General features: G+C 38.5%; 52 protein-coding genes, 2 tRNA genes, 1 pseudogene and 1 riboswitch (1 of these 56 running past the window's edge). Of the genes and pseudogenes, 19 read left to right on the top strand and 36 right to left on the bottom strand.

Going from position 1 to position 57,671, the window contains the following annotated elements; all coding sequences use genetic code 11:
* The 6 genes from HMPREF9083_RS03930 to mltG form a co-directional block, all read right to left on the bottom strand.
* Positions 1-312, bottom strand: partial view of a universal stress protein gene (locus HMPREF9083_RS03930; protein WP_007556116.1) — the 5' portion only. 138 nt of this gene lie to the left of the window's left edge; only the first 312 of its 450 coding nucleotides appear in the window; the start codon lies at positions 310-312; its stop codon lies off the left edge, out of view.
* Between the two features lie 115 nt (positions 313-427).
* On the bottom strand, positions 428-1,885 hold the full coding sequence (locus HMPREF9083_RS03925) for a nicotinate phosphoribosyltransferase (protein WP_007556115.1): 1,458 nt from the start codon (positions 1,883-1,885) through the stop codon (positions 428-430).
* 45 nt (positions 1,886-1,930) lie between these two features.
* On the bottom strand, positions 1,931-2,155 hold the full coding sequence (locus tag HMPREF9083_RS03920; protein ID WP_007556114.1) for a DUF4911 domain-containing protein: 225 nt from the start codon (positions 2,153-2,155) through the stop codon (positions 1,931-1,933).
* Positions 2,145-3,377 carry a peptidase U32 family protein gene (locus tag HMPREF9083_RS03915; RefSeq protein WP_007554907.1) on the bottom strand — a complete coding sequence of 411 codons (1,233 nt, stop codon included), beginning with the start codon at positions 3,375-3,377 and terminating at the stop codon, positions 2,145-2,147. Before HMPREF9083_RS03915 ends, HMPREF9083_RS03920 begins: the two co-directional genes overlap by 11 nt.
* Complete coding sequence (locus HMPREF9083_RS03910) at positions 3,377-3,970, bottom strand: O-methyltransferase (RefSeq protein ID WP_007556113.1); 594 nt, start codon at positions 3,968-3,970, stop codon at positions 3,377-3,379. The genes HMPREF9083_RS03915 and HMPREF9083_RS03910 overlap by 1 nt, the downstream gene beginning before the upstream one ends.
* A complete protein-coding gene (gene mltG, locus HMPREF9083_RS03905) occupies positions 3,970-5,010 on the bottom strand; it encodes an endolytic transglycosylase MltG (protein ID WP_155800610.1) in 1,041 nt (346 codons plus the stop codon). The genes HMPREF9083_RS03910 and mltG overlap by 1 nt, the downstream gene beginning before the upstream one ends.
* A gap of 102 nt (positions 5,011-5,112) precedes the next feature.
* On the opposite strand from mltG, the gene HMPREF9083_RS03900 reads away from it, so the two are divergent.
* On the top strand, positions 5,113-5,496 hold the full coding sequence (locus HMPREF9083_RS03900) for a thioesterase family protein (protein ID WP_035062666.1): 384 nt from the start codon (positions 5,113-5,115) through the stop codon (positions 5,494-5,496).
* 12 nt (positions 5,497-5,508) lie between these two features.
* On the opposite strand, the gene HMPREF9083_RS03895 is transcribed toward HMPREF9083_RS03900, so the two are convergent.
* Positions 5,509-6,426 carry a radical SAM protein gene (locus HMPREF9083_RS03895; protein WP_007556110.1) on the bottom strand — a complete coding sequence of 306 codons (918 nt, stop codon included), beginning with the start codon at positions 6,424-6,426 and terminating at the stop codon, positions 5,509-5,511.
* Positions 6,427-6,573: 147 nt separating this feature from the next.
* On the opposite strand from HMPREF9083_RS03895, the gene HMPREF9083_RS03890 reads away from it, so the two are divergent.
* Complete coding sequence (locus tag HMPREF9083_RS03890) at positions 6,574-7,968, top strand: NCS2 family permease (protein ID WP_007556109.1); 1,395 nt, start codon at positions 6,574-6,576, stop codon at positions 7,966-7,968.
* Between the two features lie 346 nt (positions 7,969-8,314).
* Here the strand turns inward: HMPREF9083_RS03890 and HMPREF9083_RS03885 are convergent, their stop codons facing one another.
* The 11 genes from HMPREF9083_RS03885 to HMPREF9083_RS03835 form a co-directional block, all read right to left on the bottom strand.
* On the bottom strand, positions 8,315-9,442 hold the full coding sequence (locus tag HMPREF9083_RS03885) for a M20/M25/M40 family metallo-hydrolase (protein ID WP_007556108.1): 1,128 nt from the start codon (positions 9,440-9,442) through the stop codon (positions 8,315-8,317).
* Entirely contained in the window at positions 9,405-10,634 is a 1,230-nt protein-coding gene (gene dinB, locus HMPREF9083_RS03880) for a DNA polymerase IV (RefSeq protein ID WP_007556107.1), read from the bottom strand. The genes HMPREF9083_RS03885 and dinB overlap by 38 nt, the downstream gene beginning before the upstream one ends.
* A 263-nt stretch (positions 10,635-10,897) precedes the next feature.
* Positions 10,898-11,239, bottom strand: a complete 342-nt coding sequence (locus tag HMPREF9083_RS03875) for an ArsR/SmtB family transcription factor (RefSeq protein WP_007554829.1) — start codon at positions 11,237-11,239, stop codon at positions 10,898-10,900.
* Between the two features lie 125 nt (positions 11,240-11,364).
* A complete protein-coding gene (locus HMPREF9083_RS03870) occupies positions 11,365-12,378 on the bottom strand; it encodes a deoxyguanosinetriphosphate triphosphohydrolase (protein ID WP_007556105.1) in 1,014 nt (337 codons plus the stop codon).
* Positions 12,379-12,553: 175 nt separating this feature from the next.
* The gene (locus HMPREF9083_RS03865; protein WP_007556104.1) at positions 12,554-13,381 is read right to left on the bottom strand and encodes a pyruvate, water dikinase regulatory protein; all 828 of its coding nucleotides are present in this window, start codon (positions 13,379-13,381) and stop codon (positions 12,554-12,556) included.
* A 2-nt stretch (positions 13,382-13,383) separates the two neighbouring features.
* Entirely contained in the window at positions 13,384-14,019 is a 636-nt protein-coding gene (locus HMPREF9083_RS03860) for a helix-turn-helix transcriptional regulator (RefSeq protein ID WP_007554954.1), read from the bottom strand.
* A gap of 33 nt (positions 14,020-14,052) precedes the next feature.
* The gene (ppsA, locus tag HMPREF9083_RS03855) at positions 14,053-16,431 is read right to left on the bottom strand and encodes a phosphoenolpyruvate synthase (protein ID WP_007556102.1); all 2,379 of its coding nucleotides are present in this window, start codon (positions 16,429-16,431) and stop codon (positions 14,053-14,055) included.
* A 301-nt stretch (positions 16,432-16,732) separates the two neighbouring features.
* Positions 16,733-16,966, bottom strand: a complete 234-nt coding sequence (locus tag HMPREF9083_RS03850; RefSeq protein WP_035062664.1) for a hypothetical protein — start codon at positions 16,964-16,966, stop codon at positions 16,733-16,735.
* 267 nt (positions 16,967-17,233) lie between these two features.
* Positions 17,234-17,959, bottom strand: coding sequence for a sulfite exporter TauE/SafE family protein (locus tag HMPREF9083_RS03845; protein WP_007556099.1), 726 nt, complete (start codon positions 17,957-17,959; stop codon positions 17,234-17,236).
* A gap of 469 nt (positions 17,960-18,428) precedes the next feature.
* Positions 18,429-18,502: transfer RNA gene (locus tag HMPREF9083_RS03840), tRNA-Gln, on the bottom strand.
* Between the two features lie 16 nt (positions 18,503-18,518).
* Positions 18,519-18,594, bottom strand: a tRNA-His gene (locus HMPREF9083_RS03835).
* 280 nt (positions 18,595-18,874) lie between these two features.
* Here HMPREF9083_RS03835 and HMPREF9083_RS03830 point away from each other — a divergent pair.
* Both HMPREF9083_RS03830 and HMPREF9083_RS03825 read left to right on the top strand, forming a co-directional pair.
* Entirely contained in the window at positions 18,875-19,498 is a 624-nt protein-coding gene (locus tag HMPREF9083_RS03830; RefSeq protein WP_035062662.1) for a cyclodeaminase/cyclohydrolase family protein, read from the top strand.
* Between the two features lie 8 nt (positions 19,499-19,506).
* Positions 19,507-20,079 carry a xanthine phosphoribosyltransferase gene (locus tag HMPREF9083_RS03825; protein WP_007556095.1) on the top strand — a complete coding sequence of 191 codons (573 nt, stop codon included), beginning with the start codon at positions 19,507-19,509 and terminating at the stop codon, positions 20,077-20,079.
* On the opposite strand, the gene mmuM is transcribed toward HMPREF9083_RS03825, so the two are convergent.
* Positions 20,080-21,000 (bottom strand): homocysteine S-methyltransferase, encoded by a 921-nt coding sequence (mmuM, locus tag HMPREF9083_RS03820; protein WP_007556093.1) that lies wholly within the window; start codon positions 20,998-21,000, stop codon positions 20,080-20,082.
* A gap of 688 nt (positions 21,001-21,688) precedes the next feature.
* On the opposite strand from mmuM, the gene brnQ reads away from it, so the two are divergent.
* The 3 genes from brnQ to HMPREF9083_RS03805 all read left to right on the top strand — a co-directional run bounded on the left by brnQ (position 21,689) and on the right by HMPREF9083_RS03805 (position 26,066).
* Positions 21,689-23,020: a branched-chain amino acid transport system II carrier protein gene (gene brnQ, locus HMPREF9083_RS03815; protein ID WP_155800607.1), complete on the top strand. Its 1,332-nt coding sequence runs from the start codon at positions 21,689-21,691 to the stop codon at positions 23,018-23,020.
* A 263-nt stretch (positions 23,021-23,283) separates the two neighbouring features.
* Positions 23,284-23,787, top strand: coding sequence for an energy coupling factor transporter S component ThiW (thiW, locus tag HMPREF9083_RS03810; RefSeq protein ID WP_007554860.1), 504 nt, complete (start codon positions 23,284-23,286; stop codon positions 23,785-23,787).
* Between the two features lie 626 nt (positions 23,788-24,413).
* Positions 24,414-26,066, top strand: a complete 1,653-nt coding sequence (locus tag HMPREF9083_RS03805) for an S-layer homology domain-containing protein (RefSeq protein ID WP_007556091.1) — start codon at positions 24,414-24,416, stop codon at positions 26,064-26,066.
* 109 nt (positions 26,067-26,175) lie between these two features.
* On the opposite strand, the gene rsmG is transcribed toward HMPREF9083_RS03805, so the two are convergent.
* Genes rsmG through mnmE form a run of 4 tightly spaced genes read right to left on the bottom strand, consistent with a single transcriptional unit; the run spans position 26,176 to position 30,949 of the window.
* Entirely contained in the window at positions 26,176-26,871 is a 696-nt protein-coding gene (gene rsmG / locus HMPREF9083_RS03800; protein ID WP_007556089.1) for a 16S rRNA (guanine(527)-N(7))-methyltransferase RsmG, read from the bottom strand.
* Complete coding sequence (gene mnmG, locus HMPREF9083_RS03795; RefSeq protein WP_007556088.1) at positions 26,868-28,742, bottom strand: tRNA uridine-5-carboxymethylaminomethyl(34) synthesis enzyme MnmG; 1,875 nt, start codon at positions 28,740-28,742, stop codon at positions 26,868-26,870. The genes rsmG and mnmG overlap by 4 nt, the downstream gene beginning before the upstream one ends.
* Positions 28,743-28,790: 48 nt before the next feature.
* On the bottom strand, positions 28,791-29,561 hold the full coding sequence (locus HMPREF9083_RS03790) for a TatD family hydrolase (RefSeq protein ID WP_007556087.1): 771 nt from the start codon (positions 29,559-29,561) through the stop codon (positions 28,791-28,793).
* 8 nt (positions 29,562-29,569) lie between these two features.
* Positions 29,570-30,949: a tRNA uridine-5-carboxymethylaminomethyl(34) synthesis GTPase MnmE gene (gene mnmE, locus HMPREF9083_RS03785; protein ID WP_007556086.1), complete on the bottom strand. Its 1,380-nt coding sequence runs from the start codon at positions 30,947-30,949 to the stop codon at positions 29,570-29,572.
* A 410-nt stretch (positions 30,950-31,359) separates the two neighbouring features.
* On the opposite strand from mnmE, the gene HMPREF9083_RS03780 reads away from it, so the two are divergent.
* The 5 genes from HMPREF9083_RS03780 (at position 31,360) to HMPREF9083_RS03760 (ending at position 35,678) form a co-directional block, all read left to right on the top strand.
* Positions 31,360-32,430, top strand: coding sequence for a metal ABC transporter substrate-binding protein (locus HMPREF9083_RS03780; protein ID WP_007556085.1), 1,071 nt, complete (start codon positions 31,360-31,362; stop codon positions 32,428-32,430).
* Positions 32,430-33,140 (top strand): metal ABC transporter ATP-binding protein, encoded by a 711-nt coding sequence (locus HMPREF9083_RS03775; RefSeq protein WP_007556084.1) that lies wholly within the window; start codon positions 32,430-32,432, stop codon positions 33,138-33,140. Before HMPREF9083_RS03780 ends, HMPREF9083_RS03775 begins: the two co-directional genes overlap by 1 nt.
* Positions 33,140-33,958 (top strand): metal ABC transporter permease, encoded by an 819-nt coding sequence (locus HMPREF9083_RS03770; protein ID WP_007556083.1) that lies wholly within the window; start codon positions 33,140-33,142, stop codon positions 33,956-33,958. Before HMPREF9083_RS03775 ends, HMPREF9083_RS03770 begins: the two co-directional genes overlap by 1 nt.
* A complete protein-coding gene (locus tag HMPREF9083_RS03765) occupies positions 33,958-34,569 on the top strand; it encodes a TIGR03943 family putative permease subunit (protein ID WP_007556082.1) in 612 nt (203 codons plus the stop codon). Before HMPREF9083_RS03770 ends, HMPREF9083_RS03765 begins: the two co-directional genes overlap by 1 nt.
* A 284-nt stretch (positions 34,570-34,853) precedes the next feature.
* Entirely contained in the window at positions 34,854-35,678 is an 825-nt protein-coding gene (locus tag HMPREF9083_RS03760; protein ID WP_007556081.1) for a PfkB family carbohydrate kinase, read from the top strand.
* 90 nt (positions 35,679-35,768) lie between these two features.
* Here HMPREF9083_RS03760 and HMPREF9083_RS03755 read toward each other — a convergent pair whose 3' ends face one another.
* From HMPREF9083_RS03755 to HMPREF9083_RS03745, 3 genes and pseudogenes are all read right to left on the bottom strand, one after another.
* Positions 35,769-36,035 (bottom strand): type II toxin-antitoxin system RelE family toxin, encoded by a 267-nt coding sequence (locus tag HMPREF9083_RS03755; protein ID WP_007556080.1) that lies wholly within the window; start codon positions 36,033-36,035, stop codon positions 35,769-35,771.
* Positions 36,032-36,254: pseudogene (relB, locus tag HMPREF9083_RS06705) on the bottom strand (type II toxin-antitoxin system RelB family antitoxin). The gene HMPREF9083_RS03755 and the pseudogene relB overlap by 4 nt, the downstream one beginning before the upstream one ends.
* Positions 36,255-36,377: 123 nt before the next feature.
* Positions 36,378-36,770: a hypothetical protein gene (locus HMPREF9083_RS03745; RefSeq protein ID WP_155800604.1), complete on the bottom strand. Its 393-nt coding sequence runs from the start codon at positions 36,768-36,770 to the stop codon at positions 36,378-36,380.
* Between the two features lie 119 nt (positions 36,771-36,889).
* On the opposite strand from HMPREF9083_RS03745, the gene HMPREF9083_RS03740 reads away from it, so the two are divergent.
* The 4 genes from HMPREF9083_RS03740 to HMPREF9083_RS06700 are packed head-to-tail and all read left to right on the top strand — an operon-like array spanning position 36,890 to position 38,096.
* Positions 36,890-37,450, top strand: a complete 561-nt coding sequence (locus tag HMPREF9083_RS03740) for an RNA polymerase sigma factor (RefSeq protein ID WP_035062658.1) — start codon at positions 36,890-36,892, stop codon at positions 37,448-37,450.
* Between the two features lie 51 nt (positions 37,451-37,501).
* On the top strand, positions 37,502-37,708 hold the full coding sequence (locus HMPREF9083_RS03735; RefSeq protein ID WP_007554788.1) for a DUF2922 domain-containing protein: 207 nt from the start codon (positions 37,502-37,504) through the stop codon (positions 37,706-37,708).
* A gap of 35 nt (positions 37,709-37,743) precedes the next feature.
* On the top strand, positions 37,744-37,968 hold the full coding sequence (locus HMPREF9083_RS03730; RefSeq protein WP_007554836.1) for a DUF1659 domain-containing protein: 225 nt from the start codon (positions 37,744-37,746) through the stop codon (positions 37,966-37,968).
* Entirely contained in the window at positions 37,968-38,096 is a 129-nt protein-coding gene (locus tag HMPREF9083_RS06700) for a hypothetical protein (RefSeq protein WP_007556073.1), read from the top strand. Before HMPREF9083_RS03730 ends, HMPREF9083_RS06700 begins: the two co-directional genes overlap by 1 nt.
* Positions 38,097-38,274: 178 nt before the next feature.
* Here the strand turns inward: HMPREF9083_RS06700 and HMPREF9083_RS03725 are convergent, their stop codons facing one another.
* The 8 genes from HMPREF9083_RS03725 to HMPREF9083_RS03695 form a co-directional block, all read right to left on the bottom strand.
* Complete coding sequence (locus HMPREF9083_RS03725) at positions 38,275-39,618, bottom strand: S-layer homology domain-containing protein (protein ID WP_007556072.1); 1,344 nt, start codon at positions 39,616-39,618, stop codon at positions 38,275-38,277.
* Positions 39,619-39,924: 306 nt separating this feature from the next.
* Positions 39,925-41,328 (bottom strand): S-layer homology domain-containing protein, encoded by a 1,404-nt coding sequence (locus tag HMPREF9083_RS03720; protein WP_035062818.1) that lies wholly within the window; start codon positions 41,326-41,328, stop codon positions 39,925-39,927.
* Positions 41,329-41,650: 322 nt separating this feature from the next.
* Positions 41,651-42,634 (bottom strand): porin family protein, encoded by a 984-nt coding sequence (locus tag HMPREF9083_RS03715; protein WP_007556070.1) that lies wholly within the window; start codon positions 42,632-42,634, stop codon positions 41,651-41,653.
* A 50-nt stretch (positions 42,635-42,684) separates the two neighbouring features.
* Positions 42,685-42,993 (bottom strand): S-layer homology domain-containing protein, encoded by a 309-nt coding sequence (locus HMPREF9083_RS06695; protein ID WP_007556069.1) that lies wholly within the window; start codon positions 42,991-42,993, stop codon positions 42,685-42,687.
* 342 nt (positions 42,994-43,335) lie between these two features.
* Positions 43,336-45,972 carry a magnesium-translocating P-type ATPase gene (gene mgtA / locus HMPREF9083_RS03710; protein WP_256998185.1) on the bottom strand — a complete coding sequence of 879 codons (2,637 nt, stop codon included), beginning with the start codon at positions 45,970-45,972 and terminating at the stop codon, positions 43,336-43,338.
* Positions 45,973-46,054: 82 nt separating this feature from the next.
* Positions 46,055-46,221, bottom strand: a riboswitch (M-box (ykoK) riboswitch).
* A 183-nt stretch (positions 46,222-46,404) separates the two neighbouring features.
* Entirely contained in the window at positions 46,405-47,544 is a 1,140-nt protein-coding gene (locus tag HMPREF9083_RS06425; protein ID WP_007556067.1) for a hypothetical protein, read from the bottom strand.
* The gene (locus tag HMPREF9083_RS03700; protein ID WP_007556066.1) at positions 47,541-48,227 is read right to left on the bottom strand and encodes a hypothetical protein; all 687 of its coding nucleotides are present in this window, start codon (positions 48,225-48,227) and stop codon (positions 47,541-47,543) included. The genes HMPREF9083_RS06425 and HMPREF9083_RS03700 overlap by 4 nt, the downstream gene beginning before the upstream one ends.
* Positions 48,228-48,235: 8 nt before the next feature.
* Positions 48,236-48,928, bottom strand: a complete 693-nt coding sequence (locus HMPREF9083_RS03695) for a tRNA threonylcarbamoyladenosine dehydratase (RefSeq protein ID WP_007556065.1) — start codon at positions 48,926-48,928, stop codon at positions 48,236-48,238.
* A 366-nt stretch (positions 48,929-49,294) separates the two neighbouring features.
* Here HMPREF9083_RS03695 and tyrS point away from each other — a divergent pair, with 366 nt between their 5' ends.
* Positions 49,295-50,551: a tyrosine--tRNA ligase gene (gene tyrS / locus HMPREF9083_RS03690; RefSeq protein ID WP_007556064.1), complete on the top strand. Its 1,257-nt coding sequence runs from the start codon at positions 49,295-49,297 to the stop codon at positions 50,549-50,551.
* Positions 50,552-50,633: 82 nt separating this feature from the next.
* On the opposite strand, the gene HMPREF9083_RS03685 is transcribed toward tyrS, so the two are convergent.
* Positions 50,634-54,062, bottom strand: coding sequence for a pyruvate carboxylase (locus HMPREF9083_RS03685; protein WP_007556063.1), 3,429 nt, complete (start codon positions 54,060-54,062; stop codon positions 50,634-50,636).
* Between the two features lie 312 nt (positions 54,063-54,374).
* On the opposite strand from HMPREF9083_RS03685, the gene mscL reads away from it, so the two are divergent.
* Positions 54,375-54,809 (top strand): large conductance mechanosensitive channel protein MscL, encoded by a 435-nt coding sequence (gene mscL / locus HMPREF9083_RS03680; RefSeq protein ID WP_007556062.1) that lies wholly within the window; start codon positions 54,375-54,377, stop codon positions 54,807-54,809.
* A 302-nt stretch (positions 54,810-55,111) separates the two neighbouring features.
* Here the strand turns inward: mscL and upp are convergent, their stop codons facing one another.
* Entirely contained in the window at positions 55,112-55,735 is a 624-nt protein-coding gene (upp, locus tag HMPREF9083_RS03675; protein ID WP_007554733.1) for a uracil phosphoribosyltransferase, read from the bottom strand.
* Positions 55,736-55,977: 242 nt separating this feature from the next.
* Between upp and HMPREF9083_RS03670 the strand changes: the two genes are divergently transcribed.
* Positions 55,978-57,444: a WG repeat-containing protein gene (locus HMPREF9083_RS03670; protein WP_007556060.1), complete on the top strand. Its 1,467-nt coding sequence runs from the start codon at positions 55,978-55,980 to the stop codon at positions 57,442-57,444.
* Positions 57,445-57,671 lie beyond the last annotated feature (227 nt).

Genomic DNA, 57,671 nt, shown 5'->3' with positions numbered 1-57,671 from the left:
CAAGAGTACTTGTGTCGGTGATCCTATTTCATAAATCATATTTGCCGGAAGGTCTTGCGGTATTAATTTTTCAGCTTCTTTCAATGCTCCTCTTGCTTCCATTTCGGAGTCTTCAGCAAGTTCCGCAGTAAGTTTACCTTCGGAGATTGATGCTTGGTCCGATTTACGTACCGCTGCCACCATGTTGCATACAGATGCTACGTGAAGTGTACAATCTTCGGAATTTTGAGCCATGTCTACTGCTTGTTTCAATGCTTCTCTCGCATGGTCGGAACCGTCATAAGGAACCAATATATTTTTATACTTTAACATACTTGTCGCCTTCTTCCTTTATTTTTGCCTTTATCAAGAATTTTTCATTATTCTTCATATACATTATAGCACTTAATTGATTTTTGCTTTATTGAATTTTTTTATTATTTGAATTTTATTCGACAGCACTGTTTTTGGATAATTCAAGCTTGATTATTTCTTTTTTCTTTTTCTGCAACAAAACGGATGTATTTATTTCCATTTGGTGCGGCATCAGAAATCTTGTGTATTCCGGCCATAACGATTTCATTTGTGATTTTGAATATTCAATTGTTTCTTCAAATGAAGGTTGTTTGCATATTTTTCCGTTTATAATAATCGGTTTAAGCATATCTTCCACGATGTAGCTGTCTTTTTTGAGTGTTTTCGTACGCCAGTTTGCAGATTCGGTGGTGAATGTAAATTCTTCACCTTTCGGCATCGGTTCACTTTCAAGGCACATGAGGTCGGTTATGATTTTACCGTTTTTCTTTTTGTAAAAACGTCTTACACTTTTTACTCCGGGGTTTGTCATTTTCGCAACGTCATTTGAAATTTTCATTACCGATTCAAATCCGTTTCCGGTTTCTTTTTCGCACATTTTGAAGACTCCGCCCAATGCACTTGTCCCGTCTGCGGTTATTACTTTCGTACCTACGCCCCAAGATGTGACCGTGCAACCTTGTGCTTTTAAGAGTTCTATGCTGTATTCGTCAAGGTCGTTGGATGCGGAAATGATTGCATCTTCAAATCCTTCTTTGTCGAATATTTCTCTTGCTTTTTTCGACAGATATGCCAAATCTCCGCTGTCTATACGTATTCCGTATTTTTTTGGAAGTCTGTTTTCAGCTCGAAGTTCTTTGAATACTTTTACCGCATTAGGTATTCCTCCGGAAAGTACGTTGTAGGTGTCTACAAGCAATATAATATTTTCATCGTATTGTCTTGCATATTCACGGAACGCTTCAAGTTCGGTATCAAAACTCATTACCCAACTGTGTGCCATAGTACCCATGACCGGAAGTCCGAAAAGTTTTCCGGCTTCGACATGTGATGTACCGTTAAATCCTCCGATGACTGCGGCACGTGTCCCCCACAGAGATGCAGAGTGTCCTTGCGCACGTCTAAGTCCGAATTCCATGAGCATGTCGTTTTTTGCGGCGATGCGCATGCGTCTTGCTTTTGTTGCAATCAGACTTTCGTGGTTCATTATCATTGAAAGTCCGGTTTCCAAGAGCATCGCCTCGGTTATCGTTCCGTGAAATCTAAGTAAAGTTTCTTTCGGAAATGCAATTGTACCTTCTTTCATTGCATAAATGCTTCCTTTGAATTCGAAGTTTTCAAGATAGTCCAAAAATTCCGGATAAAATTTATTCAGACTTCGCAAGTATTCTATATCTTCTTTCGAATATCTGAATTCTTTTATAAATTTGATTAAATGTGAAATACCGGCAACTACCGTGTATGCTCCGTCAAACGGATTTTTTCTGTAAAATCTGTCGAATACAACTTTCTTTTCGTGTTCGTTTCGTTTGAAAAGTGCATTTGCCATTGTCAATTGGTACAAGTCGGTTACAAGTCCTTTACAGTTCATAAAAACTCCTTCTTGTGAAACAAAGGAGAATCTTTCGATTTCTCCTTATTTTGCATCTTCTCTGTTTTTCAATATTTTCACCGGCACATCCAAGTGTGTAAGTACGTCTATTGCAATATCTCTTGTGTCTTTTGTCGTATGTACTACACATGTCGAGCGTTGAGTGTTTATCGTTGTCAAAACACCCAAGTATTCGTATCCTTCCATTATTCTATTTACATAGTTCACGTCCGACGGGCGTACTTCTATGTATAAATAATTATCTTCCATTTGCTTTTCTCCTCATAATCGTATACGGTTCAAGTTTACGATAAGCTTCCATTGTAAGTTCTTCCAAAGGATGAGGTGCTTTTTCCACTTGTTCTCCGTCCTTGTTTGTGAGTTTTCCTATTTCTAAAGGAAATACTTCTCCGCTCGGACTTAAGCATTCTACGATTTCTCCGACTTTGAAATGATTTCTCTGTTGTACTTGTGCGGTTTTCGTATTTTCATCATATGTTTTAATCATGCCGATAAAATCATACGGTTGTACCGGTTGTGATTTTTCGTATTCCTGAGCTTTTTCGTCCGCTTGGGCAAATGCAAAACCTGTCGTGTACGGACGGTGTGAAATTTTTTCGAGTTCTTCTTTCCATTCCGGTCTGAATTTGTAATTTTCTTTTTCACGATAGTATGCATCGATCGCTTTTCGATATGTAGCTATGACCGCCGCTACATAGTACACGCTTTTCATTCGTCCTTCGATTTTCAAGCTTGATACTCCGGCTTCTGCAAGTTCCGGTATATGCTCGATAAGACATAAGTCTTTACTGTTGAAAATATATGTACCGTGTTCGTCTTCTTCTATCGGAAAATATTGTCCCGGACGTGATTCTTCCATTACTGAATACTTGAATCTGCATGCCTGTATACATTCTCCTCGGTTGGATTGTCTTTTACCGTGTGTGAAAAAATTCGACAAAAGACAACGTCCCGACCATGATATGCACATTGCGCCGTGGCCGAATACTTCAAGTTCGACATCTACTTTTTTACGTATATCCGCCATTTCCGAAACGGACACTTCACGTGCAAGCACTATACGTTCGGCACCCATATCTTTCCACATTTTTGCCGCTCGCCAATTTGCGGTGCTTGCTTGAGTACTGATATGTACCGGCAAATTCGGTGTCACTTCACGACATACTGAAAATATTCCCAAATCCGAAACGATTACCGCATCGACTTTTATTTCATAAAGATACTTGAGATAGTCGTCAAGCCCTTCCAATTCATCTTCACGTGGAATTATATTTACCGTTATATATACTTTTTTACCTCGCTCGTGTGCGTAATCTACGGCTTCCTTCAATTGTTCTTTTGAAAAGTTTCCGCCATATGCACGCAAACCGAACTGTTTTCCCGCCAAAAATACGGCATCCGCACCGAAGCGAAATGCCATTTTCATTTTTTCCATATTACCGGCAGGTGCCAACAACTCCATTTTTTCCATTATTTGTTTCGAAATGATATAGCCATTCCGTCTCCTTCTTCATAAATTTCAGTAGAATACTCACGATTTACATATTCCAAGTATTCTCTCAGTCTCATAACTATAGTGCGATACCGATGCGGAGGATATTCCCCGCTCTTTACAAGTCCTTTGAAAAGTACATTGTCGGCAACGATTACAGCTTTTTCGGAAAGTATTTTTTCAATTTTCTTCAAATGATTCAGATATTGTCCCTTCGGTCCGTCCAGGTAAACAAAATCGTAATTCCCTGAAAGTTCGGATATTACCTTACCGGCATCACCTGAAATACAATTTATACGTTCCGTCATATTTGCATCTTCGATTGCTTTTTTTGCACGTTCAAATCTTTTTGTATCTTTTTCTACGGTATCTATAATTACATCATCGTTTGCCGTAGCCATAAGCAATGCGGAAAATCCGATTGCCGTACCTATTTCCAAAATTCTTTTCGGTTTGTTTTCATAAACTGTTTTAAAAAGTAATTGACGTTCGGATTCACGAATTATCGGTATATTGTAAGTTTCAGCCTCAAATTCAAGCTCTTTCATTACTTTTGAAACAAATTTATCCATTACCCCTCCGTATAAATTTTTTCTATTTGTGCCTGATGTTCCTCATACGTTTTCGAGAATACATGATGTCCGTCCTTTGTGGCGACATAGTAAAGGTATTCTCCCGCTTTTGCATCAAGTACGGCATTTATCGCATCTATACCGGGACTTGCAATAGGTCCGGGAGGAAGTCCTACTCTCATATATGTATTGTAGGGTGATGCAACTTTCGTATCTTCAACCGACAATTCTTTTTTATTCCAATCGAGAACATACTGAACTGTCGCATCTATTTGCAACGGCATATTTTTTTCGAGCCTTGCCAAAATTACGGAAGCAATCATTTTTTGATCTTCTTTGAAAAGCGCTTCTTTTTCCACCATAGATGCAAGAGTCATAAGTTTGTGCAAAGACATATTCTTTGCCTTTGCACGTTTACGTATATTTTCATCAAGCATTTTGTCCGTACTTTTATACATCAAATCGCAAATCTGCTTGGAAGTGTACTCTTTGGGTATATCATACGTATCCGCTTTTAAAAATCCTTCCGCTTTTATCTTCGCACTTTCAGGTCCGTACATATAACTCAAAGGCCCGTAGTCGGATGCTACATCTATGAAGTCGTCCGTATTCGTAAATCCGGATTTTTTCAGAATTTCCGCAATTTGGTAAACATTCGACCCTTCAGGAATTGTAATCGTAATAAACGCATGTCTGCCCTTGTGCAACTCGGAAATCGTTTCACGTATAGTCAAACCTTGATGCAATTTATAAAAACCGCTCTGCAAAGTACCGTCCTCATGCGTGATGAAAACCGCCACACGAAACAAAAATGCACTTCTTACTATACCGTTATCTTCGAGTATTTTTGAAATCTGTCTTCCGGTGGCATGTGCCGGTATTTCCAACATTACTTCTTTATTTCCGCTTCTTTTATCGAAAGCGTAAAAATAAAAAAAAGCGAATGCAACAAGACATATGAAAAAAACTGCCGCCATGACAATATATTTTCTTTTTGTTTGCATATCGCAAGATTTTTTTAGAAATAAAAATTTATCCAAAATAATCCTCACTTAAACCGAAATACATTTAATATTCTCAATTATACCACAATCAGTGTTTTGTTTAAAAAAATAAGCTAAAATATTATGAAGGAGGAAAAAATGAATTTAAAAACAGGATTGAATGCAACTTCAACTTTTAAAATCAAATCGACGGAAACCGCAAAATTTATAAAAAGCGGTTCTCTTCCGGTACTTGCAACTCCCGTACTTTGCGCATATATTGAAGAAACTTGCGTAAAAGCATCGGAAAATCATTTACCGAAAGGTTTTACAACGGTCGGTTTTCACATCGAACTTGATCACATAGCACCAAGTGCCGTAAATTCCGAGATAAGTGTTGTCGCAAAACTTATTCATGTCGACGGAAAAAAATTGGAATTTGAAGCAATTGCAAAAGAAAAAACAAAAACAATAGGACATGCGAAGCACTTAAGAATGATTGTAAATGAAGAAAAATTTATGAGCAAATTGAGTAATAAATAATCACGCTTTTATTCAAATGTCTCCGCCGTCATCTTGCAATACTCCCGAACAGTCGAAAAGAGGTATGAATTGTTTGCTTGATGATTCTTTTTGCTGCACGTACCCGTCTTCTATACCGAGTTCTTCCATGTATTCTTGAGCTTGTTCGTACTCTTCGTCCGTAATTTTTCTGTTTATTTCAGGAAATTCGCTTGCTCTGCCGTACGGTGTGTATTGTCGCATCAGACTGAAAAGTATTTGTCCTTTGTCGAATGTTTCGGCTATATATTCCAATACGCCTTTTGTATTTTCCCATTGAGAAGGAAGCATGAGATGACGTACGAGTACACCTTTTTTCAAAAGTCCGTCACTTCCCATTTCATAAGGGCCGGTCTGCCGATACATTTGCTCTATGGCGGCAGTCGCTTTATTGAAATAATCCGGCGCACGACTGTACTTTCTTGCAGCTTCTTCATCCGAGTACTTCAAATCCGGAAGCCATATTTGAATTTTCTTTCTCAAAAACGCAACCGCACTTCGACTTTCATAACCGCCGCAATTGTATACAACCGGAACCGGCAATTCTTCATTCAGACTTTGATATATTGCATGTGTAAAATGTGTAGGCGTGACAAGATCTATATTATGAGCACCTCGTGCGATAAGTTCATGGTAAATCTCTTTCAAACGCTCAACGGATATTTCCTTACCCTTTCGCAATTCGGATATTTCATAATTCTGACAATATACGCAAGATAAATTGCAACCGGCAAAAAATACCGTTCCTGCACCTTTCGTACCGCTTATACAAGGCTCTTCCCAATGATGAAGCGCCGCACGTGAAACTACCGGCAGGTATCCCAAACGGCAATATCCTACTTGACCTTTATCATTTATTGAATTTTTACGAAAAACTTTGCACGCTCTGGGACAAACATTACAAATTCCCATTTTTCCGCCCTTTCACATTTATTTATAGAAATATTCTATCACTACGCATTTTTTATTACAAAATTTCCAAAAAATATTGCACGAAATTTGATAAGAGTTTATAATGTTCACGTACAATTTTATATTTGGTTGCGAAAGGAGCTTCTTATGGAAAAAAGGGCCGGTTTTTTGGATCGACTGTTTCATTTGACGGAGCATGGTACCGACATAAAGACTGAAATCATCGCTGGTATTACAACATTTATGACAATGGCATATATTTTAATTGTCAATCCGTCTATTTTAAGTGCCGCAGGCATGGATAAAGGTGCAGTTTTGACTGCAACTGCGTTGGCAGGATTTATAGGCACGATATTGATGGCAGGTTTCGCAAACTACCCGTTTGCATTGGCACCCGGTATGGGACTCAATGCTTTTTTTGCGTTTACGGTTTGCAAACAGATGGGCTACTCTTGGGAAATGGCTCTTGCTGCAGTATTCATAGAAGGTCTTATCTTCATAGTGCTTTCTCTTACAAATATTCGTGAAGCGATATTCAATGCCATACCGTTCAACTTGAAACAAGCTGTTTCGGCAGGTATAGGACTTTTCATTGCATTCATCGGAATGGGAACTGCAAATATCATAGTTGCAAATCCTGCAACGAAAATATCTTTGTTTTCATTCAAAGGTGCATTGACTGCAGGAACATTTGCATCTACGGGTACACCGGTTGTAATTGCTATATTCGGTATACTTTTCACTTCAATTCTGCTTGCAAAAAATGTAAAAGGAAATATTCTTTGGGGCGTTATTGCTACTTGGGTTTTAGGCATGATTTGTGAGGCAACGGGACTTTATGTACCCAATCCGGAATTGGGAGCATTCTCGACATTCCCGCATTTACCTAACGGAATTGCATCGCTTTGGCCGGCAAGTATTTCTCCGATATTTTTCAAACTTGATTTTTCACAGATACTTACATTCAACTTCATTGTAGTACTGTTTTCATTCCTCTTTGTTGACATATTCGACACATTGGGTACATTGGTAGGTGTTTCCACAAAAGCAAACATGCTTGATGAAAACGGAAAACTTCCGAATATCAAAGGAGCATTGCTGGCGGACGCCGTAGCGACATCTATCGGTGCAATATTGGGTACAAGTACTACAACGACTTTCGTAGAAAGTGCTGCAGGTGTATCTGAAGGCGGACGTACGGGACTTACCGCGGTAACGGTAGCTGTACTGTTCATAATTTCGCTTTTCTTATCTCCGATATTCATGGCAATACCGGGATTTGCAACGGCTCCGGCACTTGTAGTAGTAGGATTCCTCATGTTCACTTCAGTTGCAAAACTTGATTTGAGTGATATAACCGAAGCGGTTCCATGCTACTTGGCAATACTTTCAATGCCGTTCTTCTACAGCATATCCGAAGGAATTTCATTCGGCGTAATTTCCTACGTACTTATCAATCTTTTCTGCGGAAAGACAAATAAAATAAGTATATTGATGTACATATTGGCGATAATATTTATAGCAAAATATATACTTCTTTAAAAAATAAAAGTCATGAACTTATACCTTTCTCGGTAACTTTGAGAAAATAAATAAGCTCATGGCTTTTTTACTTTGAATGTTTAATGATAAAACTTCATTCTATTTCACAAAATAAATATTTCTGAAAATATTTGTACAAACAAATTCATCAAACATAAAGTCATGATTTTACTCATGGCTTTTTATGTTTTACATTGCTTTAAATAAAATCTCTTCAATTATTTCATCATGCTTCTTACGGATATATATTTCAATAAAAGAAATTACATAAACATTTAAACGTATTTTTTTACACATAATAAAAAAGGATATGAATATTCATATCCTTTTATTGTTGTTTTACTTTTTATTCGGTTTGTGCGTTTATTATTTGCCATACTAGGTCGCCGGCTTCGTAGAGGTCTTTTTCTTTCAGGCTTTCTTTGTTTGTATGGAAATCCGTCATTCCCACTCCTACGAGCAGTGTTTCAAATCCATGTGTTACGAAGAGATTGGAGTCGGATCCTCCGTTGCTTTGTCTTATGTCGAGTTTGTAGCCTCCGTTTTTGCATGCTTTTGCAAAGAGTTTCATCGCTTCATGGTCTTCTTTTATGTTGAACGCTTCGTATTCTTTATTTTTCTTTATTGTAAGTTTTGCATCTTTATATTTTGCTGTTGCATTTTTGAATGCGTTGTCGATTTTTTCTACCGTTTTTTCAAGTTTTTCGTTGTTTCTGCTTCTCGCTTCACAGTGTACGATACAGGTTTCCGGTACGATGTTTGTTGCAAGTCCGCCTTCTATCGTTCCGATGTTGCATGTTGTTTCGTCATCTATTTTTCCCGTGGGTGAATTTGCAATTGCAATTCCGGCGATTTGTATTGCATTTATTCCTTTTTCCGGTTCCATTCCGGCATGTGCGGCACGTCCCGTTATCGTGTATTCCATTGTGTATTGTGACGGGCCGGCATTGTATACCGTTCCGGCTTCTCCGTCTCCGTCAAATGTGTATCCGTAGTCCACGTCACCGGCAAGTGTCGCATCGAAGTATCTTGAACCCATGAGTCCGATTTCTTCTTGTATTGTAAATATTACGGTCAATTTTCCGTGCGGCGTTTTCTTTTCTTTCATTTGGTAGAGGCCTTCGAGTATCGCCGTAACTCCGGCTTTGTCGTCACTTCCCAATACCGTTGTTCCGTCCGAACGAAATACTCCGTCTTTCAGTATCGGTTTTATGTTTTTACATTTTTCAACGCAGTCCATGTGTCCCGTAATTGCAATTGACGGAAGTCCTTCTTGTGTTTCCGGAAATATCGCTATGAGGTTTCCGCTGTTTCCGCCCGTTTTTTCTCCTGCGCTGTCTTCTACTATGATTGATGCGCCGAGGTCTTTGAGTTTACATTTCAAGTAGTCGCATACTTCTCTTTCTTTTTTGCTTGCGGCATATATGCTTACGAGTTCACAAAATGTTTCCTTCATTCTTACTTTGTTTACCATTCTTCTTCTCCTCTTTTTCTTTTCTCTTTATTTCACGTATTTTTTCTTCGAGATGTATCGCTCTTTGTATTGCGTCTTTTCCGAATTTTTTACGTATTTCGTCTACTGCTTTTGCAGCTTTTTCCTTCTTTTCTCTTTTATCGTCAAATAACGACTTCATGTGCATTTGCGGTGTGAGGTTTGATGCATATACTCCCAGAAGCCGTATTTTTTCGGTGATTTTTATTCGTCTAAGCAATAATTTGCAAATTTTGTATATTTCGTCCGTAAGGTTCAATCCTTCTTCTTGCGACATGGATCTCGTGATTGTTTTGAAGGATTCAAATCTTACTCTCAAAGTTATCGTTCGTGCGGACATTTTCTTCTCTCTGAGTCTTTGCGCAACTATGTCGCAGTGTATAATAAGTTTTCTTTCGATATCTTCTTTTTCAAAAATATCGTATGCATATGTCGTTTCATCTCCGATTGATTTCGGTGCCTGTTCCGCCGTCACTTCACGATTGTCGACTCCTTGTGCAAGCAGGTACAAATTTTTCCCGATATTTCCCGTTTTTTTACAAAATCTGTCATAGTTTTCTTTTTGTATATCTCCGATTGTTTTATATCCTTGTTTCAAAAGAGTTTTCTCGGTGACTCTGCCCACTCCCCACAATGCACGTACGGGTAGAGGTGCTATCGTTTCTATTTCTTTTCCGTACGGTATTATCGTAAGTCCGTCCGGCTTGTTCATATCCGATGCGATTTTTGCAAGAAATTTATTCGGTGCTATTCCTACCGATGCGGTAAGATGCAATTTTTCTTTTATTTCATTCCTTATCGCATCTCCTATGGCGTTCAGTGTAGGATATTGCTTATTCATTCCGGATATATCCATGAATGCTTCATCCATAGAAAGCGGTTCTATTTCTGCTGCATAATTATACATTATTTTATGTATTTCTTCAGACACTTTCCTATATACATACATTCGGGGTTTTACGTATATACCGTCCGGACAGAGTTTCAACGCTTCAGCTATCGGCATTGCCGAATGCACTCCGAATTTGCGTGCTTCATATGATGCGGTCGCAACTACAGATCTTGAAGTTTTACCTCCGACAATTACGGGTTTTCCTTTCCATTCCGGATTATCTCGCTGTTCAACGGAAGCGAAAAAAGCATCCATATCGACATGCATTATCCAACGACGCATTTTACCTCCTTTTTTATATATATTAGCATAAGGAGCGTATTTTTATAAATAAAGTGTGCAGATTTATAATTAAATAATAATCTCACATTAATCTTTCGCAATTAATAAGCAACAAAAAAAGACGGAATAAAACCGTCCTTTTTACATCAAGCGTTATGAATTTTGTAAATCTTCATTTCGGTTTGAAAAATAAACAAAATTACACTCATAACGAATCGAATGCTCAAGTCGAATTCAACTTCAATCAGTCAATTCACATATTATTATTCACATTGTTCGTCTTCTTTGCAATATTTTATTTGCTTGCAAATACATTTATCTTTCAGTTTGTACAGTTCCGGAATGAAGTCCATAACTTTTCCGAATGTTTCGTCATTTATGGAATACTTTGTCCATAAACCTTCTCTTCTGGAGTTTACAACTTTTGCTTCAATCAGAATTTTCATGTGATAGCTCAGGGTAGATTGCGACAGTGTAAAATTACTCAAAATATCACATGCCGACATCTCTTTGCACGAGAGCATGTCTACAATACACAAACGTGTTTCATCTGATAATGCTTTAAATATATTTGCATATTCTTTATAGCTTGGCTCAAAATTCATTGTCTTTCCCTCTATCGTGATACTGCTTTCCAATTAAAAAATTTCATAACTTCACAGTAAATAATAGCTTAAATACTCAAACATGTCAATATAGTCTATACATTTCATCTTATTACCATACATCATTAAGTTGATAATTTTATTTTCTCATGTTCCGCTTTCCAGTATCTGGGAATAAATATATCTCTATATAAATCTATTGCATAATAGTCCGTAAGTCCGGATACGAAGTCAAGTGCGGCACGTTTGTCATCTTCTGCAATTTTTCTGTATTTTTCCGGTATGTCTTTCGGATTTTTTATGAAATATCCGTACAATTCTTTTACTACGTGGTAACCTCTTCTGCGTTCCGGCATGAGTACCGGTGCCAAATATACGTTGTTAAACATGAATTTTCTGAATATCAACAACGTTTCATCGCCTTTTTCAGACATATGTATTTCATTTTTGTCTATTGAATTTTCAACAAGTTCGCTTACCATTGATGTGATGATTTGAGAGTGTCTTGTGCCGAAACGCTTTTTTACCTCTTCCGGTAAATCTTGAGGTGTCAGCATCTTGCTTGCCTGTGCATCGTCATAGTCGTGGCAAAGGTAGGCGATACGATCGGCGTATTTCACTATTTTACCTTCAAGAGTTTTTGCAAGTACTTCTCCGGTATGATGCAAAATTCCGTCCAATACGACATCCGTCAAATTAAGTCCTTTTCCGTCTTTTTCGATTTTGCTTACAAGTCTTACACTTTGCTCATTGTGCTTGAAATGTCCGCATGCATCGGCAAGTGCAAATTCACCTATATGTCCGAACGGTGTATGTCCCAAGTCGTGTCCGTAGGCAACCGCTTCCGCAAGGTCTTCGTTCAGCGACAATGCACGTGCTACCGTACGTGCTATTTGTGCCACTTCCAATGTATGCGTCATGCGTGTGCGATAATAATCGCCCTTCGGTGCCATGTATACTTGCGTTTTGTGTTTCAATCTTCGAAATGCACTGCTGTGCAATATGCGATCCCGATCACGCTGAAACTTTGTACGCAAAGGACATTCCTGCTCAATATGCTTACGATGTGCATTGGCCGAAAGCATAGCATACTTGCTCAAAGTTAGTCTTTCTCGTTCTTCGGTACGTTCTCGTATCATTGTTACTCCTTTACATTTATTTGAAATATTTTTGAAATTAATACGTTGTTGTTTACAAACGGGGCTTAATTTTATATAGAACAATTATTTTAAATATATATTTACTTTAACATATATTTACTTTAACATATATTTTTATTTGCATAAAGAAAAAGCGACTTTGCAGTCGCTTCTTTTAATATTTATCACCGTAAAATTCTTTATTTTTTTCCACTATCGCCATTATTTTGCTTGCAGTTTCTTCTATCGCTTTATCCGATACGTCTATAACGGTACAGTGAAGTCTTCGCATTACTTCTTTTGCATATACGAGTTCGTCCTGTATTCGTGTAATATCGGTGTAATTTGCCACTCCCGAAAATCCGAGCGCCTTCATTCTTTCGGTACGTATCCCGTTCAATTTATAGGGATCTATAATAAGTCCGATTATACGATGAGGCGGAACTCTGAATATTTCTTCCGGCAAATTCACTTCCGGAACAAGAGGAAGATTTGCAACCTTTATTCTCTTATGTGCCATGTACATGGACAAAGGAGTTTTTGAAGTACGTGATACTCCGATAAGTACAATGTCGGCCTTTTCAAATCCCGAAGGTATTTTTCCGTCATCGTATTTTACCGCAAATTCAATTGCTTCCACTTTTTTGAAATATTCTTCATCGAGTCGATGTATCATTCCGGGTTTAAGTTTCGGTTTCGTTGTCGTGATAGTTTCCAAAGTCTTGAGCATGTGTCCGAGAATATCCACGTATGCAACTCCGGCATTTTTTGCAAACCTTTCAAATGTTTCTCTAAGCTCCATCGACACCAATGTATGGCAAATCATTGCACCGCTTTCCGATGCGTCTTGTACTATACGTTTTATCTGTTCGGTGTGCCTTACAAAGGGTATGCGTGTAATTTCTATATCTTCATCAAATTGTGCAATTGTGGCTTTCGCTACGCTTTCCGCAGTTTCACCTACAGAGTCGGATACTATATATATTTCCGGAATTTTTTCCATAATTACCTCCGCTTACCTTTACCAAGTTCGAGGAAAAGTCTTGTAATATTCGTCTTTGACATACGTCCTACAAGTACAAATCTTCGCTCTCCTTCAACATCTTCGAATTTTCCTACGGGTAAACAGTCTATTTCATAATCTATCATCTTTTGTGCAATACTTACCAAATCTTCGGTAGGTTCGGCATAAATCATCTTTGCACGTGAGGTCATAACCATTGAAATCGGTACTTTAGTCAAATCATCATTTCCCATTGCACATTTCAAAAGGTCTTTTCTCGATACAACACCTGCAACGTCATCTTCCTGTCCGACAAATATGGTTCCTATATCCTCGGTAAAAAGAAGTACGGCCGCATCATAAGCATTTGCACTGCTTTTTACCATAATCGGACGGGACATGCAATCTTTCACCGTAACTGAACGTATTTCCACAGATACCGGATTTTCACCGCCACCTAAGTAAAAATATCCCAATCTGCGGCGAGCCGCAATGATTTCTCCAGCAAGAAGTACCGCCAAATCACCCCTTAATGCACTTCTCGTTACATTAAGACGTTCAGCGATAGTTTCACCTGTTATCGGTTCATTTTCACGTATAATACGAGCTATCTCTTTCTGTCGACTAGTTAATTGCATGTTATCCATCCTATCCATCAATTTATAATGATATTACCACTCGTAATCTTCTGTTTCCGCCAATCCTCTTCCGGTTGCCGCATCAAGCATAATACGCTGTTCAATGTGTGCGACATTTCTCTTTGTAGTCTTTACCATATCGGGGTTTACGGATACGCAATCTATACCGCTCTTAACCAAAAATTCTGTAAAATCAGGATATACCGATGGTGCCTGTCCGCAAATGGAAACTGTCTTTCCGTCCTTGTGTGCCGCCTTGATTAAATGACGAACGGCACGCTTTATAGCAATATTTCTTTCATCAAATAAATGTGAAACGGTATCGTTATTTCTGTCGCAACCGAGTATAAGCATCGTCAAATCGTTCGAACCGATTGAGTAACCGTCAACATACTTATTGAAACGATCCGCCATAATAATATTCGCCGGAAGTTCCGCCATAAGGTAAAGTTTGAAATCCGGACCTCTTACAAGTCCTTCTTCACGCATAATGGAAGTAATCTTTTCCGCCTCTTCAACCGTACGACAGAAAGGAATCATACAATTCAAATTCTTCAAACCGTATTCCTCACGCACCTTCTTTACCGCTTTGAGTTCAAGACGGAACGCTTTCGAATACTTCGGATCATAATAACGTGATGCACCTCTCCAACCGAGCAAATCTGCCGGTTCCAAAGGTTCATAACGATCTCCGCCCTTCAAATCACGATACTCACCGGACTTGAAATCGGAGAAACGAAGTACAACCGGACGAGGAGCCATTGCACGACAAACTTTGCTGATACCTTCCGCCAATTTATCTATAACGACTTCCGGTCTGCCGGTTTCGATAAGGTACAAAGGATGTTCGTGAATGAAAGTTGTCCAAATAAATTCTTCACGCATCAAACCGATACCGTCACAAGGAAGCTTAGAATACTTGTCTGCCAAATCCGGATCTCCCAAATTCATCATTACATGAGTACCTGTCGGCGGGAAATATTCAACCGCTACCGCCTCATGACATTCCTCTTCCTTCTTTATCAAATCGGAAACGATACCGTCATAAACAATACCGTTCTGTGCATCTACGGTAACTTCCTGACCGGTTTTCAAAGTCTTTGTAACTTCGACACTTCTGCTCTTTGTACCTACAATACAAGGAATACCCAACTCACGGGAAACAATGGACGCATGACAAGTCATACCGCCGGCATCGGTAATAATTGCAATAGCCTTCTTCATAGCCGGCACCCAATCCGGAGCTGTCATTGTAGTAACGAGAATTTCACCCTCATTAAACTCGTGAATATCCTTAGGATCGATAATTACATGAACCTTACCGCAAGCAACACCCGGGCTTGCCGGAAGACCCTTTACAACTACATTATGTTCTTCGGTAATGTTCAATTTTACTTCCTCCTTAGCAGATTTCTTATTCTTTCTTGACCATACGGTTTCAGGTCTTGCCTGAAGAATCCACAAACGATTTTCATGATCCACTGCCCATTCCATATCCATGTAGCAACCGTAATGTTTTTCTATCTGTTTTGCATAATTTGCAAGTTCCGCGATCTGTTCATCTGAAATAACTTGCTTTTTGGAAAGTTCTTTCGGCACAATCGTCTCAACGACATCTCCGCCTTCTTTTCTCACAAGTTGAATGCTCTTTTCGGTAATACTTCTGGAAATAATAGACAAATCATCTTTCTTTACAACATAATTATCCGGAGTAACTGTACCCTGAACAATGTATTCACCGAGGCCCCAAGCACCCTCGATCATAATACGATCATCGGCACCGGTAGCCAAATCTACCGTAAACATGACACCTGCAGCCTTTGCATCCGCCATCATCTGAATGGCAGCCGACAAAGCTACATCCTCATGAGCAAAACCTTGCTTTTCTCTATAATAAACGGCACGATCCGTAAAAGTGGAAGCATAACATTCCTTAACCTTACGAATAACCATATCCTTACCCTTTACATTAAGATAAGTATCCTGCTGACCGGCAAAAGAAGCATCCGGCAAATCTTCAGCAGTTGCGGAAGATCTTACAGCCACATAAGGATCGCTCACACCCACACGCTTTGCAAGTTCATCATAAGCATCACCGATAGTATTTGCCAAATCACTCGGCATTTCCGCAGAAATGATACTCTGACGAATTTTCAAACAAACATCTTGCAACTCCTGAGAATCTTCAACATCACTCAAAGTTCCGAGCAATTCATGAATTTTTTTATTCTGTCCGGTTTTTTCCATAAAATAACGATAGGCATCAGCCGTTGTCGCATATCCGTACGGCACAGGAACCTTCGTTGCGGAAGTAAGTTCACCCAAAGAAGAAGACTTACCGCCGACAATACTCACATCGGCTCTACGCAACTCCTCAAACCATAACACATATGCGTTGCCATTATTTCCCATAATATCCCCCTTAGACTGTGTCTTAAAAGTTTTTATTGTATGCTATTTCAGACATTTCAACATTTATAGTATACCGATTAAAATAAAAAGTCAATAATATAAGAAAGTGTAATAAATAAATATAACAAAAAAGACAAGCATTACCGCTTGTCTCAAAATTGTATACTTTTTACGAATTTTTGTATTACTTATAATGAAATAAATTTATATATCAATATATGCAATTAAATCATAACTAAATTACTTTAAGTTATTAACTTTGTGCATTAAGTTTTTACTTTCCGACAAATGATTGTACAACTCAAATTTCATTAACAAAATAAGAAAGATTGTCATCAATAAGATTCGCATCATCATTTTCCATATACTTATTATATGCCTTATTTAAAACATTCTTATCTTCAATACCGAGTTCAATAGAAATAAGAGCTTTTATAAAATCTTCATAATTCTCTTGCATCATAAATTCTATTTGTTTCTTGATTTCCGTAAATTGCATATTAATTTCCTTACGCTGTTCAACTAAATTATTCATTACTTATAATTTCTCTAAGTTTTCCTTCAACTCTTGAAATAATTCCCGTCACCAAAGCATTTCCCATCATAAAATATCTTCTCTTTTCATTCATTGTATCCGTCCAATTTGCCGGAAACATTTGAAAGAAATGGAAATTTATTCATATTAATCAACCTTTTGTCTTAAGTTACAACTTTTCTATTCTTTATTATATTCTATTTTTTACTTGTTTTGTTGTTGCAATAAAAAGCAGATACCGTTTATTTTTTCGGTATCTGTTTGTTTTTATATTATTATCATCGTTCCCGCTGCCAATAGCAGTCCGTAGGTGAGGTTGTTGAATGTTTTTTGATTTATCTTTTTGTGTATTTTGTTTCCTATGTACATTGCTATGATTATCGGTATGATTGACAGTATTAAAAGGTATGCAAGATCCATTGTGTACAGTCCTTTTCTTATGTCCGCATACATGAGTACGATGTTCAATATGCTCCATACTGCCGATACATTTGCACGAAATTCGTTTTTGTCTTGAAATGCACTTACAAGGTATATTACCAACAACGACCCTCCGGATACGAACATTCCATGTATTACTCCGGCTCCGATGAGTATCGGTATCGCTATGTAGTCGGGTATTTTCCCTTTGTACGGTTTGAAAAGTATGTTTTTGAGTGCTACGAGTACGATTATCGCTCCGTATATCGGTATGAGTATTCGTGCGTCTACCATTGTGTACATTTGTATTCCGAAATACATTCCTACAAGCATGAATACGACTATTTTCGTTACTTCTTTTGTTTTCAGATATTTTCTGTTCATTATAGCAACGATTATACATACTGCCCACGATACTATATTTATTACCGCTTTTGCGGTGTCCGGTCCATAGAGGAGTATTGTCGGCGGTATCGAGAGCATTACTCCGGCAAATCCCGTAAGTGATTGTATGATGTTAGATATGAATATTGCGAGCATGAATATCCATTCTTTTATATTTTGAAGTTCCAAGATTTATGTGCCTCCGTTTTATTTCATTTTCATTTGTATTATGTTTCTCAGTTTATACCATTTCTATTATTCTGTAAAGTCATTCATGAGCTTCTTTATGATAAAAACTCATAGCATTTTTGCATTCTTTGTTTCATTTTTTTCATTTTTGTTCATTTTCCCGCACAAAAAAAAGACACCGTCAAGTGTCTTTTTATTTTATACATTCATACTGCTTGTTTTTTGCAGTGTTTTATGTATAAGTCTGTCAAAACGAGTATGAGATGTACTACCGATAGTGACAGTGAAATTATTGAAAGTACGAACATTGCTTTTTTCATGGCTGCCTCCTGATTGGTTTTAATACTGTTTATTTGTATGTTAGCATTTATTTTCTTTTTTTGCTATATGTTTTTTTGTTTTTATTTTGATTTTTACTTTATTTTCCGTTTTTTTGCACAAAAAAAAGCACTTTCGTACTTGATTTTTTTGGCAGGGATAGGTGGAGTCGAACCACCGATGACGGAGTCAAAGTCCGTTGCCTTACCGCTTGGCTATACCCCTATATTAAATTAAAAAATGGGGCGAGTAGTGGGGTTCGAACCCACGCATAACGGAGCCACAATCCGCCGTGTTAACCGCTTCACCATACCCGCCACATGTCGACCATGTCGGACAACAAGTATTATAACATATATATATTTTATACGTCAACTTGTCGGATTGAAAAAAAGTTTTCGTTTTTTCAGTTAATTCCGGAAATTTTACACTGTTTTTCATACATTTATTTTACATATATTTTTACATATATATGTTTTATATCCGGTTTTGAATACAAATGAAAAAATTGATTGAATTTTCTTTTTGAGGTTGCAATTCATTTGCATAGATATTGCGTTCATGTATAATAATATGTATATTAAATTTGGAGGAACTATGAGTACTTTTTTATTTCGCAATCGTTCAATAAACGATTTTTTGGATGTTTTGGCTTCTCCTGCATCCGTTCCCGGCGGCGGTGCCGTTGCCGGTTTGCAGGGTGCACAAGCGTGTGCTTTGGCGGAGATGGTTTGTAATTTCACTCTTACAAATAAGAAGTATGCTTCTATCGAGAGTGATGTGCGTGAAGTTTTGGCAAAACTTTTTTCTGCACGCAATGAATTTTTATCTCTTATGGATAAGGATTCCGAGGGGTTTTCCAAGTTAATGGAAATTTTACAAAAACCTAAGGAGTCTTTTCCAAGTCCCTCCGAACGTACAAAAGTTTTGGATGACGCTTTCAAGCTTTCCGCTGCCGCTCCGACAGCTATGTCTAAGCTTTGCGCTTCTCTTGTTCCTTGTTTCGTTTTTATTTTGGAAAAGGGAAATAAAAATCTCATCTCCGATGCGCTTGTCGCATGTAAGGCGTTGACCGCATGTTTCTTTTCCTCTTTGGAAAATATAAGGGCCAATGTAAGTTATGTGAAGGATAAGGCTTATGTCGAGGATGTTGAAAGTGTCTTGAAAAGTCGTGTTTCAGATATGAGTATTTTGGAAGATACTTTAAAAAGGTACGTGTGAGGTGAAAAATGGATTTATTGAAACAACGCATTTTAAATGAAGGTACGGTTTTACCGGGTAATATTTTGAAGGTTGATTCTTTTTTAAATCATCAGATTGATACTCATCTTGCTATGGAAATGGGTAAGGAGTTTGCAAAGGTTTTCAGCGATTGCAAAATCGATCGTGTTTTGACTATCGAGGCTTCCGGTATTGCAATCGGTTTTGCTACCGCTTTGTCTATCGGCGTTCCGCTTGTTTTCGCAAAAAAGACCCGTTCCGCAGTTATGAATGATTTGATGTATTCTACCGAGGTCGAGTCTTTTACGAAGAAGAAAACAAATACGGTTTTCGTAAGTAAACGTTTTTTGCCAAAAGGGGAAAATGTTTTGATTGTAGATGATTTCTTGGCAACGGGTGCCGCTTCATTGGGATTGACACGTCTTGTCGAAATGGCGGGATCTACCGTTGCCGGTATCGGCATTGCGGTCGAGAAATCTTTCCAAGTAGGCAGACAACGTTTGGAAGAGGACGGCTATCGTATCGAGTCGCTTGCCCGTATTCGTTCCATAGAAAATTTACAAGTTTCTTTTGAAGAGTAATTATATGGATTTTGCAAATTTGCAAACGGCTTTTATTTCTTCGGGTAAAGTTCTGCAGCATCCTCCTATGAGTTTTGCTCCGCTTTCATACCAGCGTTTTGCATATTTTGTAAAATCCGCAAGTTCACCGCTCCAGGTTTTCGTTACGGGATCGTAATTTTCTCCCGTATTGGAGTATACCGCCACCGATTTATCGGTGGCTTTTTTTATTTCACAAATCAAAGGTTCGATGTATTCGGGTTTCGTGCAGTTTACACCTATTGCATGAACTTGATTTTCTTTATCCAAAAATTTTGCAACTTCGGAAATTTCCACACCTTCGGAAATATGCTTTTCATCCTTGCATGAGAATGTAAACCATCCCGTTATATTTTCGTGTCGTTTCAATATATTTACATATGCACGTGCTTCGTCAAATGACGGTATCGTTTCAAATGCGAAAAAGTCGGGATTTTCACTTGCAAGCGATTCTATTTTTTCTTCGTGAAATTCTTCAAGTTCTTTTACTGAAAGTCCGTAATTTCCCACATATTCGGAACCGTCTGCAAGGTATGCACCGTAAGGACCTACTGCAGCTGCAATTGCAAGTTTTCTTTCCGGATGTTTTTTCAGACAATTTTCTTTTGCTTTTTTTGCAAGTTTTACGGAAAGTTTTATAAGTTCGATTGCTTTTTCATGTGTAAATCCTTTGCCCAGAAATCCTTGCACATGCGCCTGATAACTTCCGGTTATTGCAATATCCGCTCCGCTTTCAAAGTAGTTTTCATGTACTTTCGTTACGAGTTCGGGATTTTCATAAAGTGCTTTTGCCGACCATAAAGAGTCGCATAAATTCAAACCGGCTTTTTCCAATTCACTTGCAAAACTTCCGTCAATAACCAATAACTTCTTTTCCTTTAAAAGTTCAATTATCGTACTCATTTTCTCCTCCTTATTTCAACAACTCGTCTAACGTATCCGCTCCGCCGTTTTTGAATTCGATGAATGCATCACCTATAAAATATCGATTGACAAAATTATCATCGTAAAATATTTTATAACTAAATTTAATATATTTCTAACACATGAATATTTATACCGTCACTCTTTTCTTTAGCCTTTTAAATTATTACAAAAAAATTTCCCCGTTTGCATTTTAATGCTCAAAATTTACAATTTAAAATTTTTTATTTTATTTTTTATAATGAAATATTAAAACCGCCGATGCGTTGAAAATAATTTTTTTATCCTCGGACCCCCATATTTTTTTATATTTACGGAACTTATTCTATCTATTTCAATCAAAATATTCGGTTTTTTTATATTTATAATGCCGGAAATTTATTTACCCGCATTGTTTTGTTTACAATTTGAATGCTTGCTTTTCACTTCAAATATATTCCGATCATTTTGTTTTTTCAATTTTTATGTGTTTTGATAAATATTTTCAAATTTAAAATTATGCAGCGACATTAATTTTTATATACCGAAAAACAAATTTCCGTCGATTATGAGTTTATTGAATAATTCATTTTGTTGTTTTTTCAATTAACTCATAGTAAAATAAATTAACTATCATCAAGGCAACGTAATATTCGAGCTTTGATGTAAAAAAGGGAGGATGGTAGTTATGGAACGAAAATCTAATGAATTTATCGCCATAGGATTAATGTTGTTTGCTCTGTTTTTCGGTGCGGGCAATCTAATTTTTCCGGTTTTTATGGGACAAAATTCAGGTCTAAATACCGTTGAAGCGAGTATAGGATTTTTGATTACAGGCGTCGGACTGCCGCTGCTCGGTATTTTGGCAGTCTGCTATTCAGGACAGAACTTACGTGATTTGTCATCACGTGTCTCTCCGATTTACGGACTTATTTTCAGTATTGCACTTTACCTTACAATAGGACCGTTTTTCGCAATTCCGCGTACAGCTACCGTCTCTTATGAAATTGCCGTTGCTCAATTTGTACCGGCAGGCATGAAAACGTTTGCTTTATACGCATTTGCATTTGTATTCTTTGTAATTTCATGGTATCTTGCGGTTTCACCGTCAAAGCTTGTTGATCGTGTAGGAAAATACATTACACCTTTTCTTTTGATTTTCCTCGCAATTTTAATTGTTACCGCATTCATTTATCCGATGGGAAATTGGCAGGCACCCGCCGAAGCATACAATACCGCAGGTAAAGCGTTCGGAAAAGCGTTGACCGAAGGTTACAACACAATGGATGCTCTTGCATCGTTGGTATTCGGTGTACTCGTAGTTCAATCTATACGTATGTACGGTGCAAAGACTGAAAAAGAAGTTGCAATAAGTGCTTTCAAATCGGGACTTGTTTCTACATTTTTCATGGCAATTATTTATGCTTCACTTTGCTACATCGGTGCAAATTCAGTAAGTACAATCGGACTTCAGGAAAACGGTGCGTCGGTACTTGTAAAAGTTTCCGCATATTACTTCGGACCTGTCGGAGCAATAATCTTGGGAGTAATAGTAATACTTGCATGTCTTACTACAAGCATCGGACTTATCGCATCTTGTGCGGCATACTTCAACTTGCTCTTTCCGAAAATCAGCCATAAAAACTGGGCGACAATTTTCTCGGTTGTATCATTCGGAGTGGCACTTTTCGGACTGTCGGCAATTATCGCAGGTGCAATACCGGTACTTATGTTCTTATATCCGCTTACCGTTTCACTCATTATTCTTACTTTCTTGAATAATTTGTTCAACGGAGCACGTTGCGTATATGCATGTGCAACTGCATTTACAATAATACCGGCACTTCATGATGCAGTTACGACTGCAGGTATCAATACCGGAAGTATAGGTACATTCATGACATCACTTCCGCTTGCAAACTTCAATATCGGTTGGCTCAACTTCTTTGTTGTAGGATTTGTAATCGGATATGTATGGATGCTTGCAAAAAGAAAATCTGAAGTAAGCATGACAAACTGACACCAAGCGCCTTACGCATTATGCGTAGGGCGTTTTTTAATGCAAATATTTTGACGAATACTTAAAATACCTTCCATATTATTTGACGCATGTTCATTGAATATTCACCCAATAAACAAACCGTATACAAAAAATCCCTTACCTTCACCTACATGAAACCGATTTGCATTGCCATTTGAAAATATATCTCGAATTTCAAAATTTCGCTTGATTATTACAGATGTATATATAATAATAAAAAAATATTACAATAAGGAGGCTTTATGCAAAAAGTTTCATTTAAAAATTTGGTATTCGCTGCACTGATGACGGCGATATGTGTAATTCTTTCGCCGATGTTTTCATTTCCTTTGGGAGTTGCACGTGCATTTCCGCTGCAACATATGATAAATATTTTCCTTGCAACTCTTATCGGTACAAAGTATGCAACGGCGGCGGCATTTGCCACTTCTCTTATAAGAAATATTATAGGATCCGGAAGTTTGCTTGCATTCCCCGGTTCGATGATAGGAGCATTTCTTTCGGGAATACTTTTTTCACGCACAAAAAAACTTTTATTTGCGGTAATCGGTGAATTTATAGGTACATCAATCATCGGAGGACTCATCTCCTATCCGATAGCAAGCATATTCATGGGTTCGACAAAAGGTGCGACATTCTACGTATCCGTCTTTGCGGTATCCTGCGGTGCCGGTTGTGTAATAGCATACATAGTTTTGTCTGCAATAAAAGTCGCTTATCCGAATTTACTTGAAAGAAATAAATAATTCTGCCGAAAATTAAAAAAAATCTCCCTTTTCTATCTTAGGGAGATTTTTTTATATGAAATTATTTTTACACTTTCATGACGTAATTTCAGAGTTTTTAATTGAGTGATACTACATAAAGATATTTATAACCTATACGAAATATTTCCGTTCTCATCAATTTTATCATCTCACTTCAAAACAATCATGACGCTTTTATTTCTTCAATATTCTTTTTTATGAAATTCAATTTTCTTTATTTCGTATTTTGAAAACACTTTCGTTTTTTGTATTTTTATCTAACATTTTATGCTTTATGTTTTATTTTATTGTCAAAAGTTTTTAAAATCTATGTCTTTTTGTCAATTCATTTTCATTTAGATTTTGTAAATTTTTCAAATTTTATATTATTCTAAAATTTTTTTATTACTTTAAAAAAATCCTAAAAACCGTTATATATACGATAAATACCGATTTTATCTATGTTTTTTATTTTCGTTTTTAGCACTTGGTCTTAAAAGTTCTTGACAAAATTTTCATGTCATTTTATAATTAGAACGTTGTTATCAGAAATCATTCATTTTCAGAAATTTGTTTAGTTTTTATATTGTAATTGAGAATGCCTTTTCAGGCAAAAGGAGTGTATAATGTCACACGCAAAAATAAAGGTTGCTCTTGCAGCATTGCTCGCATGCAGTGCATTTTCCGCAAGTGCTGCAAGTCCTTTTTCGGATGTAGATCATAATGATTGGTCTTACAAAGCCGTTGCGGAATTATCCGAACAGGGTGTCGTTGACGGTTATCCGGACGGTTCTTTCAAGGGAAATAAGGAGATTTCACGTTTTGAAACTGCACAAATTGTTGCACGTTTACTCGCAAAGGAAAATTCCCTCAACAACGAACAGAAAGCAAGCGTTCATAAGTTGGCAAATGCTTACAGTGATGAATTGAAACAGCTCGGCGTTCGTGTGGACAATGTTGAAAAGAAACTCGGAAAAACAGCTCTCATTACCGAAATTCGTGTTTCGGGTATGAATCGTTATGACAATATTTTCAAAGACACCAAGAAATCTCACTATGAATTCGGTGCAAGAGTAGGTTTCAACACGATTACAAAAGTTAATCCACGTACAACAGTTTACGGTCAGCTTGAAACTTACATGTCTTTGAACGGTCAGCCGATGTACGATGTAAATGCGGATCAGCATGAAGACAGCAAGTTGCACTTGGGAAGATTGTTTGTAACTCATCAGTTCGGTAAACAAGAAACCGATCCGAGAAGTCCGATGGGTCCTATGTCAAATATTATCGGTATCGGACAGTTTCCGGTAACTATGGGTGTAACCGGTTACACTTACAAGGGCAATTTCAAGGGTGCATTCATTCAGTTCGGTGATGCAAACAAAGGCGGACACTTGCGTCTTGCATACGGTCGTGCTACCGACATCAACTACGACTACACCGCACCGATGCAGAGAGGTATTCCGAATTTCGAAAAAACACTTAATGAAATAAAAGGTGATTCTAAATCTACACCAATAGCAAAAAATGTGGCTCAAAAATACCAACAAGCAATCGATGCTATTAAACGTTTAAATCCAAACAACAACACACTTTATCCGCTTGCACCAAAAGTAATGATGAAGGACGGTGAAGATGCGGACGTTCCGGCTGCATATGCTTCCTACATTTACAAGAAACCGGGCAAGTATGAAGTTCATGCTTATGCTTTGAAGGCCGTTGGACCGGTTTCAAATATCGTTCAGGCTTACGGTACCGCTCTTTCTTACAATGTAACCGACAAGCTCAACTTGCACGGTGAATATGTAAAGAACTCCGTAAAATTGCCGCTCAATGATGAAAGACCTTCAAGCTATACCGTAGGATTCACATACGGCAAGGCAAGCGTCTTGAAACCGAAGTCCTATTCATTCGGAATCGACTACATTCACAGTCAAGCCGGAACATACTTCGGCGGATCTTCAAGCGATATTGCAGATCAGTACATGGCTCATGTATACAAAGATTGGACACCTGCATCTACAAGTACATCATTGGGCAAAATGCCGGCATACTTTGCAGATAAATTCGATAATCAGATTAAAGCAACAACACCGGAAGAAATTGTGAAAGCAATAGCAACACCTTCCGGCGGTGCGAAGTTCTTCCTTGCGAAGGCACAGTATGTACCGATCAAGGGATTGATTCTCGAAGCATCTTACGGTTTCAACGCAACCGACATGGGCGGAAGGCAGATGGATAACATTTTCCGTATTCAGGCTACCGCCTACATAAAATAATTAATCCAAATCACCTCTATAAAAATAACCTCGTCAACTGCGGCGAGGTTGTTTTTTATTGCATATTCAATTGAAAAACCGATTTCCTTTTTTCGGAAATCGGCTCTTTTTATAACGGATTTTTTTCTGCAGCTCCGGTTTTTCTCGGAAAGCGTTTCGGGCATTTTGAGTTTTTTTGTATGTAGATAATATTTCTCTTATCTCCGTTTGAAAGTTCGAGATTTTTTATTTCAAAAACTTTCGCATCAAATGCTTTCAATACGTTTCCGCATTCTGAAAGTTCTTCTTTCGCTATTGCGCCTTTCATCGCTGCAAATATTCCTTCTTTTTTTACAAAGGGTAATGCCCATTCGCTTACCGTATTCATACGTTTTACCGCTCTTGCGGTCACTATATCGAATACATCTCTATATTTTTCATCTCTTGCCGCATCTTCGGCTCTTGCATGAAGTGTTTTTGCGTTTTTTATTTCAAGTTTTTCAAGTATTTCTTTTATCGCATCAAGTTTTTTACGCACCGCATCCATGAGTACCACTTGCATGTCGGGTCTTAATATCGCAAGTATTACTCCCGGAAATCCTCCTCCCGTACCGAGGTCGAGTATTTTTCCGTTTTCTGGAAAGTATTTTTCTTCGTATACCGTAAGCGAGTCGTACACGTTTTTTATCAAACTTTCTTCTTCACTTTTTATACCCGTTAAATTGATGTGTTGATTTTTCTCGATTACATACTTGTTGTATGAAATAAGTTTTTCGTATGTTTCTTTATTTATTTCTTTTTTTATCGCATTGTCGAAAATGCTCATACTTTTTCACCTTTGTATTTTTTTACGTATACCATGAGTATTGCAATGTCTGCCGGCGATACTCCGGATATACGTGATGCTTGTCCCAATGAGAGCGGTTTTATTTTCGTGAGTTTCTGTCGTGCTTCTATAGATATTCCTTCAAGTTTCATGAAGTCCATGTCTTGCGGAATTTTTTTGTTTTCCATTTTTTCCGCTTTTTTTATAGCATTTTCCTGTCTTGTTATGTATCCTTCGTATTTTACGGTTATTTCCATTTCTTCAACCGCTTCAGCGTCAAATTCTTTGCATCCGAGTTTTTCCACCATGTCTTTGTAGGTTATTTCCGGACGTTTCAATATTTTGTCCGCTCCTATGCCTGTTGTAAGCGGTGTCGTACCGAGTTCTTCGAGTGCTTTGTTTACATCTTCTTTGGGTGTAAATCTCTTTGTCGTTATGTAATCCATAGCTTCTTCGAATTTGCGTTTTCTTTCGATGAAGTGCTTGTAGCGTTCTTCGTTTACAAGTCCGATTTTGTACCCTTTTTCGGTAAGTCTCAAGTCCGCATTGTCTTGACGGAGTATGAGTCTGTATTCACTTCTGCTTGTCATCATTCGATACGGTTCATTTGTTCCTTTTGTTACAAGGTCGTCTATGAGTGTACCGATGTATGCTTCATGTCTTGCAAGTATGAAAGGTTCTTTCCCCTGTATTTTAAGTGCGGCGTTTATTCCTGCCATAAGTCCTTGTGCCGCCGCCTCTTCGTAGCCCGATGTACCGTTTGATTGTCCGGCGGAGTACAGTCCTTCCATTTTTATAACTTCAAGTGTCGGATAGAGTTGGAGCGGATCCAAGAGGTCGTATTCGATAGCGTATGCCGGACGCATTACTTTTACATTTTCAAATCCCGGTATGGTTTTCAAAAATGCGTATTGCACGTCTATCGGCATCGAGGTGGACATTCCCTGTACATACATTTCGGTCGTGTCAAGTCCTTCGGGTTCGACAAAGAGTTGGTGTTTGTCTTTGTCTGCAAATCTCACTACTTTATCTTCGATTGACGGGCAGTATCTTGCTCCCACTCCATGTATTTTACCGGAGTAAATCGGGGATCTATGCAAGTTGTCACGAAGTATTTTATGTGTATTTTCATTTGTGTATGAAAGGTAACAGTCTTTGATATTTCTGTCCTTACGTTCACTCAAAAATGAGAATGCGTGATTTGCTTTGTCGCCTTCTTCAAGTTTCATATGGTCATAGTTAAGACTTCTTCCGTCTACACGACTCGGTGTACCCGTTTTAAATCTCAGTATGTCTATTCCATGTTTTTTCAAATTTTCGGAAAGTCCTACCGACGGTCTCATTCCGTTCGGTCCGCCCGTATACATGTATTCACCGACAATTATTCTGCTGTCCAAGTATGTTCCCGTACAGAGTATTACCGCTTTTGAACGGTATATTTCGTCAAATTCGGTTATTACACCTTTACATTTTCCGTCTTCAACCACGATGTCCATTATTTGCGCTTGTTTCAATTCGAGGTTGTCGGTATTTTCCAAAATACTTTTGAAATATCTGTGGTATGCTCCTTTGTCGGATTGCGCACGAAGTGCATATACCGCCGGTCCTTTCCCGAGATTGAGCATTCGCATTTGTATTGCGGTTTCATCGGCTGCAATTCCCATTTGTCCGCCGAGTGCATCTATTTCTTTTACGAGATGACTTTTCCCCGGTCCTCCGATTGCCGGATTGCAAGGCATCATCGCCACGTTTTCAAGTGATATTGTAAAGAGCAATGTCCTTGCTCCCAATCTTGCCGCTGCCAGTGCCGCTTCACAACCTGCATGCCCTGCACCGACAACAATTACGTCATAGGTATCTATCAGATACATTTATTTCCTTCTTTCATTACTTATTTGTTACAACTTATTATTTTATCATTATATGCCGAATAAATCTTCCGTATTCTTCTTTGCATTTGAAATTATTTCTTCTTCGGAACGCGGCATGTATTTTGCAAGTTCTTGTGCTACATATACTATGTTTTGAGGTACGTTCGTACGTGGAAGTTTTCTTCCTCTCGGTGTAAGGTAGGGCGAGTCCGTTTCAAGGAGCAATCTTTCTTTCGGTATGATTTCTACCGCATTGCGAAGCTCGTCCGCACGTCTTTCATCACATATCCAACCAGTTATACCGATGTAAAATCCCATTTCAAGTAGTACTTCAAGCGTTTTTCTTCCGCTTGTATAGCAATGTACGACCGATTTTTTGCAGATGTTTTCATATCCTTCAAAGCATTTTATGAAATCTTCATCCGCATCACGCATGTGTAAAAACAAGGGTTTATCCAGTTTGACTGCAAGTTCGATATGTCTTTTGAAACATGTAAGTTGTACTTCCTTTTCGGAAAACATTCTATTGTAGTCAAGTCCGCATTCGCCGACCGCAATTATTTTATCGTTTGTTTTTATTATTTCTTCGATACGTTTGAAATCTTTTTCCGTTGCATTTTCCGCTTCGTGGGGATGTATCCCTGCCGTACCGTATACATCATGCTTTTTTGTAAATTCGTTTACAAGTTCATTTTCACGTCCGCTTGAACCGGTGAGTATACATTCAACTCCGGCATTTCTTGCGTCATTTATTATTTTCATTTCATCTTTGTACGAGTTTGTAAATAAATTTATACCGATGTCATAATATTTTATCATTTATTCTCCTATTTACCTACACAGAACCGGCTGAATATCGAATTTATGAGTTCATCGTCTACCGTATCTCCGGTGATTTCTCCCAGTATGTTCCAACTTTCGGTAAGATCTACGACAATGCAATCCGCCGGCATGTACAATTGCAAGCTTTCTTTTGCACGTATTACAGATTCATACGCTTTTTTTACAAGGTCTATATGTCTTAAATTTGTAAGGAACAATGCACGTCCGTCTTCTATGTCGCCGGTTTTTACGTAATCTTCAAGCACCTTTTCCAATTTGTTCATACCCGTTTTGTTTTTTGCCGATATTTCAAGCACGGGCAAATCTTTTGCATACTTTGAAACGGTTTCTTTTGTCGTTTTCTTTTCCAAATCCGATTTGTTCAAAAGTACGACCGCTTTTCGTTTCGATATTTCCTCAAGCAATTTTTTATCGCTTTCTTCAAGTTCTTTCGAGCTGTCGATTACCATGAGTACCAAGTCGGCTTTTTCCATAGATTCTCTTGCACGTTCGATACCTATTTTTTCCACTTTGTTTTCGGTTTTTCTTATTCCGGCGGTATCCATAAGTATGAGCGGAATACCCGAAAGTGAAATGCTTTCTTCTATCGTATCCCTTGTCGTCCCCGGTATATCGGTAACTATTGCACGTTCCTCTTGCAGAAGCGTGTTCAAAAGACTTGATTTTCCTGCATTCGGTTTACCCACTATCGCAGTACGTATTCCGTCTTTTATAATGCGGCCTTTTTTCGAAGTTTCCAAAAGTGAATACAAAGTTTTTTCTATTTCCGAAAGTTCCGTTTCCATTTCATGACGTGTCAAATCTTTCAAATCTTCGTCCGGATAATCTATCGTGACCTCAAGTTTTGTAATGAGATCCTTCATCTTTTCACGATTTTCATGCACGAATTTCGACAGCGCTCCCGACAGATGACTTTCCGCCTGTGTGAGTGCAACTGCGTTTTTCGCTTCGATTATATCCATTACCGCTTCCGCCTGTGTCAAATCGAGCCTTCCGTTTAAAAATGCACGTTTTGTAAATTCTCCTCGCTCCGCAATCGTTGCACCTTTTTCAAGTACGAGTTCCAATGTCTGACGAAGTGCTTCCTGCGATCCGTGAATTTGTATTTCCACAACATCCTCGCCCGTATACGAATGCGGCGCTTTCATGTATACCGCAAGTCCCTCATCTATTTTCGTTTCGTCTCTTTTTACATACCCGAAATACATTTTGTAGGGAATTGCATCTTTGAAAGTATTCAATTTTTTTGTATAAAATACACGTTCCGCTATATCACATGCGGAAATACCGCTTATTCTTATTATTCCTATGCCGCCTTCTCCGCTTCCGGTCGCAATTGCGGCAATTGTAGTTTCTTCATACATATACTTATCTCCTTATTAATTAGTATTTTACCAAAATCTTTTTAAAAAAACATCGAAAATCGTTTATATTTTTACCTTTTTATATTTTAAAGAAGCTTGATTTTATAAATTCGGAACTCTTTTTTGCTTTTTTAGGCCGCCGCTTTTTTAAATTTAAACTCGTATTTATGCTATATTTTCTGTGCGTCCTATATTTTCGGTATATACTAAATTAATATGTTTAAATTGTTTTAAACTATTTTCTGAAAAATACTTGACGTATACCGACATAGTGGTATAATAACTTCTAAATGAGTTGCTTTTTAGGAAACAGTAAATATTTGAACTTATATATTATCGTATATTCGCAACCATAGAAATTCTGTTTCACTATATACGAAAGATGCATTTATTTTTTCAGGAGGTATTAAATGAAAAAACTGCTCGCTTGTGCCCTTGCGGCATCTGTGGCAATTTTCGGTTTAACAGCTTGTTCAAATCAAGATAAAGCCGATGCACACAAGTTGAAGATCGTTACTACAAATTTCGCGGAATATGATTTCGCACGTCAGATTACAGGTGACAAGGCAGATGTAAAGATGCTTTTGAAACCGGGTGCAGAAAGTCACAGTTATGAACCGTCACCACAGGACATCAAAACAATTCAGGACAGCGATCTCTTCGTTTATGTAGGCGGAGACAGCGATGAATGGGTAGGCGACATTCTCGAATCTATGGACAAGAAGCCGAACACATTCAAGCTCATGGATGCTGTAGACTTGATGGAAGAAGAAGTAAAAGAAGGAATGGTTCATGAACATCACCATGACGACGAGCATGAACACGAACATGAACATCACCATGACGACGAGCATGAACACGAACATGAAGAACACGCTGACAAGCATGAACACGAACATGAAGAACACGCTGACAAACATGAACACGAACATGAAGAACACGCTGATGAACCGGAAATGGACGAACACGTTTGGACATCTCCTGTAAACGCTATCAAGATTGTTGAAAAGATGAGTGCGGAAATTATCAAGCTCGATCCGAACAATGCAGATACATACAAGAAGAACACTGAAGAATACATCAAGAAGCTTCAGAAACTTGACGGTGAATTCCGTGAAGTCGTAAATAACGGAAAGAGAAAAGAAATTGTCGTAGGTGACCGTTTCCCGTTCCTCTACTTTGTAAAAGAATACGGTATTGAATACTATGCAGCATTCCCCGGATGCTCAAAGGATACAGATACAAATCCGGCAACAATTGCATTCTTGACAGAAAAGGTTAAAGAGGATAATATTCCTGTAGTATTCCACATCGAATTGTCGAACGAACAGATGAGTAAGGCAATTGCAGAAGCTACAGGCGCAAAGAGCGAATTACTCAATGCCGTTCACAATATAAGCGATGAAGACTTCAAGAAAGGCGTAACCTACATTGATCTCATGAAACACAATGTAGAAGTACTCAAAGAGGCGTTGAATTAATGAGTTTGCTTACATGCAAAAATCTTTCCATGGCATATGAAGGAAAGACCGTTTTAAAAGACATCAATTTCACTGTTGATACCGGGGACTATCTCGGTATCATCGGTGAGAACGGTGCCGGAAAAAGTACATTGGTAAAAGGTATTCTCCGTTTGAAAAGAATTTCAGGCGGAGAAATTTCCTATGGTGACAATTTGCGTGCCGATGAAATCGGTTACTTGCCGCAACAAACACAAGTCCAAAAAGATTTTCCCGCAAGTGTAGAGGAAATAGTTCTTTCGGGGCGTCTTAATCGTTGCGGTTTTTATCCTTTTTACAGAAAAAAAGACTACGAAGATGTCGCTGAAAAGCTCGAGATGCTTCAAATCTCACATTTAAAAGACAGATGCTATCGTGATTTATCCGGAGGACAACAGCAACGTGTATTGCTTGCACGTGCTTTATGTTCCACACGCAAACTACTTCTTTTGGACGAACCGGTAACGGGACTCGATCCCGTAATCACGTCCGACTTTTACAAACTCGTAAAAGAATGCGTGGAAAAATACAATATTACCGTCATCATGGTTTCACATGACGTAAGCGGTATAATAAATCAAGCAAATCATATATTACACCTTTCAGGTCACAGGCAAAAATTCTTCGGAACAACCGAGGAATACAAAGCAAGCGACATCGGAAAAGGCTTTATAAGGAGTATCGAACCATAATGCAAGAACTGTTACAAATGTTGAGCTATCCTTTTATGATTCGTGCGCTCATAGTAGGAATCATGGTATCCCTGTGTTCATCACTTTTGGGTACAAGTCTGGTACTGAAACGCTACTCCATGATAGGAGACGGGCTTTCACACGTAGGATTTGCCGCACTCGCCATTGCATATGCGATGCACATGGCACCGCTCACACTTGCAATACCGGTATGCGTACTTGCAGCATTCTTTCTTCTGCAACTGGAAGACAACGCACGCATAAAAGGAGACTCCGCAACGGCACTCCTCTGCAGCGGTTCACTTGCAATAGGTGTAATGACGGTATCACTCACAACCGGTATGAATACGGACGTATGCAACTACATGTTCGGAAGTATACTGGCAATGAGCAAGTATGACGTATACCTTTCCGTAATACTCAGCGTATGCGTACTCATACTGTATGTATTATTTTACAACCGTATTTTTGCCGTAACATTTGACGAATCATTTGCAAAAGCTACCGGCACAAATACCTATCTCTACAATATGATTATTGCACTGCTTACAGCGATAACAATTGTACTGGGAATGCGTATGATGGGAGCATTGCTCATCTCAAGCCTCATCGTATTTCCCTCACTTACCGCAATGCAGATTTGCAGCCGATTTAAAACTACTGTAATCTGCTCGGCAATATTTGCATTGGTATGCTTTGTTGCCGGAATAACACTTTCATACCTGCATTCCATACCTACAGGTGCATGCATAGTCGTATTGAATATAATTTTGCTTTTCATCGTAATGGGAATAAGAAAAGCGAAGGAACGTGTATAATGAATAAAAAAATCATTGCTTTGTGCTTAAGTTCACTTATTATTTGTATGGCAGGATGCGAATCTGACAACTCGGCATCACCGGATACACCTCCGCCGCCGAAAGTACCTCCACAGGAGCAAACACTTCCGGACAAACCGATAGTACCTCTCAAAAAAGAAGACATCGAAAATCAACAAGGATTTCCGAAATTCGATGTAAAATATGACATTGCAGCCGACAGACAAAACTTCGACAAAAACAATATAGATATAACTGTCGGAGATACGCACTACATGACACAAATTAATGACTGGTACATGAACTTCAAAGACTATGAAAACAAAACGGTAGTAATAGAAGGCTACTTCCTTACAATAAACGGACACTACTTCATAGGAAGAAACGGACCGACATGCCCATACTGCACCGGCGGATACGTCGACTTCGAATTTACAACGGACGAAACGTTGAAAGACTTGAAACCGCTCGAATCTTGGATAAGAGTAACGGGCATACTTCGTGAATCTGATGTACACATGAGCGAAAAAACAACGGTTCCCTTCTACCATATAGAAGCAATATCCATAGAAAAAATTCCCTACTCGGGAAAAGGAACTATTACGGACTGACCGATGAAATATTTCCGAAAATATAATATTCAACAAACGAAAAACGCGAAAATTCTCGCGTTTTTTTATTTCATAAAAATATTCAATTCTCCAAATTTCAAATTCAATTCAAACATGACGCATACTTGACTATACGGAAAAACCTTTATTTTTTCACAAAAAATCTTGAAAAATACAAAATAATTTATAGAATCCGACCGCTCAATGTGGTATATTGTTGTTGTGGAAATATATATATTCAATATAACCAATCACGCAACATTTTATACCGAAAGGGTAACAACATGAAAGAAAAACAGATACTTCTCATAGGCGACATAGTAGGCTACGGCAAAGTAGCACTATCCGCCATGATACCGATACTTTCATACATGGGAGTACGTGCACAGAATTTGCCGACCTCCATAATTTCAAACACTTTGGATCATGGAATATTTGAAATACTCGACACCACCGCGTACATGCAAAAAACTTTGGAAATATGGAAACGCAACGGCTTTTCATTTGATGCGATATTCACCGGATTTCTTTTAAATGAAAAACAAATGGATATAATTTCCGACCTTTGCAAAAAAATGTCCCTTGAAAACAAACTCATATTCAACGACCCGATAATGGCGGATTGGGGCGAACTTTACAACGGAGTTACGGACAAAAACGTCGCATACATGAAAGAAATCGTTTCAATTTCGGATATTACAATACCCAACTATACCGAAGCATGCTTTTTGACGGACACGAAAATAAATATGGAAAGCATATCGAAACTTGAAATCACGAAAATAATAGACAAACTGCTTACATCCGGTGCAAAAAACGTTATCATAACAAGCACTTTTACCGAAAACGAAAAATGTATCGCCGGATTTGACGCAAAGAAAAACGACTACTTTTTCATCCCCTACGATGAAATACCCGTAAAAGCTACCGGTACGGGAGATATTTTTTCATCGGTCACGATAGGCCACATAATGAAAGGCGAAAACGTGGAAAACTCCGCAAGACACGCAGGACGTGTAGTCAGAAGCATGATTCAAAAAAATTCCTTCAACGAAGGCACGATGAACGGACTTACAATAGAAAAATTTATGTACATATTGGATGAATAAACACACGAAAACCGCTCAAATCAATGAAATAAACTTCTATATAAAAACAAAAAACTCTCTGCAACGACTTTATCGTCAAGCGGAGAGTTTTCAATTGTAAATTTTTCTTCCACGATTTTCATCGACAGCAAGTACAATCAACTCATTATCTTTTATTTCGAAAGCAATACGATAATTTCCTACCCTATATCGCCGATAATTGCGTAAATTTCCGGTCAATGCTTTTCCGTACAATCTCGGATTTTCGGTGTTTACCAAATTTTTATCTATCCGACTTTTAATCAAAATTTTGATAGATGTATCCAATTTGCCGATAGACTTTTTCGCCTTCTTTGTATACAAAACTTCAAACTTCATAATCCGAACTCCGACCATAATTCTTCATGACTGTACGTTTTAAGAGTTCCGGCTTTCTTTTCCTTTTCGTACTCTTCAATAACTTTTATCATATTCATCTTCAATTTTTTCAATCATTGTACTTATTATTATTTCGGACAATGTTTTATTGTGAAATTTTGCATACGCTTTTAAAACTTGCAAATCCTCATCCGGTATACGCAAGCTTATTGTCGCCATAAAACCACCCCTGTATTACAAATGCATTACTGATATAATTTTACAATTTCATTTTAACTTTTTCAAAAAAGAGTAAGAAATACTCTTACTCCGATTTATTACATCAAAAATAATTTTACCCGATCAATACGCTGCACTTTTGCAAAGTAAATATTTGAGAACTAAAGAAAAACTTGAAGGACGAGCGGGTAAATCGTATTTGTCTAAACCTATGAAAAATGAAAGCGTCTGAATAACTTCTTCATCAAGCAAACTCAAATGATACTCCAAAGGTGAAGGGTCGAACTTTTTTAAAATCATTCGTGACATTTTTCTCGAAGGACCGTAAAATATACATTTCTTGCAAACGGAATTTGAAATACTCATTGAAAGCTCCGGCTCGTACCTCCAATCGGGAGAAATTTTTGTAATCATATCCAAAAACTCACGAAAAAATTCCGCCATCGAAACATCGGATCCCAATACATAGTAAATTCCACGATAAAAATCCGGAAAAGAAATTTCATCAAAATTCATAATTGCTCCTTTCAAAAAGTAACCGAAAAAAGAAATACATAATGTATAATCAAAATAATTATAGAACGTTTGTTCTAATTCTAACACGTGCAATATTAAAAAATCAAGAAAGGAAAAGTATGAATAAAGAAAGACAAATACCGGAAAGAAGTGATGAAGAACTTGCAAAAGAAGTACAAAACGAAAACAAAAACGCACTTGAAATATTGGTACGGAAATATGCACCTTTGATTTACTCTTTGACGAGGAAAAACTTCGAGAAAAATTTTTCACAAGACTTGGCACAGGATTTGTGGGTGAAATTCATCGAGCATACAAAAAATTATGACGAAACGAAAAACAGTTCCTTCGCCGGATACATAAAAGTCATGTTATATGCCGATCGCTGGACGATACTTCGAAGACATATGAAAAATATACAAAGAGAATCGGCAAATTTGGAAAATGTCGAAAAAAGCACCTACGACAGATATGAAAATCTTGAAAACGAAGAAACGGAAAAAATAATAAAAAAACTTGAGCTTACCGAAAAGCAACAAATATTTCTCAAACACAGAAGAGAAAATCCGGACGCACCCATGAGAGAAATCGCAAGCAAAATGGGCATTTCTCAAGTTGCGGCACACAAAATGCAAAAACGCATACAAAAAATTTTTATCAAAGCAGGTTATAAAAATTGAAATCATTTGCATGTAAGTAATGAAGGTCACAAGACCGGAAAGGAGGGCAACATGGAAAAGTTGGAAATCACGTTCAACGTTGAAGGCGGAAAAACAACCAAGCTTATCATACGTGAACCGAAAGAAAACCTCACAAAAGCGACAGTGGCATCCGCTTGTGAAAAAATCGTTCCCGTGCTTACAAACAGCCTCGGCAATAAAGTAACCGGCTTTGAAAAAGCACAGAAAGTAACAACCGAAATCGAAGAATTGGAATAATTCAAGATTTCATAAATTAAAGAAAGGAGAAAAAAATGTCTATAGCAAAAGAAACACTGAAGAGTACCGTAGTTGTAGTTCTCGAAGGAGATGCAATGAAAAACGGTAAAAAGGGCGTAAAGAAAATCAAGCTCGACCGAATTGTGAAAAACGCATCGGACGAAGCTTTGAAAAACGCCGGAAACTCACTCGCAGCACTTCAGAAAAGAGCGCTTATGAGTATACAGAGAGTAGATGTATCTGAACTCAAGGAGGCATAATGGAAAAAAACAAAATCAGGGCATTACTTGAAATGGTAATATATTCAATAATCGAAATCATACTCGACAAAATCGAAAAAAGATTTCCACAGGAAGTAGAAAAACAATATCCCTGCTTGGTAAACTAGGCAACAAAAGAGGCATCGTAAAGATGCCTTTTTGCTTAGGTATAAATATCCGCATTGTAAAATTTCACTATCCGGTTTTGAAAAAATCATAAAAATATTAAGCCTTTGGACTCATTACGAGTAAAACGGAAAAGCAAAAAGAACTCATCTTTTGATGAGTTCTTTTCGTTTGTATTTATTAGAATACGTAGTTCAAGGAAACTCCCCAAGCCTTGTAGAGTGTATCCTTTTCCATCTTATTTTCTGTTGCATGCTTGTATTCCTTAGCCTGAACGTCGAAGTTGTAGTATCCGTCCAAGGAAATATCCTTAGCGAGTGCTACACCTGCGGTTGCCTGCCAGTACTTTGCACCGATTTTGGCACCTGCTGCCTGAGCAATGTTTTCAAGTCCGGATCCGCCTACATATGAACCTGCATCGAGGTCAACATAACGTACTCCGAAGTTGAACATTTTGTAGTTTACATCAACGCCGAGATCCCAGAATGCCGGTGTGTGACCTTCAAGCTTTTCGGTTGCCTTTACATAGTCACCGGAAAGTGCCACATTGTCCATAAGCTGAACTTTTCCGTTTACTCCCCAGAACGCATTAGCTTTCTTGTTTGCTTCAGCTTTTGCAAAATGTGTATAGAATGCACCTACACCTACTTTTTCGTGAAGTTGTACATTTCCTTGTACGAAGTATGCTTCCGACACGGACTTGTCGACTTTCTGAATATTGAATTTCTGTGAGCCTGATAATTTTCCGTCAGCAGCTTTCTTAACAAAGAACGGGTTCAACATTCCTACATCATCAGTATTTAAATCTCTGTAACGACCGTAACCTGCCTGTACATTGAACATTCCCTTTTCATAAGATGCAACTACACCATCGAAGTCGCTGTCATACCATGCACCTGTACCGAGTGTTGCACTTGTACGGCCGAGGTCGAATGTAAGACCTTCTACCGGAGCGTATTCTGCATGAAGCTTGTCAACGGAAATTTTACCGTTATCTTTTGCATCTTCAAAATTGAATTTGCTTACCAAACGAGCTTTTACTGCGATTTTGTCGTTAGCCTGAGCCTTGAGGTTCAAACGTACACGACCTGTGAATGTGTCTGAATAATCTTTCTGCTGAGCAACTTTTGCTTTGTATTCACGTTCTACCTTTACACGAGCATCGCCTGTCCATGTAACGTTTCCTACTTTGTTTTCGAGGCTATTTACACGAACGCCGAGGTTGGAAAGTTCGTCAGCGTATTCTGCTGCGAGTTTTTCAACTGTTGCTTTCTGCTGAGCGTTGAGCTGGCTTTCCTGTGCGAGAAGTCTTGCAACAATCTGTGCAACTTCAAAGCGGGTAATGTGCTTTTCTCCGCCGAATGTGCCGTTCGGGTAGCCTTCTACTACGCCCTGTGCGGACAAGTCTGCTACTGCTTGATATGCCCAGTGATCCATACTTACGTCACTGAACGGATTTGCTGCGTATGCGCTTACGCCTGCTGTGAGTGCAGCTACCGCTGCCAATGCGAAAATCTTTTTCATTTTTATCTCCTTAAAAAAACTCCCCTTTTTGAAATGTACAAAGAGTCACCGTGTTTCCTCTTTACATCGGAAAGCAAGGGATATTCCTTCCGACTTTTCAAATATTAGCATACATATTTTTCAATCTCAATTTTATTGCGAATGTTTTACAAACATAAATCTCGATTTATATTTTTAACTCGAAGCGATTATTTTACGTTTAAAAAATAAATTTTATTTGTGTAATCGTTATATTTTATTTATATATTTTATTTTTATATCAAAAAAAGAACCCATCTTTCGATGAGTTCTTTTGATTCGTATTTATTAGAATACGTAGTTCAAGGAAACATTCCATACTGAATCAAGATCCTTGGAGCTGTCATCCTTCTGTTCACCCTTGAATAAGTAGTCAGCTTTCAAAGTAACGTCCTTAGCCACTGCTACTTCACCGCTTGCAATCCAGAACTTAGCATTGTCATATAAGTATGCTGCTGTGGATCCGCCGAAATATGCATTTGCATCTACATCATAGTAGTGAACGCCGAGTGTTGCCGGTCCGAATTCATATGCAGCGCCTGCTGTCCACATAGCCGGATGCTCGTCAGCAACCTTATCATCTCTTCTTACGTATTCACCGTCTACTGAAAGTCCCTTGTAGAGATCTGCCTTTGCGTTTACACCGTAGAATGCCTTTGCATCCTGATCTTTTTCAGCATCGAGTTTTTCAAGACGTGTGTAGAATGCGCCGATGTTTACCTGGTCTGCAATCTTTGTGGATCCCTGTACGAAAATTGCTTCTCTGTCTTTCTTAACATTATTTACTTCGTATTGAGCACCCTTCATTTCTCTGTAACGGCCGTAACCTGCCTGAAGGTTGAACTGACCGATACCATAGGAAGCTACTACACCGTCAAATGTATCGTCATAGAGCAAACCTGCGCCGAGTGTTGCATCTGTACGACCTAAGTCGAGTGTAAAACCTTCTGCCGGAGCGTATTCGGCATGAAGTCTTTCAACTTCAACTGCCATGTCTCCGCCGTCTTTGAGGTCGAATTCTGTAGCCAAACGAGCTTTTACTGCTACTTTGTCGTTAGCCTGAGCCTTAAGGTTCAAACGGATACGAGCTAAGTATGCATCTGCATGTTCAGCATCATCTTTATGAGCTGCATCATAAGTATCTCCTGCTGTTTTTACAGCCTTGTCATAAGCTGTTTTCTTGTCTTTCTTAGCTTGTTCATCTTGGCCCTTATTTGCTGTATCCAAATCCTGTTTAGCTTGTTTTACTTGAGCATTTTCTGCTACAGCTTTTTCCTTAGCAGCTTTATTTGCTTCTTTCAAGCTTGCACGTTCGAATTTTACACGAGCATCTCCGCCCCATGTAACGTTTCCTACTTTGTTTTCGAGGTTGCTTACACGAACGCCGAGGTTGTTCAATTCGTCAGCGTATTCTGCTGCCAATTTTTCAACTGTTGCTCTCTGCTGAGCGTTGAGCTGGCTTTCCTGAGCGAGAAGTCTTGCAACGATCTGTGCAACTTCGTAACGGGTAATGTGTTTTTCACCCTGGAATGTGCCGTTCGGGTAGCCTTCTACTACGCCCTGTGCGGACAAGTCTGCTACTGCCTGATATGCCCAGTGATCTGTGCTTACGTCACTGAACGGATTTGCTGCGTATGCGCTTACGCCTGCTGTGAGTGCAGCTACTGCTGCCAATGCGAGAATCTTTTTCATGAGATTTTCTCCTTTCAAATTCGCTCCTATATTTGCGAGTTTCCGTGTTTCCTCGTTTGTCACCGGAGCCTTCGTGACACATACATTCTAGCACAGTTTTACAAATATTTCAAAGTTTATTTGATTTTTATTGTTTATACGTTCAAAAAAATTTTTATAACTCATTATAATCTTCGTTTTCCATTTTTATATTTATTTGTTTTTTAAATGATTTCTACGTATAAATTTTATTTATTTAATCGTTATATTTTTGTTTATATATTTTATTTTTTATATCAAAAAAAAGAACCCACCTTTCGATGAGTTCTTTCATTCGTATTGTTTAGAATGTATAGTTCAAGGATACATTCCAGTAGTTAAACAATGAAGCCACTACCGGTTTAGCTCCGTCAGCTTGAATGCGTGGTTGCGCCTTAGATTTGAAGTTATAGTTTGCTTCAAGTGTCACATCTTCTGCGACCGGCATTACAAGAGATGCCGACCAGAAACATCTGCCTGATGCACCGTCCATACCGTGTGAAAGTGCCAAATTCGATCCGCCGATATAGGAACCGGCTTCCACGTCATAGTAGTGAAGTCCCAATTTTGCCATACCGAGACGATAGGTGAGTCCGGCATTCCAAAAACGTGCTTTGTGGTCCGCTTCGGTTACTTTGGTTACAAGGTGACGATTTCCGACATATTCACCGTCAAGGCTCAATGCATCTCCAAGTTGTACTTTACCGTTGACTCCGACAAATTCTCCTGCCGGTTTTGTACTTTCTTTTTTATTGAAGTGTGTGAAGAAAGCACCGAGTGTCACGTACTTACCGAGCATCGTGTGTCCCTGTACGAACCACATTTCTTTATTTGCATCGATATTGAACGGGTTTTCTACTACCAAATCACGTTTTGTGGAGTCTTTATTTGGGAGGTAGTACTCCTGTTCCAAGTTACCATAATCGGTCAGACGTCCGTATCCTGCTTGCAAGCCGATAGTATTGTTGTCATAGGTTGCCACAATACCGTTGATACCTTTTCCGTACCATGCTCCCGATCCGATGACCGCATCTGTACGTCCGAAATCAATCATGGTATTTTTCATCGGTGAGTATTCGGCGTGAAGACGATCTACCTTAATAAGACCGTTGTCACCGTACGGCTTACGCTCCAAATTCTTTCCGTCAAAGCTGAATGTATTTACAAGACGTGCTTTCACTGCCATTTCCGGACTTGTCTGTGCTATTACGTTTAAACGAATACGTCCTGTAGTTTCATAGTGTGAGTCATCATTCGGATCCAATTTCATCTCACGTTCATATTTCACACGAGAGTCGCCTGTCCATGTAATGTTTCCTACTTTGTTTTCGAGGTTATTTACACGAACGCCGAGGTTGGAAAGTTCGTCAGCGTATTCTGTTCAACTGTCGCTTTCTGCTGAGCATTGAGCTGACTTTTCTGTGCGAGAAGTCTTGCAACGATCTGTGCAACTTCAAAACGTGTAATGTGCTTTTCTCCGCCGAATGTGCCGTTCGGGTATCCTTCCACTACACCTTGTGCGGACAAGTCCGCTACAGCCTGATATGCCCAGTGATCCGTACCTACGTCACTGAACGGGTTTGCCGCATATGCGCTTACACCTGCTGTGAGTGCAGCTACCGCTGCCAATGCGAAAATCTTTTTCATTTTTATCTCCTTTTAAAAACGCTCCTTTTTGAAATGTACAAAGAGTTACCTTGTTTCCTCTTTACATTATCGAAGCTAATGAATATTACATACTGAATTATATTACATTGTAATTGCTTTTTGCAATATTTTAAATGATTTTATACATTTTTCAGTTAAAATTTCCCGTTATCGACTTATTGTGCATATTTTTTCGGTTTTCCGCTCGTTTTATGTTTTTTGTTCGTTTTTTATATATTTTATATTCTTTATATTTCATAACAAAATATTATTTTCATAACATGGTATTTTATTTTTTTCGCATTTTAAAATCCCTTTCACTTTCGCAAAAGGGATTTATTTTTACAGAAGTCTTGTATATTTCTTTACATATATTTTCTTTATAAGTGTTACCAGTCCCAAGTAGAATGCCACATTGATAATGAGCAGTATCCAGAAGTTATCGGGAACGGGTAAAAGGTTTAAGAATTTACCGACAACGGTAAACGGTATCACCGTTCCGACCAGCATTCCGAGCAGGGTAATTGTCATCATACTGAAAGCGGGTCGACTTTCTATAAAGGGGAATTTCGGTGTACGCAGAGCATAGAGGACGAGTGTCTGTGTCCACAAACTCATTATGAACCAACCGGTATGGAAAATGCTTTCAAATGTGGTGATGTCCGTGCCGGAGGTCAGTTGTACGTAGTTGAGTCCCATGCTCATAGGTATAATCAGCCAGTACATGAAAAGGAATGTCGTCTGATCGAATACCGAGCTTGTCGGACCGAACCATATCATGAAGTTGCGTATGCTTGCCGCTTCCCATTTTTTCGGTTTTTCCAAGTATTCCATATCCATATGGTCCCAAGGTATTGCCATGCAGGACAGATCGTATACCAAATTCAGAAACAGAAGTTGTACGGGTGTCATCGGCAAGAAGGGCAGGAAAATACTTGCAAGCAGTACGGAGAAAATATTCCCGAAGTTGGAGCTTGTTGTCGCTTTGATGTACTTCATGATGTTGCCGAAAACTTCTCGTCCTTTGACAAGTCCTTGTTCCAAAACGAGTAAATCTTTTTCGAGCAAGATAATGTCGGCGGAGTCTTTTGCTATATCGACAGCATTGTCGACTGAAATTGATACGTCCGCTTGTCGCATGGCGGGCGAGTCATTTATACCGTCTCCCATAAATCCGACTACATGTCCGTTTTGTCTGAGTACACGCACAATGTCGGCTTTTTGTGTAGGTGTCAATTTTACAAATGCAACGTGTTCTTCCGCAATTTTTGCCAATTCTTTTTCGGTTATGCCGATAAGGTCTTCACCGAATACGATGTCGCCGATGTCCATTCCGACTTCTTTGCAGACGTGACGTGTGACGAGTTCGCTGTCTCCTGTCAGTACTTTTACATCGACATGATGACGTTTCAATGCCATAATCGCCGCATGTGTGGTTTCTTTCGGCGGATCGAGGAATGCAAGGTATCCTATCATGACCATGTCGTGTTCGTCTTCTATGGAGAAGGCATCTACGTCCGGCGGATTTGTTTTCTGTGCGACACCGAGTACACGGAAACCTTTCTGATTGAGTTTATCTACATCTTCTACAATTTTATTTCTGTCTTTGTCCGTCAGAGGACGTACTTTTCCGTCAATGTCTACAAATGAGGAGATTGAAAGCATTTCTTCCAAAGCGCCTTTTGTAATGAGTTGTGTTTTTCCGTTTTTGTCCGCTACGACTACACTCATTCTTCGTCTGACAAAATCAAAGGGTATTTCATCTATTTTTTCATAACCGACTTCCAAGCCGGATATTTCTTCATCTGCCGCCTTGATAATCGCTTTATCCATCAAGTTTTTGAGTCCTGTTTGGAAATAGCTGTTAAGGTAGGCGTGTTTCAGTACACGATTGCTGCTTTCTCCATTGATACCGAGATGGTATTCCAGTACGATTTGATTTTGTGTCAATGTGCCTGTTTTATCTGTACAGAGTACGTCTATCGCTCCGAAGTTTTGCATCGAGTTCAGACTTCTGACAATAGTTTTTCTCTTTGCGAGGTCGTTCGCTCCCTTGACGAGGTTGGTCGTTACAATCATCGGAAGCATTTCCGGTGTCAAACCTACCGCTATCGAGATACCGAAGAGCAGTGCATCGAGCCAATTCCCTTTTGTCAATCCGTTGATGATGATGACGAGCGGTGCCATGACCATCATGAATCGTACGAGCAATTTTGATGTCTTTTCTATACCGATATCGAAACTAGTTTTGATCGGAGCCGATGCCAATTGGCGTACTATGTCGCCGAACATTGTATTCAGTCCGGTACTTACTACAATTCCGATTGCACTTCCGCTGACGACTTCGCTGCCCGTATAACAAATATTACCGAAGGAAATAGGGGCATCTCCTTCTTTCACAACTGCATCCGCTTTCTTTTCAACGGGGTAGCTTTCGCCCGTGAGTGAGGTCTGCGATATAAACAAGTCTTTTGAGGATAGAAGTCGCATGTCCGCCGGAATCATGTCGCCTGCACGTAAAGCGACCAAGTCGCCGGGAACAATCGTGCTTGTCGGTATTTCCGAGAAAGTACCGTTACGTTTGACTGCAGCGGATATTTCTACAATGGATTGCAGTTTCTTCGCCGCTTTGTCCGAACGGTCATTCTGAATGAGTGTCATCGTTCCGCTTGCAAGTACGAGAAGAAATATAATAATTGCACTTGTCGCATCTTTATCGCCGACATCTGCAAATACGTATTCCGTCATAAATGAAATCACACCGAGTCCCAAGAGTACCAATGTGAACGGACTGGAGAATACTTTTAATACTTTGAGCCAAAAAGGTTCTTTTTTGTCGATACGTGTAGTATTTTTTCCGAATTGCTCCAGCCTCTTTTTCGCTTCCGCATCGTCAAGACCGTTTTGCGGAGTGTCGTACAAATTATACAACTCATTTTTGTCAACACGTGCCGCTTCATACATGGTAATTGTTTTCATTTTCCTCATCCTTTCTGTAATCTTTTATAGGATAGGACTTTTGTTCTTGCATGAAAAAAACTCCTCCCGAACAGGAGAAGCTCTATGTACTCAATCGTCTGAGTTTTAGCACTATACAACGTAAACATTGAGTTAGCTGCGTTAAGATATGCCTTATTTCGACAAATCCTGTTACACCCATTGGCGTCTCTCGACGTTTTTGGGCAGCAGCCTATGTTTATATAGGAGCCTCACCGAACAAGTCCGATACAATTACAAAGACAGTATAGCACTCGATAAGAAAAAATCAAGGATTTTTTATGTTATTTTTATGAAATATTTTCAGTTGAAATGTTTTTTTGATTTTTACATATAAATATAATTAAAAAACACTCTTACGAGTGCTTTTATAATGCATGAAATTATGCGTTAGCATGCTTTCATTATATGTATTTATTGCGTTGCAAGTTCGAGTATTTTCTTTTCCGCCGGTTCCATTATTTCTTTTTGCGAGTCGTCATATGCGATGAATATTATTCTGTATACGTCACCTTTACGCATGAAGTCGACTTTCATCGTTACCGGCAGTACAAATCCGTCTATGAGCATTTTTCCACGCAGTCCCGCACTGTAGAGGTCGGGATTTTTTTCATCTCTTTGGAATTGCATCACTTCATCTATATCCGCATTTGCAAAGTCATAGGGTATCGGAAGATTGTCGTTTCTTACTTTCGCTATTAAATTTTTTAAAAATTCGTTTACAATCGTACCCGCATTTACGAATTTCGTATTAAATCCGAGTATGGGTTTTACAAGTCTTTTGTCTATTCCGTTTTCAAGAAACATCCCTTCCGCTTCCGGTATGAAGAGTATTTTCGGAAATTCTATGCCGAAAACTCCGGCTTTTGCAAGTACATGGTCTTTTTTTACATATATTGCACCCATCATGTTTAAAATTTCTTGGGGTATTTCTTCAATTTCCGGTAATTTTTTATTTATCATCGGTGTGAATTTTATATTTTTCGGATAGTCGAGTTCGTTCAAAAATCCTTTTATCGGAAGTTCTCCGGTGAAAAATTTCGGCATTTGTGTTTCAAAAACTGCGGAGAGTTCGAGGGCTTTTTCTTCTTCAAGTTCTTTTTTGTCTTCTTTGTCGTTTTTCTTTTCTTCTTTTACGTTTTCGATTTTTTCGTAATTGTCGGATTTTTCGGTTTCGTCTTTATTTGTTTTTTCGTTTTCGATTTTTTCGGTTTTTTCGAGTTTTTTTACTTCTTCTTTTTCCGCTTTTACTTCGTCCTTTTTCGTTTCTTTTTCAGTTTTTACTTCAGTTTTTGTATTTTTTTCTTCTTTATTTGCGGATTGTTTTGTATCTTGTTTTTTATCTTGTTTTATTTTTTCTTCCGCTTTTGCCGGACTTTCTTTTGAATTTTTTCTGTATTTACTTTCCGTTTTTTCGTCCGGTTTATTTATTTTTTCTTCATTCGTATAGTTCGGATTTATTCTCAAATTTCCGCCTTGCGGTGTGTTTGCCCGTATGCCTGTAATCGACATGGTCATAAGCATTGCAAGTATTATCGTTGTAAGTTTTCTCATTTTTCCATACCTCTCAATGCTTGTTCAATAAAGGGTCTGAAGTATTTTGCCGCTACTTGTGTAGTATTGAATACCGAGTATGTGCTTCCTTCTTTTCCTTTTATGATTATTGTGTCGGTGTACAGATCGCTTGAATAGTCTGCATTTTCAAAATCGGCTTTCGTTTCTTTTTCTGTGTATTCGATTCCTTTTTTACTTTTTTTCATGTCTTTTTCTTTTATGTCCAAAGGTATGTTTTTTATGTATGATTTTATAGCTATTCCTACGAGGTCGATATTTTCGCTTTCTTTCTCAAGATTTTCCCGAAGTTGTTTCAATTTCGTTTTATCGCCGTTTTTTACATATACGCTTACGAGTATTCCTTGGTAGTAGTTTTCTTTCGTGTTGCTTCTCAATTGGTATATGCGTGTATTTTTTATTATGTTCGTGACTGTATTTGTCGCTTCTTCGACATTTGTTGTCACTCCCGAGTTCAAGAGGCTTTCTTTTATTTTTTCTTGTGTTTCTTTTTTGTCTATTTCTTTTCTTATCATTTTTACAGTGAACGAATTTTCAGCGTCATAGACTCCGACTTTTTCGCTCAAGTCCAATGTCTCTCCTTGCGGAAATTGAAGTTTTTCAGCATTTGCAATACCGCAGGTCATCATTACTATAAGTATTGCAGATGTAATTATTTTTTTCATATTTTCTCCTATTCTATTTCCAAAAGTGTGCGTACCGCTATACCGGCGAGCATCATTCCGGCTACCGGAGGTACAAATGATATGGATCCTACGGCATTTCCTTCGCCGATTATTTCACGCGGTTTTTCTTTCGAGTATATCGTTGTAAGTTTTTTTACTCTTTGTTTTCTGAGTTCTTTGCGTATTTTTTTCGCAAGCGGACAAATATCCGTTTTGTATATGTCTGCAATTTGCAAAAGTTCTGGATGTATACGGTTTCCGGTACCCATAGATGATGCATGGGGTATGTTTTCGTCTTCACATATTTTCGCCATTGAAATTTTTGCCGCTACGTCATCTATCGCATCCACTATAAAGTCCGCATGAAGATTTTTGATAAATTCCACATCTCCGCTTTCAAATCTTTCCGCTTTGATTTGTACGTTGCATTCCGGATTTACACGCATTGCACGTTCTTTCATTACTTCGACTTTTATTCTTCCTACCGTTGTGAGGTCCGCCACAAGTTGTCTGTTGATATTTGTTTCGTCTACAACGTCTTTATCTATAAATATGAGGTTTCCTACACCTGCACGCACCAATGCTTCACAGGCATACGATCCCACTCCGCCCGTACCGAATACGGCAACGGTTTTCGTTTTGAGTTTTTCAAGATTTTCTTCACCCAGTGTACGTATGGTTCTTTGAAATACAGATTTCATCAAATTTCTCCTTTTTCTTTATCTTTATCATTATAGCAAAAACTTTCCGCAAACGCTTTCATGAAAACTTTTATTTCAAATATATTTATCGAATTTATTTCGGTTTTCTTTCATGATTATACATTTTCAATCAATACATAAAAAGTATTAAAACTTTTTCACTTTAAAGCACCTAATCTCTAGCTAAATATTAATTTTTGTGTTATATTATAGAGAATATGTTTTGGGTTACCTGTAACATAAATTTTTAAAAAAATATTGGAGTACCGATTTTATTATGACCTGTCGATTAATTTTAATCGAAGTCCGTCGCGAAGGTCTTAGGGTTGTGCATAAAATCAGTCATCCCAAAGAAAGGTGGAGTCTATGAACATTATTGATGAATTGACATGGCGCGGTGCCATAAATCAGCAAACTGATGCAGAAGGATTGTATAAATTGACGGGAGAGAAAGCGATCTCTCTGTATTGCGGCGTTGACCCCACCGGTGACAGTATGCACATCGGTCATTTAATACCTTTCATGATGCTCAAACGCTTTCAGTTGGCGGGACATCATCCTTACATGTTGATCGGCGGTGCTACCGGTTCTATCGGTGATCCGAGCGGACGCAAAACGGAACGTGTTTTGCAGTCTATGGAAAAAGTTGAACATAATGTAAAATGTTTGACCGCTCAGCTCACGAAACTCTTCGGAGGTTCGGAGAATATTACTTTCGTCAACAATTACGAATGGCTTTCAAAGATTTCTTTATTGGATCTTTTGAGAGATTACGGTAAACATTTCAATATCAACACGATGCTTGCAAAGGATATAGTCGCAAGTCGTCTTGATACCGGTATTTCTTTTACCGAATTTACTTACCAAATACTTCAGTCTATAGATTTCAGACATTTGTACTTGACTCGTGATGTACAGCTTCAAATCGGCGGTGCGGATCAGTGGGGAAATATTACTTCCGGTGTAGATTTCATTCATACAAAGGAAGGTCGTCAGGCGCAAGTTTACGGTTTGACCATTCCTCTCATGCTCAAGGCCGACGGTACGAAGTTCGGCAAAACTGCCGGCGGTGCGGTATGGCTCGATTCAAAGAAAACTTCCACTTACGAATTCTACCAGTTCTGGTTCAATCAGGATGATCGTGATGTGGTTCGTTACTTGAAGTTCTTTACTTTCCTTACAAAGGAAGAAATAGATGAACTCGACAAGCTTACACAGTCTCAACCGGAAAAACGTACGGCACAGAAACGTCTTGCAGAAGAGGTTACACGTTTCGTACATGGAGAAGACGGTTTGAAAGAGGCTCTCAAAGTAACGGAAGCTCTCTTTACCGGTAACATTCAGGAGTTGACACTTTCCGAAATTGAAGGTGCTTTCAAAAACACCGAAGGCGGAAATGTTCACGAAGCTCCGATGAATATAGTTGAGGCTCTTGTACAGGGCGGAGTTGAAAAGTCCAAACGTCAGGCAAGAGAAGATATTGAAAACGGTGCTATAAGTATTAACGGTGTAAAGGTGACGGATCTTGAAGCAAATGTAACCGCTCATCCAAATACCGAAGGAAAATACATTATAGTTCGTAAAGGTAAGAAAAAATATTTCTCAATCAAGATTGGTGAATAACAGTAAGGCGGCACTTATGTGCCGTCTTTTTTGTGCGGAAAATCAAAATTCCCTCTACGTTTGTAAAGGGAATTTTTGTTTTTTATTCAATTACCATGAGTAAATCTCCGGTTTCGATGCGTGAGCCTTGTTTTACAAGTACTTCTGCAATAAGTCCATCAATCGGGGATTTTATTACCGTTTCCATCTTCATGGCTTCAGTAACTATGAGAGGTTGTCCTTTCTTTACGGATGTACCTTTTCCGGCAAGTATTTTCACTACCGATCCCGAGAGTGTCGCACCGATTTCTCCTGCGATATTTTTGTCCGCTTTTCTTGATACTACGGCATCTGTATTTGCGTGTTTGTCAAATACCGTAATTTCACGCGGCATACCGTTCAATTCGAAGAGTACACGACGTTTACCTTCACGATTGGGCGGTGAAATGCTGTCGAGTTTTATTATAAGCATTTTACCTTTTTCGATATTTACACGTATTTCTTCGCCCACATTCATACCGAAGAAAAATGTCGGTGTATCAAGTACGGAAAGGTCTCCGTATTTCTTGTATCTATCGGTGTATCCGGCAAATACCAACGGATAAATATTGTATGATGCGAGTGTGTTTTCCGTCACTTTCAAACCTTTTGCCGTCATATCTTTCTTTACTTTTTCAAAGTCTATGTCTTTAGGCTTTTCTTCAAGGTGAGGTTTCTTTCCTCTCAGTACGAGGTTTTGAAGTTTCTTCGGAAATCCTCCGTAAGGTGTTCCGAGTTTTCCGTCAAAGAAGTCTACTACCGATTTCGGGAAACTTAATTTTTGTCCTTTTTCGTAAATATTTTTTTCATCAATTCCGTTGTTAATCATAAAAAGTGTCATGTCTCCGACAACTTTTGATGAGGGTGTTACTTTTACGATATCTCCGAAAAGCATATTTACCTTGCCGTACATTTCACAAATTTCCGCCCAACGTTCACCAAGTCCCAAGCCTCTTGCCTGCTGACGAAGATTTGAGTATTGTCCTCCCGGCATTTCATGGCGATATACCGTTGTATTCGCTCCGGTGATTTTACTGTCCACTCCTGCATAGTAGGGACGTACACCCTGCCAGTAGCGATCTATCTCTTCAAGTGCGTCTATGTCGAGTTTCGGCTGACGCTTGTGATTTTGAAGTGCATAGTAGAGCGAGGACATGGACGGTTGTGCAGTTCCGCCGGATAATGCACTTGTTGCCACGTCTACAATATCCACTCCTGCATCTATTGCACGTGTATACATGTATTGAGTACATCCGCTGCCTTCGTGACTGTGCAAGTGTATCGGTAAATCTACCGCATCTTTGAGTGCGCTTATAAGTACATATGCCGCTTGAGGTTTCAAAAGTCCTGCCATGTCTTTTATCGCAATAATATTTGCACCTGCATTTTGCATGGATTTTGCAAGGTCGGTGTAGTATTTCAATGAATATTTCTGACGGCGATCGTCCAAAATATCACCCGTATAACAGAATGCAGTTTCAGCTATTTTACCCTGTTTTCTTACTTCATCTATCGTTACCGTCATGTGGTCGAGCTGGTTCAAACAGTCGAATATACGGAATACATCTATGCCGTTTACCGCTGCACGTTCGATGAATTGACGAATTACATTCTCCGGATAATTGAGGTATCCTACGGCATTTGCACCACGTGTAAGCATCTGGAATAAAATATTCGGAGCGGCTTCACGCATTTTGTGCAAACGGTCCCACGGACTTTCGTCAAGGAATCTGTATGCAACGTCAAATGTCGCACCTCCCCAGTTTTCAAAAGAGAAAAGTTGCGGCACTTTTGTGGCGGTATAACGTATCGCATTCATGATATCGTGCGTTCTTACACGAGTTGCCAAAAGCGACTGATGTGCATCACGATAAGTCGTATCCATGAACATTACTTCTTTTTTATCGTGTATGTACTTTATAAATTTATCTACACCCATTTCGTCAAGGAGCTGACGTGTACCTTTTGGTAGAGGTTCTTTTCCGGCATCCAACTTATAAAGCGGATCGAAATTCGGCTTGTCCTGATGGCCTGCACCTGCATATCCGTTTACAACTATATCTCCGATGTAATCAAGAAGTTTTGTACCTCTGTCGCTTACTTCAACCGTATCCTTGAGCAATTCGTGATGACGATCTATGTAATTTACATCGCACAAACCGTTTTGGAAATCTTCGGTATTGAGCATATTCTGAAGGAAGTATATATTCGTCTGCACTCCGCTTATACGGAATTCATCAAGACAACGAAGCATACGTCTTACAGTATCCTTCGCATTGGACGCATGCACACTTACCTTCACCAAAAGCGAATCATAGTACGGTGTAATAATAGCACCCGTATATGCCGTACCGGCATCCAAACGCACACCCGGACCGCCGCAACTTCTATATGCGACAATCTTACCCGTATCCGGCATGAAATTGTTCTGCGGATTTTCAGTGGTTATACGACACTGAATTGCAACACCCTCATGCTTGATTTCCTCTTGCTTGCCTATTCTGATTTCTTCACCGTCCAAAGCATATCCTTCGGCAATCAAAATTTGTGTACGTACAATATCTACATCCGTAATCATTTCCGTAACGGTATGTTCAACCTGTATACGAGGGTTTACTTCTATGAAATAAAAGTCCTTCTTATTTTCATCAACCAAAAATTCTACGGTACCTGCATTAAGGTATTTTACATTCTTCATCAACTTTACTGCCGCATCACAAATGCGTTTACGCAATTCAAGCGGAAGAGACCATGCAGGAGCCATTTCTATAACTTTCTGATGTCTTCTCTGTATTGAACAATCACGTTCGAAAAGGTGAATAATATTCCCTTTTCCGTCACCTATAATTTGCACTTCGATATGCTTGGGATTTACAACGCAACGTTCCGCATATACTTCATCATCACCGAAAGCAAGTTTCGCCTCGGTCTTCGCCATACTATAAGCGCTTACGAGGTCGTCCATGCAATCTACACTGCGCATACCGCGACCGCCGCCGCCGTTTACAGCTTTGATCATAATCGGGAAACCGTATTTCTCCGCAAATTCTTTTACATCATCAAAACTCTTTACTGCACCATGTGTACCCGGAATCATCGGTATATCTGCAAGCTTCGCCTGCTCACGTGCATTTACCTTATCACCGAACATTACCAAATGTTCCTCACGAGGTCCGATGAAAATAATTCCTTCCTCATGACAACGGCGTGCAAGATTTACATTTTCAGCCAAAAAACCGTAACCCGGATGAACCGCATCTACATTATGTTCCTTGCAAATACGAATAATTTCCTCAATATCCAAGTAAGCGGCAACAGGCTCGTCACCCTCACCTATCAAATAAGCTTCATCGGCACGATTTCGATGAAGGGACAAAACGTCTTCCTTCGAATAAACTGCGACAGTTCGTATTCCAAGTTCCTTACAAGCTCGGAAAACACGAATAGCTATCTCACCTCTGTTGGCTACAAGCACTTTCTGAATTTTTCTCATGGATGCCTCCTTATATAATATGACTATATTTTACCACCCAATACATAAAATTCAATAAATATTACAAAGTTTTATAGAGTTGACAAATATCAATAACTTTTTGTAAAAATATAAAAACTAAAAAAATTACAAGTAAACATGCTGATTTTAAAAGCTATTCAAAATAAAATGAAATAAAAAAATCAGTTGACAATACAACACAGACACAACAGCTGCGATTGCTTTATTTTTCCTTTATAAAAATACATTATTTTTTACAATTAAAACCTTGTATGCTACAATAAAACAAGAAAAGGGAGAAAGGAGCAAAGCATGAAAATATTAAAAGAATTCAAAGACTTCGCAATGCGTGGAAACATTATCGACATGGCAATAGGTGTAATTATAGGTTCGGCATTCGGAAAAATCGTATCGTCATTTGTAGAAAACATAATAATGCCGCCGATCGGACTGCTCATGGGAGGGATAGACCTGTCAAACTTCTTCATACCGCTAAGCTCCACACCCGTATCAACACTTGCAGAAGCAAAAGCATTGGGCGTTCCCGTAATGGCAATCGGACTCTTCTTGAACTCCGTAATCGACTTCTTGATTATTGCATTCTGCATATTCTTCACACTCAAGCAAATAAACAAATTCCTACCGAAAAAAGCTCCGGAAAAAAAGCTCACATGCGAATACTGCAAAGAACCGATAAACGAACAAGCAACACGCTGTCCCCACTGCACCGCACAACTTACAAAATAAAACAATTACAAAATATACACTTGTTATTAAACAATACAAAATAAAAAACGACATCGAAACAAAAAATCGATGTCGTTTTGTTATATTATTAAACATTCAAATATTATTTACAACTCATTATAAAAACTAAATCTAAAGTCTTACTTCAATTAAACAAAAACATCTATACACCTAAAAAATCATATCTTGATGATACTCTAAAAACTTTTTTCAAAGGGTAAAACTTTCAGATTAAAATATCTCCAATACAACAAATGCAAGCAAAAGAAAAAGCCCACACATGGTGCAGGCAAATTTCAAAATTACTTGGTGCCGAAAATTCTGTCTCCGGCATCACCGAGACCGGGGAGAATGTAATTGTTTTCATCCAAATCTCTATCCAATCCGGCAGTATAAATCTGTACATCGGGATGCTCACGATTTACCAATTCCACACCTTGCGGAGCGGCTACAAGGCAAAGGAACTTAATATTTTTTGCACCGCGATCTTTAAGCATCTGAATTGCCGCAACCGAACTTCCGCCGGTAGCAAGCATAGGATCCAAAAGAATAAACTGACGATTGTGTATATCAGGCAGCTTGCAATAATATTCAACCGGCTTGAAAGTCTTGGGATCACGATACATACCCACTACACCGACACGTGCTGACGGAACAAGTTCAAGCATCGCATCTACCATGCCGAAACCTGCACGAAGAATCGGAACAATTCCGAGCTTCTTACCGGTAATACGCTTACCGGCAGTCTTTTCCAAAGGAGTTTCAATTTCAAACTCTTCAAGCTGCAAATCACGTGTAACCTCATAACCCATAAGCAAGGTTATTTCCTTCAGCAACTTACGAAACTCTGCCGAGCAAGTATTCTTCTTTCTCATAATAGTCAACTTATGCTGTACCAAAGGATGATCGATAACTGTTATATTCATGGCGCCCTCCTGTTAAACATCATTTTTATCCTATATATAATAGCACAAACATTCAATAAAAATAACTGCAAAACAACACACTTCAAAAGAAAATTTCAAAATATAAAAATTTATAAAAATGTTATTTTACTTTTTGTTAGCATTTATGTTATTATACTTCCGAAAAAAGTAAAAAATATAACTTTAAATCAATGTATTAAATAAAATATGTTCAAAAGAGTATAAAAAGAAAGAAGGGAAAAATGAAAAAACACATAGCAATCCTTACAGCACTTGCAAGCACACTCATACTCACAAGTGCAAATGCAGAATACGGCGTAACGACAGGCGGACACATACACCGTGAATTCCACAAACAGACAATTGAAAAGCAAACATTCAAAACTGAAGAAAAATCAAGTTCATCAAGTTCATCGTCAAAATTCAAAGTAAAAGGAATAACCGAGCCGGTAGACAAGGACGATCTTCTCATTGACGTAAGAGAGAAATCCGAACTTGCAGAGTACAAAAATACAACAGTAGACAACGACACAACATTCTACGAAAACGGAATTCTTGCAAAAGTCAGAAAAGAAAAGCTTTGGGGAATATTCGGAACTGACGAAACAATCACGCTTAAACCCGAATACAAAAAACTCACAGCTGAAAAGGGCGGATTTTTCCTTGCACAAAATTCCAAAAAAGACGAAAAATACATAGACAAAAACGGAAAAGAAATTTCAAACGAAGAGGCGAAAAAAACACTTCGCAGAGAAAAAGGAATACTCGGCTACAAAGAGGGCAAGCTTTACGGATTTAAAAACGGTGACGGAAAAGTAATAATTTCACCACGTTACAAAAAAGTATTGACAAAGTTCAGCGAAGGCATCGCATTCGTAATAGATGAAAACGGAAACAACATAGCAATAGACGAAAACGGAACAAAACTTTTCAACAACAAGTACAAAGACATTAAAAGCTACAAGTACGGAGTTGCCGAATACCACCGCAAAGTAAATGCCGTAAAAGCAAGAACATGGCTCGGAGTAATCATCACATCCGCACTCAACGATATACCTGAAGACGACTTGGTAGACAGAAACACCTACAAAGAAGTAAAAAGAGGATTTATCGACAAAAGCGGAAATATAGTAATAGACATCAAGAACGACAAAGTATATCCCATGACAAAATACGGTACATTCGTTATAAACAAAGGCGAAACAAAATTCGTAGATACACATGGAAATACAATATACAAAGGTAAAAACCTGAAATTGGACTCCATATCTACAGATGACGGATATGCCGTTTTGAAAGACAAAGAATTCGACACCGTAGGAATACTTGACATGAAAAGCGGAAATTTCACAACCGGATCCGACTATGACAAGATAATTCTATTGGGACAAAACCGTGCAATAGCAAAATTGGAAGGAACGAAAGCATACATCGATGCATCAACCGGTGAAGAAATTCTCACACTTTCCGAAAACGTACATATAAAACAATTCGGAAATACTCCCTACACATGGATTTGCAAACGTGGAGAATTTTTCGCAATCATCGACACAAAAGGAAATATAATACATAAAGAAAAGGAAATCGAAAGCGCAAAAATTTTCAAAAACGGCTACGCCCCCGCAAAGAAAAACGGCAAATGGGGAATAATAAACACAGAAGGAATTTGGGTACTTTTACCAAATTATGATGAAATAGAAATGATGTAAAAAACAAAAACCGTTGTAAATAAACAACGGTTTTTTTCTATGTAAATATGAAAATTTTCAGTTTTTATTTTCTATATAAGCCCATTGCTTCAATGGCTTTTACATATGTTGCATTTGCTTTTTTATGTGCCTTTTCTCTTCCTTCGTCCAATATAGCATCTAATTCCGGACTTCCTTTAAGTTCTTTGTATCTGTCCAAAATCGGCTGCATTTCTCCTACTACCAAA

The sequence above is a fragment of the Dialister micraerophilus DSM 19965 genome, from assembly GCF_000194985.1.
Classification (GTDB): Bacteria; Bacillota; Negativicutes; order Veillonellales; family Dialisteraceae; genus Dialister; species Dialister micraerophilus.
Note: the sequence above shows the minus strand (reverse complement) of the source record. Positions and strands in the feature narration are given on the sequence as shown.

Bases quoted from the DNA above. Each gene is read 5' to 3' on its own strand.
- HMPREF9083_RS03925 (WP_007556115.1), bottom strand. From the start codon at position 1,885: ATGAACTGTAAAGGACTTGTAACCGACTTGTACCAATTGACAATGGCA.
- HMPREF9083_RS03920 (WP_007556114.1), bottom strand. From the start codon at position 2,155: ATGGAAGATAATTATTTATACATAGAAGTACGCCCGTCGGACGTGAAC.
- HMPREF9083_RS03915 (WP_007554907.1), bottom strand. From the start codon at position 3,377: ATGGAAAAAATGGAGTTGTTGGCACCTGCCGGTAATATGGAAAAAATG.
- HMPREF9083_RS03910 (WP_007556113.1), bottom strand. From the start codon at position 3,970: ATGGATAAATTTGTTTCAAAAGTAATGAAAGAGCTTGAATTTGAGGCT.
- HMPREF9083_RS03900 (WP_035062666.1), top strand. From the start codon at position 5,113: ATGAATTTAAAAACAGGATTGAATGCAACTTCAACTTTTAAAATCAAA.
- HMPREF9083_RS03895 (WP_007556110.1), bottom strand. From the start codon at position 6,426: ATGGGAATTTGTAATGTTTGTCCCAGAGCGTGCAAAGTTTTTCGTAAA.
- HMPREF9083_RS03890 (WP_007556109.1), top strand. From the start codon at position 6,574: ATGGAAAAAAGGGCCGGTTTTTTGGATCGACTGTTTCATTTGACGGAG.
- HMPREF9083_RS03885 (WP_007556108.1), bottom strand. From the start codon at position 9,442: ATGGTAAACAAAGTAAGAATGAAGGAAACATTTTGTGAACTCGTAAGC.
- dinB (WP_007556107.1), bottom strand. From the start codon at position 10,634: ATGCGTCGTTGGATAATGCATGTCGATATGGATGCTTTTTTCGCTTCC.
- HMPREF9083_RS03875 (WP_007554829.1), bottom strand. From the start codon at position 11,239: ATGAATTTTGAGCCAAGCTATAAAGAATATGCAAATATATTTAAAGCA.
- HMPREF9083_RS03870 (WP_007556105.1), bottom strand. From the start codon at position 12,378: ATGATACGAGAACGTACCGAAGAACGAGAAAGACTAACTTTGAGCAAG.
- HMPREF9083_RS03865 (WP_007556104.1), bottom strand. From the start codon at position 13,381: ATGGAAAAAATTCCGGAAATATATATAGTATCCGACTCTGTAGGTGAA.
- HMPREF9083_RS03860 (WP_007554954.1), bottom strand. From the start codon at position 14,019: ATGCAATTAACTAGTCGACAGAAAGAGATAGCTCGTATTATACGTGAA.
- ppsA (WP_007556102.1), bottom strand. From the start codon at position 16,431: ATGGGAAATAATGGCAACGCATATGTGTTATGGTTTGAGGAGTTGCGT.
- HMPREF9083_RS03850 (WP_035062664.1), bottom strand. From the start codon at position 16,966: ATGAATAATTTAGTTGAACAGCGTAAGGAAATTAATATGCAATTTACG.
- HMPREF9083_RS03830 (WP_035062662.1), top strand. From the start codon at position 18,875: ATGAGTACTTTTTTATTTCGCAATCGTTCAATAAACGATTTTTTGGAT.
- HMPREF9083_RS03825 (WP_007556095.1), top strand. From the start codon at position 19,507: ATGGATTTATTGAAACAACGCATTTTAAATGAAGGTACGGTTTTACCG.
- mmuM (WP_007556093.1), bottom strand. From the start codon at position 21,000: ATGAGTACGATAATTGAACTTTTAAAGGAAAAGAAGTTATTGGTTATT.
- brnQ (WP_155800607.1), top strand. From the start codon at position 21,689: ATGGAACGAAAATCTAATGAATTTATCGCCATAGGATTAATGTTGTTT.
- thiW (WP_007554860.1), top strand. From the start codon at position 23,284: ATGCAAAAAGTTTCATTTAAAAATTTGGTATTCGCTGCACTGATGACG.
- HMPREF9083_RS03805 (WP_007556091.1), top strand. From the start codon at position 24,414: ATGTCACACGCAAAAATAAAGGTTGCTCTTGCAGCATTGCTCGCATGC.
- rsmG (WP_007556089.1), bottom strand. From the start codon at position 26,871: ATGAGCATTTTCGACAATGCGATAAAAAAAGAAATAAATAAAGAAACA.
- mnmG (WP_007556088.1), bottom strand. From the start codon at position 28,742: ATGTATCTGATAGATACCTATGACGTAATTGTTGTCGGTGCAGGGCAT.
- HMPREF9083_RS03790 (WP_007556087.1), bottom strand. From the start codon at position 29,561: ATGATAAAATATTATGACATCGGTATAAATTTATTTACAAACTCGTAC.
- mnmE (WP_007556086.1), bottom strand. From the start codon at position 30,949: ATGTATGAAGAAACTACAATTGCCGCAATTGCGACCGGAAGCGGAGAA.
- HMPREF9083_RS03780 (WP_007556085.1), top strand. From the start codon at position 31,360: ATGAAAAAACTGCTCGCTTGTGCCCTTGCGGCATCTGTGGCAATTTTC.
- HMPREF9083_RS03775 (WP_007556084.1), top strand. From the start codon at position 32,430: ATGAGTTTGCTTACATGCAAAAATCTTTCCATGGCATATGAAGGAAAG.
- HMPREF9083_RS03770 (WP_007556083.1), top strand. From the start codon at position 33,140: ATGCAAGAACTGTTACAAATGTTGAGCTATCCTTTTATGATTCGTGCG.
- HMPREF9083_RS03765 (WP_007556082.1), top strand. From the start codon at position 33,958: ATGAATAAAAAAATCATTGCTTTGTGCTTAAGTTCACTTATTATTTGT.
- HMPREF9083_RS03760 (WP_007556081.1), top strand. From the start codon at position 34,854: ATGAAAGAAAAACAGATACTTCTCATAGGCGACATAGTAGGCTACGGC.
- HMPREF9083_RS03755 (WP_007556080.1), bottom strand. From the start codon at position 36,035: ATGAAGTTTGAAGTTTTGTATACAAAGAAGGCGAAAAAGTCTATCGGC.
- HMPREF9083_RS03745 (WP_155800604.1), bottom strand. From the start codon at position 36,770: ATGAATTTTGATGAAATTTCTTTTCCGGATTTTTATCGTGGAATTTAC.
- HMPREF9083_RS03740 (WP_035062658.1), top strand. From the start codon at position 36,890: ATGAATAAAGAAAGACAAATACCGGAAAGAAGTGATGAAGAACTTGCA.
- HMPREF9083_RS03735 (WP_007554788.1), top strand. From the start codon at position 37,502: ATGGAAAAGTTGGAAATCACGTTCAACGTTGAAGGCGGAAAAACAACC.
- HMPREF9083_RS03730 (WP_007554836.1), top strand. From the start codon at position 37,744: ATGTCTATAGCAAAAGAAACACTGAAGAGTACCGTAGTTGTAGTTCTC.
- HMPREF9083_RS06700 (WP_007556073.1), top strand. From the start codon at position 37,968: ATGGAAAAAAACAAAATCAGGGCATTACTTGAAATGGTAATATATTCA.
- HMPREF9083_RS03725 (WP_007556072.1), bottom strand. From the start codon at position 39,618: ATGAAAAAGATTTTCGCATTGGCAGCGGTAGCTGCACTCACAGCAGGC.
- HMPREF9083_RS03720 (WP_035062818.1), bottom strand. From the start codon at position 41,328: ATGAAAAAGATTCTCGCATTGGCAGCAGTAGCTGCACTCACAGCAGGC.
- HMPREF9083_RS06695 (WP_007556069.1), bottom strand. From the start codon at position 42,993: ATGAAAAAGATTTTCGCATTGGCAGCGGTAGCTGCACTCACAGCAGGT.
- mgtA (WP_256998185.1), bottom strand. From the start codon at position 45,972: ATGAAAACAATTACCATGTATGAAGCGGCACGTGTTGACAAAAATGAG.
- HMPREF9083_RS06425 (WP_007556067.1), bottom strand. From the start codon at position 47,544: ATGAGAAAACTTACAACGATAATACTTGCAATGCTTATGACCATGTCG.
- HMPREF9083_RS03700 (WP_007556066.1), bottom strand. From the start codon at position 48,227: ATGAAAAAAATAATTACATCTGCAATACTTATAGTAATGATGACCTGC.
- HMPREF9083_RS03695 (WP_007556065.1), bottom strand. From the start codon at position 48,928: ATGAAATCTGTATTTCAAAGAACCATACGTACACTGGGTGAAGAAAAT.
- tyrS (WP_007556064.1), top strand. From the start codon at position 49,295: ATGAACATTATTGATGAATTGACATGGCGCGGTGCCATAAATCAGCAA.
- HMPREF9083_RS03685 (WP_007556063.1), bottom strand. From the start codon at position 54,062: ATGAGAAAAATTCAGAAAGTGCTTGTAGCCAACAGAGGTGAGATAGCT.
- mscL (WP_007556062.1), top strand. From the start codon at position 54,375: ATGAAAATATTAAAAGAATTCAAAGACTTCGCAATGCGTGGAAACATT.
- upp (WP_007554733.1), bottom strand. From the start codon at position 55,735: ATGAATATAACAGTTATCGATCATCCTTTGGTACAGCATAAGTTGACT.
- HMPREF9083_RS03670 (WP_007556060.1), top strand. From the start codon at position 55,978: ATGAAAAAACACATAGCAATCCTTACAGCACTTGCAAGCACACTCATA.